The organism is Sutcliffiella halmapala (assembly GCF_050107295.1).
GTDB lineage: Bacteria > Bacillota > Bacilli > Bacillales > Bacillaceae_I > Sutcliffiella_A > Sutcliffiella_A halmapala_A.
On the sequence record NZ_JBNIKR010000015.1, the window covers coordinates 1 to 57,293 of the forward strand.

Sequence of the window (57,293 nt, forward strand, 5' to 3'; positions counted from 1 at the left end):
TAATGCGTTATTTAATATCCATCTTTAATCTATTTGAGTACGAATAAATACACTTAAAGTAACGGGTGCTTTTCTTGAATATCTATGCAGCATGGTTTTTCAAGTTCGATCTTCCATTAAAGGGAGCTTATGTTGAATAAGGAGGATTACTGCAATCCTCCTTCATTTAAAAATAATAAAATATATGAATTGATACCATATAATCACTGAAGGGGTTTATTAGCTCGTTGGAGAATTAAAGAAGTATAAGGGGTGAAGAGTAATGACTGCTACACATACTACTACAGAATGGTCTATTCAACCAAATGAAGCATTCGATATGGTCTTATTTTTAAATGCTATTTCAAATAATGATTTTTACAATAGACACTATCAAGGTGTTAGAGAACATTATAGTCCTAGACTTGGAGACGCTGGATTAAAATTAATAGATCAGGTAGTTTCATTTTTTTCAATGTCGGGGCTTTGTAAATTACTATCTTATTTTAGTGTGAAATCTCTAGATGATGTTATTAAGTCCCTACAAGACTTCAATCAATTAATTAACAATATTGATATAAAAGAAGAATACATAAAACAACTCGCTGCTAATGTATCAGAGAAAAGAGAACTTTTATTAGATTGCTTTGTTCATATAAAAGAATCTGATATAGATGAAAATTGGAGACGAAATATTAAACCATCAATACTAAATGTTGCGGATCAATTAAATGGGGCGATGTCATCATTAATTTCATATCATAATCTTCGTACCACGCTCTCAACATTTTTAGGAACCGATTTACCATCGAAATCATATCAAGTTTATTTGGCCACATATATTAAACCCATAGCTTTCCAACTATCAAAACAAGGTATGGTAACACATCAAGGACCACCAGGTTATATGCCTTTACCAAAACAGATTGCTTGCATTTGTATTCACGAGACAATTCACGGGTTTCCAGGTTCAGAAATAGCACAAATTGAACAAGAAAAATTACGCTTAAAAAGCGAAACATTCAATCAAAGTTACTTAGATATTATAAATAATTGGCACAGTGGACCAGAAGAATTTTTTGTGGTTGGAGCCGAAGCCTATTTAACACAAGCTCTAAATTTACGAACAAATGATGAATGTATTCAATATTTAAATACCCAAAATAATGGAATGCCATTTTCATTGGAGATATATAAAAAGTTGCGTAAAGAAAAACCTGAACAGAATTCTAATTGGATGGGTTTTGGGGAATGGGTATCAAAGGCACTTAAGAATAATGAAATTTACATTTGAGAAAATATTGTCTATAAACAAGTGTGGTTCTTTAAAAGTAGGAATCCTCATTTCTTATAGTGCTAACGGGTTCTTATTTTCAATAAGAAAATATATGATCTTCCATAATCGGGCGCGATCCTGGAACAAGGATCAGCGCTCATTTTTCACTTTAGGGCCATTATCTTGATTAAGTGATTTTAATAATTAACAAAAATTAAATTATTTTTGATTAATTAAAGTGCTGTAAATGGGAGGAGGTATTTCTTGATTATTAACGAATTTAATAATCAAAAGTATTTTAATTTTAGGAGTGGGTAAAGCAATGTGTGGGATTAGAAACTAAACATAGAGAAAGAGATTTAGAAATTCCGAAACATCGTCAAAATTTATTGGTATCAATTGAACAAGATTTACTAAGTGATGAAAATGTTTTAGCTGTTTTTTATGGAGGTTCATTAGGCAATCAAAATACAGACTTATATTCTGATATTGACCTTCGTATAGTTATCAAAGATGAAGTATTTGAAGAATATAGATTGAACAAAAAACAGAGGTCTAAGAATTGGGGTAAAGTTCTATTTTTCGAAGATTTCCCTTGGACAACTTATAGTATTGCTCACTATGATACTTTTATTAAGGTTGATACCTTTTATTATAAGACCAGAGATATTCAGCCATCAACTTGGCTTCAAAAAATTAAAATTGTTCACGATACTACTGGGTTAATGAGCAATGTATTAGCAAAATCAATGAGTTTATCCTATATCCCTACTACTCAAGAAGTAGAGCTTTGGAGAACGAAATTTTTTGCTTATGTTCACGAAGCTTATCGAAGAGTAATGAGAAAAGAAATTTACTATGCTCTACATTGTCTAGATAATTTACGGTTGTCAATGATAACAGCTTGGTATATGGATGAAGGAATACAACCTAATACATTCGGAGACTGGGCAAAACTAGAAGGTGAAAGAAGTAAATTGCAAGGTTGGCAATTATCGCTACTCGCAAAATGGCATAGCAATAGAGAACCAAAAGTGATAATGAGCGTAATTAGAAGTATAATACCCGAATTTATAAAAACTCATAAGAGTTTATGTGAAAAACTTGGGATTGAAGAGAATCCTGAATGGGTTGAAGAAATTTTAGAAATGGTTTTCGAGTGATGATTAACACCCATTCTTGGGTGTTAGATTATTTTTCTTATTAAAATAACCAAGAAAGCTTTAGTGATCTTCCATAATCGGGCGCGATCCAGGAACAAGGATTAGCGCTTATTTTTATTTTGTCAGTGGAATAACTTATTGTAGGAATTTTTAGATTATGAAATAATTGGTGTTAGGTAAACGGGAAATAATAATTTAAAAATGGGGGATAAACTTGAAGTACCATACTTATATGATATTAGGATGGATATTTGTTTTGGCAAGTGGATTAGTTTACACATTAGAGCGACTTAGGAGTGCAATTGTTTATGTAGGTGTAAATGTTAATGAAAACTCATATACAAGCAGTCCAAGTTCGCCATTCCTTTTTGAAAATATATATATTTTTATTTTCATATTCATTTCCATTTGGTGTTTCTATAGTGCAAGAAAAATTAAACATACGCGTGCGGATTAGTTTTTTTTTTTAAGAACGTGGAGCGATAGCTATATAGGTACGCAATCTTTCCATACTTAAGAATAGGGCAGGATAGTTGAAGAAGGGATTCGAGTTACATATATAAAATCATTAGTAAAGTTCGTATGATAAAGGTGGTCAAATGGATAAATTTATACAGTTTTTAGATATTCATCTAGGTCCAATTGAGTGTGGTTGGACTGAAGATGATAGGGGAGAACGGCTTCCAGTTCAAGTTGCAAAATACAGTAAAGGTCCTTTTTCTGATACTAAAACAGTTTCTACTTTAGGTTTAAGTAAAGTTCCATTGACTTCCAATGTTTCTGGAAAACAAATTTGGCAAGAACTAATTTTCGTTTCTTACTCCAATATTGGAAATATAAACTTACCTGCATTATTGGCACAGGTTAGCCAGACTTCTTTAGATTCTGGAACTGCATTCTTAAGAGGAGATGTCATTGGACCCTATGGACCAATATTTGATGATTCAAATTTTGAAGCCCTTTATGTTACCATTCCAGGTTACTTTCCAGATTCTTTTGATGCTTTTAAAGTAAATGATAAAAAAACAATAATAATGGTTTGGTTGATTCCAATTACTTCAAAAGAAGCAGAATTTATTAGACAAAATGGCTGGGAAGAATTTGAAGATAAACTTGAAGAATTAGACCCTGATTTAATTGACTTTAAAAGGGAGAGTATTATCTAAGTCATATTCCTTCTTCAGCTAACGGGCGCGATCCTGGAACAAGGATCAGCGCTCATTTTTCATTTTAGGGCCATTATATTGAATAACTTATTGAGGAAATTATGAAAAATTGAGATGATTATTATTAAGTTAAAGGGCAGTTTAGCGTGGCCACCGACAACTAAGTGGTTGCTTACACTCAATTATTGGAAGGAAAGTTTTATCCTTTCGCGAATTCATTATACATGCCGAAATTACGAAATTCGCAAAAAAATCGCGGTAGAGCATTGGAAAGAGCATTTTAAATTTCTATAACTCCATAGAGAGGTGATTACGCATGAATCAAAGACCGTCAGAAGAAGAATATGCCGGGGACTTCGGAGAGTATATCCGGTTGGTGCCGGATGGCAACATCATCGACATTCTGCTCGCCCAGGAAAAGCAAATGACCGAGCTGCTGGCATCGTTGACCGAAAGCCATGGCACGTATCGGTATGCGGAAGGAAAATGGACGCTGAAAGAAGTCGTGGGCCACATCGCAGACGGAGAACGCGTCATGACCTACCGCCTGCTCCGGTTCTCAAGAGGGGACCAGACGCCTCTGTCCGGTTTCGACCAGGAATTGTTCATGCCTCCTTTCGGAAGCTGGACAACCGCGCAATTGGCCGAAGACTACCGGGCCGTACGGCAATCGACGATCACACTGCTGCACGGGTTACCGGCGGAGGGGTGGTCCCGCAAAGGCACAGCCAACAACGCAAGCATTACGGCTCGTGCCCTCGCGTACGGCATCGCAGGACACGAGATTCATCACATGGGGGTCATCCGAAATCGGTATTTGAGTTAGTTGTCCGGAAGATCGGGACGGAAGCTGCGCGGAAAACGCGGCTTCCGTTCTTTCTTTATGGCAGCCTTCCCGCCCCGTTCATAGACTGATATGAAGAGAGGACAAGACGGGTTGAAAAAAGAAGCAGCGATTGGTTGCAGACTGGATTTTGTCTAAAAATGAAAAGCAAATAATAATCTCAAACAAGAAAAAATCAAGGCCTCTTCGTTAAGCTAACGAAGAACGAGAGCTCATTACATAATACGAATGACAAATAAGGATTGGTGGTTATTCCGCAAAAGGGCGCCATTCTGGAACAAGAATTGGCGCTTACTTTACATTTTTAGGAAGCTTCGAACTTAGAAAAAAGAACACGGATTTTTTTAAGAGTTAAATAATGGTATGCACTTTTATATGCTAAGATTGTAAGGGATTTGTTGAAGGAAGGTACTCATAGAAACGTAGAACATGGAAGGGGATGTTGAGTACTTTGTATAAGTGGACAGGAGTTCATTAAATTGGAGGTTAACTATGAAGGACGTTCTACATACTCTTCAAGAGAGAATAGCTTTCTTACAAAGCGCTAATAGAATTGAAAAGTTATCTAAAGGATATTCTCTAGATGAGAAATACATAGTTTATTTTGAAGACAAAAAGTACTTATTAAAGATAGGGAATATCAACGGGTATGAAAAGAAGAAGATTGAGTTTCAACTGTTGAAACACATACAAGAAAACAATGTTCAATCTCCTCAGCCAATTCAAAAGGGCATACTTACAGAATTAAATATTTATTATGCTTTTTATTCCTATATTGATGGTGTTGATGTAAAAGAAGCATTACCTAACCTTACAGACAAAGAACAATACGTGATAGGTGTATATGCTGGTAAGGAACTAGCTAGAATGCATGAAATTGAAGCCCCTTTGTCAATCACACCTTGGTATGAGCGAGCGATGAAGAAGCATTATCGATACCTAGATGCTTATAAAGCTTGCGGAATAAGGATTAAAAATGACGATAAAATTATAAGTTTTATTGAAGAGAATAAGTATTTGCTAAAAGAGCGTCCCAATCAATTTCAGCACGATGATTTTCACCTAGGCAACATTATAATATTTAACAATACATATGCCGGGGTAATAGACTTTGATAACTTTGATTGGGGAGACCCTATACACGATTTTGTAAAAGTAGCTTTATTTCAAAGAGAATTGAGTGTACCCTTTTCCATCGGTCAAATCAAAGGTTATTTTAATAACGAAGTCCCAGACGGTTTTTGGGTGCTATATTCTGTTTATGCTGCCATGGTTATCTTTTCATCAGTGGTGTGGTCACTACGATTTGCACCTGATCAAATAAGTGAAATGATTGATAGATTACATACTATATTAGAAGATCATAAGGACTTTGAATTAATTAGACCAAGATGGTATGAACAACAGGACAGCTTTACACTAATGAATGAAGGAGACCTTTTATAAAGATGAAGAAGATGATAACAAATCTTAATGAAGAGTGGAAAAAAGATAGGATTACATCAGCACATAGAGGGGAAAACCCAATGGTTATAGTAAGAATGAAGAGCGGTTTTGCAGCTATTGGAGACACCCAATTCTTACCTGGTTATACTGTATTATTACCCATAAAGCCATTTGGGTCACTAGAAGAACTTAATGTGAAAGAACGTAGTGACTATTTGTTAGATATGAGTTTGATTGGAGAAGCCATATTGGAAGTTTGTAAACCTAGAAGAATAAACTATTCCATTTATGGCAACACAGATGCTTACTTACACGCACATGTTTTTCCCCGATATAATTGGGAACCTAAAGAAAGAATCCCATATCCTGTTTGGCAATATTCTAGTGAAAAATGGAGCGATCCAAAGTATAAATATACGGATGAAAACCATGGAGAGATTAAAGAGAAATTAAGAATCAAAATTCAAGAGTTAATGAAAAATTCATATTAAGGAGTAAGTATGGTGTGAAATTTATACTTCAATTTTACTCCGTAATCGGGAGCTTATCTGGAACAAGGTAAGCTTCTCTTCTTTATATTTATTGAGTAAATAGTCTTGATTTGAAATAATTGGTATAAGTTAATCGGACAGGATTGCGGAATAGAGAAAATAAGAATAAGAATATATAAAGACAGGGGAAGTTTATGTGAACCAAATAGAAGCAATCTTTTTAGATAGAGATGGAACAATTGGTGGTGATGAAACAGTTCATTACCCAGGAGAATTTGAACTTTTCCCTTATTCAGCCTTGGAAATAGCCAGATTAAAAAGAGACAAGATAAAAATATTTTCTTTTACAAATCAACCTGGAATATCAAGGGGATTAGCGAAAGAGGAAGACTTTAAAAAGGAGCTAAGAGGGTTTGGTTTTGATGATATATACATGTGTCCACACAGTCACAATGAGGGATGCTCTTGTAGGAAGCCAAATACAGGAATGTTAATGGAGGCTCAGCAAACCTATAACTTAACTCTCGAAAACTGCGTTGTAATCGGGGACCGTTGGAGTGATATTGTTGCAGCCGCTAAAGTAGGATGCATTAAAATTTTGGTTAGGACGGGGGCAGGAGAATCGTCACTTGATGAACACTGTGAAAAATTAAAAGACATCAATATAGACTACATAGCTAATGACTTGAAGGATGCTATTAGTTGGTTATATAAAAATTTTATGATAAGTAACAGAGCATAACCTTTATTCCATCGGGAGCGATCCTAGAACAAGGATCAGCGCTCTTTTTTCATTGTAGCGTGCGTTTTTCGAGTGCGCGTCTTTTTGTATAGGGTCATTTTTAGTGAATAAAAAAGGAATTGATTATTGATTAATCGAAGCTAATCATAAAGATAAAAACGGATAATGGAGAGGAGAGGTGAAAATGAAGGTTATTGGCCTTATTGGCGGTATGAGTTGGGAATCGTCTGCTGAATATTACCGGATTATCAATGAAGAGGTTAATAGAAGATTAGGGGGATTACATTCAGCAAAATGTCTTTTGTATAGTGTGAATTTTCATGAAATTGAACGCTACCAATCAGAAGGCGCCTGGGAAAAGGCTGGTGAAGAGTTAGGTAATGCTGCGCATGCTTTGGAAAAGGGGGGAGCTGACTTTATTGTCATTTGTACTAATACAATGCACAAAGTTATAGGTGACATCCAGTCGAAAACTAATGTCCCCCTTTTGCATATCGCAGATGCAACCGCAGCCCAAATTAAAGAGAAAGGAATTAATTCTGTTGGGTTATTAGGCACAAGGTACACAATGGAGCAAGATTTTTATAAATCACGTTTGAAGTCTAACGGTATACAAGTTATTGTCCCAAATGACAGTGAAAGAGAGATTGTAAATAAGGTTATTTACGAAGAGTTGTGTTTAGGAAAGATTCATCAAAAATCAAGGGATTATTATAAAAAAGTTATCCAAGGTTTAATCGATTCTGGAGCTAAAGGGATTATATTAGGCTGTACAGAAATTGGATTATTGGTAAAACCGCAAGATTCTGATGTTCCTCTTTTTGACACAACCTACATACATGCTATGGAAGCTGTAAATATGTCCTTAAAATAGGAGATAAGTGTCTTTTAAGTTATCGAAAAAAAGATTTGAGTATATTATCTGTTTTTGAAAAATTTGTTATTTGGGCTGAGCGTGTTTATTTATACTTATGGTAGCTATGAAAAGAGCCAAACCACATTTGTAAATTTTGGCTTTATATTATTACTATTAAAAATCCTTAGGTGCAGGGATTACCTCGAATGATTGGTCAAGCAAAAAATTAGAATTTGTGGTTGGCTGCCTCCATAAAAGCGCAAACTCCCGAAGGAGTCTTCACCTATCGCTCCAATCAACAGCTAGGACACCCAAATTTAACAAAATGCATTAACAAAGCTATTTTTTTAATAAGTCACGAATTTCTGTAAGCAGCTCTTCTTCTTTTGTAGGCTTCGGTGGTTCTGTAATCACTTTCTCCTCTTTCTTTTTTAAACGGTTAAATAATTTAATAAACATAAAAATAGAAAAGCCTACGATTATAAAGTCTAGTACTGTTTGGATGAAGTTACCGTATGCCAAGACAGCATCTCCAACTTTCAGGTGCAAATCCGACAAATCAACACCGCCCATTATTAATCCGATCATAGGCATGATGATATCATTTACTAATGAAGTAACGATTTTGCCAAATGCAGCACCAATAATAACTCCGATTGCTAGATCTAAGACGTTTCCTTTTAAAGCGAATTTTTTAAAATCGTTCCACATATTACATTCTTCCTGCTCTCTTTATTAAATTGGTTTAGTATTTCATAACTATTTTTATATAACATCTATATTACACATGTCAATTAGTTCTTTACATAAGTTTGTAATGGTAATGGCGGGCATGTCAACAAGCGTGCGCAATTCAAGACTATTGAACTGTACCGATTGTTCCGTTAAAGGTGGCTTATCCAGAACAAGGTAAGCTTTTTTAGAGAAATTTTATCTAATAAGTTTCTCAGGATTGAAATAATTGGTATGAGGATAACGGGCCGGATAGAGGAATAAGAGTGAAACAAACTGATTAAGATTTCCGTCTAATCGTAAAAGGGGGTAGAAACGTTGCGACGGTTATTTGTTGTTCAATCAGTTTTTTTAATTTTTGTTTTCGGAATATTTGGCTGTGGAACAAGTAAGAACAGTGAAGAAAATGTAAGTGGTGAAACAAAAATCACCAATGAATCTAAGCAAGTGGATGATTTCAAAGTATCAATAAATGTTGAAAATGGTGAAAAAGACCTTATTGTTTATGCAACTATTACTTATATCGGAGAAGAAGCTGAAAAAGTTATATATCATGGTGAAAGTGTTTTTTTCTTTAATGTTTATCAACAAGATGGGGACTATGAATATGTAGGAGGTATGGAACAACCATTATTAACAACAACACTAATTCGGAATGAGCCTCACAGAGTAAATTTTGAAGTAATAGAAAAACTTAAATTAAATCCAGGTACTTATGAGTTTGAAGCTATTGCTGATTTTTCGTTGGATTCAGATGATGTATTAGGATCAAAAATTGATGTTCCCGTTTCTAAAATTGAGGAAATCGAATAATTTCTTCTTCATCTCTTAAGAGATAGAGTTCAATTTCTTTTGGGTACTTTTGTATAATTAGAGAAAAAAACATGCGGGAGAAATGACACTTTTTCCAGCATGTTTTTTTATATCCATTTCGGAACAACCATATTTCTACAATGATAATCAGGTCGCTATAAAACTACAACAAAGATTCCGCCCCATCAATAAAAATCTGACTACCCGTAATATGACTTGAAGCATCGGACGCCAAAAACGATACAAGATCTGCAACCTGTTCCGGTGTTCCCGGCTTTTTCTCCAATGGGTGGGAGCCCTCCGGATATTCGATTGGGATTTCTATTTTCCCGAGGTTTTCTTCATCGGGAAAAGTGTTTTTGTCGATGTTGGTTTCGATTGCACCAGGGCAAATGACGTTGACCCGGATATGATATTTCGCCAGTTCAAGGGCAGCCATTTTTCCGAATGCAACCTGTCCGGCTTTGGAGGAGCTGTACGCGGACATGCCGAAGCCGCGGAAAGTCCTTGATCCATTGATCGAGCTGGTAATGATGATGCTTCCGCCATGCTCTTTCATATGGGGTATGGCGAATTTAACGGTTAAGAAGGTGCTCTTCAAATTTGTATGCAGCGTATTATCCCAATCCTCGGCACTCAAGTCTTCAATCGGAGCAATTTTTCCATTGATACCGGCATTGGCGAATATAATATCAAGCCGACCCCAGTGGGAGAGCACTTGCTCGAAAGCTTTTTCCGTTTCATTCGGATCGGAAACATCCACTGTCACCACCATTGCATGGCCATCTAGTTGTTCGATTTCCTGTTTGACTTCATTTGCCCCATCTTCTTTTAAGTCAAAGAGTGCCACCCTGACCCCGCTTTTCGCAAGACTGATTGCACTTGCCCTGCCCATTCCTGAAGAAGCTCCGGTGATAATTGCAACCTTCTCATTGATCCCTTTCATATTTTCACCCTCCATATCGCGTTATTTCAATCATTTACCCATTTTCAGAAAAAAACACTCCTTGGATTTGATCTCTGAATAGTTTGCCGAACCTCTATAACTATATTAAAATAAATATAAGAACTATTTTGATTAGAATGACATGTAAGCGGTTACGCAGCATAGGGAACGAGGGGATGAAAAATGAGTCAGTTAGATAAAATGAAGAATAATAGTTTCCCGAAAATGACGTTGGAGGAATGGACAGCCCAGGCTGAAAAAGCATTAAAGGGAAAGCCTGTTTCAAAACTGAATAGCCTTACATATGAAGGAATAACAAGAAAGCCGATTTATACAGAAGTGGATCTAGAGGGAACCAATCCCATCGATAAAAACGGGAATGCCGACTGGTCAGTAAGTCAACAGTTGTACCCTGGAACATCATGGGAGGAAATGAACAATCAGCTTCTTCAAGAGTTGCAAAATGGATTGCAGGCGATCCACTTCACTGTAAAACCAGCGGTAAACTCAAAGGCATTGGAGATAAAAAGCCATGAAGCGCTGGAAACACTATTGAAAGATGTGCCTGTCGAGCAGGTTCAGCTACAAGTTTACACCGGTTCGAGTGCGACTGCATTTATGAATCTTTTAAAAGACAGTAGCATTGACATGACGCATGTACATGGAATTATTGGAGTAGATCCAATCGGCGAATTGGTCACAGCCGGTGGTCTTAGTCAGCCTTTGGAACAGCTCTTGGATGAAATGAAAGCCAATTTGGAGTGGGAAAAACAAAGTGGAACAAAGGTAAAGTCGATTTGGATACAAGCTGCACCTTATCATAATGGCGGTGCAAGTTCAGTGGAGGAACTGGCAGCAACGATGGCAACTGCCGTTACTTATTTGAATGCGTTGATGGAGAGAGGCGCAACAGTTCAGGAAGCGGCATCAGAAATGGCCTTCAGTTTCCCGGTCGGCAGCGACTTCTTTATGGAGGTTTCCAAGCTGCGTGCGGCAAGGCTTTTATGGGCCAACATCGTAGAAGCATTTGGCGGTGATGAAGAGGCACAGAAAATGACCTTGCATGCGACCACTTCGGTATTCACCAAGTCGAATCTTGATCCATATGTCAATATGCTTCGCACGACAACCGAAGCTTTTTCCGCTGCAATCGGGGGAGCGGAGAGCATCAATATTGACAGCTATCAGCAAGGTCCGGATGTTTTCTCAAGAAGAATAGCAAGGAACACACACTATATTTTAAAAGAAGAAAGCTTTCTCTCAAAAGTGGTAGATCCTGCTGCAGGCTCTTATTATGTGGAAAAGCTTACCCATCAGCTGGCTGATGAGGCATGGAAGCTATTCCAGGAAATCGAAGGGCTTGGAGGAATTGTAGATGCATTACAAGCAGGTTTTCTTCAAGAAAAAATAAAGCAGGTCCGTGAGAATCGTTTAAAAGATGTGGAGAGCAGAAAAAAGGTGCTGGTCGGAACGAATATGTATGCGAACTTAGCCGAAGAGCTTTCCAATATAGAACAGAATCATATTACCGCACCATCAGAAAGTGCATTGATGGAAGTGGAACCGATCTCACCAATCACGCTTTCACAGCCATTTGAAACCCTCCGTTATCAAGCAAAAAAATATGCCGAAAAGTCCGGTGAGAAACCGGCAATCACCCTGATCAATCTTGGCAGTCTTGCCTTCCATAAACCAAGAACGGATTTTGCTGCAGGCTTTTTCCATGTTGGGGGATTATCAACCATTGTAAGTCCTAGTTTTTCTACCATTGAAGAATTGGATGCTTGGCTTGCGCAAGGACCAAAGACGGATTATATATGCGTTTGCGGCAGTGATGACACGTATGGAACCATGTTGGATGATGTTTTAAGCCTCCTCCAAAACCATCCTGTCAAAATCCTCCTTGCAGGATTACCGGATATCGAGCGTCAAGCCAATCTGAAAAATTTAGGGGTAACCGACTTTATTCATATGAAATCTAACTGCTATGAGCAGCTGACTGTGATTCACCAAGAAATGGGGTTGACGCCAAATGAAGCCTGATTTTACTACAAGACCGTTAAACAAGACTATTGGTGGAGCTGAAACTGAAGCTCTGCACAAAGACACGATAGAAGATCTATTTTATGAAACGAATGAAAAGATCAAGCTGAAAGCACATTATACGGCAGAAGATACGAAAGGTGCCGATCACCTTGGCACTTTACCTGGTATCGCGCCTTACCTGCGTGGCCCTTACCCGACGATGTATGTGAACCGTCCTTGGACGATTCGGCAGTATGCCGGGTTTTCTACAGCGGAAGAGAGCAATGCCTTTTACCGACGCAACTTGGAAATGGGTCAAAAAGGACTTTCAGTAGCATTCGATCTTGCAACCCATCGCGGCTATGACTCAGATCACCCGAGGGTAGTCGGGGATGTCGGGAAAGCGGGAGTGGCCATCGATTCCATTCTGGATATGAAGATTCTTTTTGATGAAATTCCGCTTGATAAGATGTCGGTCTCGATGACAATGAACGGGGCGGTTCTGCCGATCATGGCCTTTTACATCGTAACGGCAGAGGAACAGGGTGTCAGCCAGGAAAAGCTTTCCGGTACGATCCAAAATGATATTTTAAAAGAATATATGGTGCGTAATACGTATATTTATCCACCAGAGATGTCGATGCGGATCATCGGGGATATCTTTGCCTACACCTCCAAGCATATGCCGAAGTTCAATAGTATCAGTATTTCGGGATATCATATGCAGGAGGCGGGGGCGCCGGCGGATATCGAGCTTGCTTATACGCTTGCAGATGGTCTTGAGTATGTACGGACTGGTCTTGAGGCAGGGATTGACATCGATGCATTTGCACCAAGGCTGTCATTCTTCTGGGCAATCGGCATGAACTTCTTCATGGAAGTGGCCAAGATGCGTGCAGCGCGCTTCATCTGGGCAAAAATGATGAAGGAATTCGGCCCGAAAAATGAAAAGTCGATGGCACTGCGGACACACTCCCAGACATCCGGCTGGAGCTTGACCGAGCAGGATCCTTTCAATAACGTGACACGTACATGCATCGAGGCACTTGCAGCTGCGAACGGTCATACACAATCTTTGCATACTAACGCATTGGACGAAGCGATTGCCCTGCCGACGGACTTTTCAGCACGTATTGCCCGTAATACGCAGCTCTACCTGCAGGAGGAAACGGATATTACAAAAGTCATCGATCCATGGGCTGGATCCTATTATGTGGAGTCACTGACGAATGAATTAATTGAAAAGGCCTGGAAGCATATCGAAGAAATAGAGGAACTGGGCGGAATGGCAAAGGCAATCGAAACCGGTCTTCCAAAAATGAGAATCGAGGAAGCATCGGCACGCCGACAAGCAAAAATCGATTCCGGCAAAGAAGCAATCATCGGCGTGAACAAGTTCCGCTTGGATAAAGAGGATAGAGAAATAGAAGTGCTCGATATCAACAATGAAGAGGTCCGCAAAAAGCAGTTAGAACGATTGCAGAACCTGCGGGAAAATCGTGATGATGCAAAAGTTCAAGAAGCTTTGGAGGCTTTGACTCATGCAGCGCAGACCGGGTACGGTAATCTGTTGGAGCTGGCCGTGAATGCCGCAAGAGTGCGGGCAAGCCTTGGAGAGATCTCGGATGCGATAGAAAAGGTGGCAAACCGTCATCGTGCGGTCATCCGTTCGATCAGCGGGGTGTACAGCAGCGAATTTTCCAATGAGGAAGAGATGAAAATCGTGAAGGATAAAATTGAGGAATTTTACGAATTAGAGGGAAGAAGACCGAGGATCATGATCGCCAAGATGGGGCAGGACGGCCATGACAGAGGGGCGAAAGTCATCGCGACAGCATTTGCCGATCTGGGCTTTGACGTCGATATCGGGCCGCTTTTCCAAACACCCGAGGAAACGGCATTACAGGCAGTGGAAAATGATGTGCATGTGATCGGATTCAGCTCGCTTGCTGCCGGACATAAGACATTATTGCCGCAGCTTGTGGAAGAATTGAAAAAATTGAACCGTGAAGACATTATTGTTGTCATTGGCGGGGTCATCCCATTTCAGGATTATGAATTCCTCTACAACAAAGGAGCTTCCGCTATTTTTGGACCGGGAACAGTTATTCCTCGCGCAGCGGAAAAGGTCCTAGAGGAAATTTACGACCGCCTTGGCTACGAGGATGTGGAAGCCTCCAATGACTAAAGAAAAGAAAAAAGTGCTCCGTAAACAGGAACGTAGCACCGAGGAAATCGTCTCAGGAGTGAAAGCCGGTATCCGTTCGGACCTTGCCCAGGCGATTACGCTCGTGGAAAGCAATGCAGCACGCCATTTCAGCAAAAGCCAAGACATACTTGGGCAGCTTATGCCTGATACAGGCAAGTCTGTCCGGATTGGGATCAGCGGTGTGCCAGGTGCCGGGAAAAGTACCTTCATTGAAGTTTTTGGCCTGTACTTGTGCAGCCTCGGCAAAAAGGTGGCAGTCCTGGCTGTCGATCCGAGCAGTTCGCGTACAGGAGGTAGTATTCTTGGTGATAAAACAAGAATGGAGCAGCTTGCAAGACACCCGCAGGCCTTCATTCGTCCTTCCCCATCAAGTGGGACACTCGGTGGCGTGCATCGCAAAACACGGGAGAGCATTCTCCTCTGTGAAGCGGCCGGTTATGATGTCATCCTTGTGGAAACCGTTGGGGTGGGACAGAGTGAAGCGATTGTCAGGGACATGGTCGATTTTTTCCTTTTGCTTGTATTAACAGGAGCGGGGGATGAGCTTCAAGGAATGAAGAAAGGCATCATGGAACTTGTCGATGCGATTGTGGTCAATAAAGCGGATGGCGAGAATGCAGCCAAAGCCAAGAAGACGGCAGAAGAGTACAAGCAGATCTTGCATTTTCTTCAGCCAGCAACAGAGAGCTGGGAGACAAAGGCTTTTACCTGTTCTGCGCTCTATGAGATCGGGATAGACCATACGTGGAAGACCATCAATGAATTTCTGGAAACAACAAAAGCATCAAGAGAATTTGATAAAAGAAGGAACGAGCAGAAGAAGACATGGCTATATACCTCGGTAAAAAGTCAGCTCGAGATGATGTTTTTCCAAAACGATGAAGTGAAGAAGCAGCTTCCGGTGATGGAGAAAAAGATCCGAGAGGACAAGATATCGGTGTCTGCTGCGGTCAATCAGTTGATGGAGATCTATAAAAAAGAACAATAAAAAAAGGAAAGTGGGTCATCACTTTCCTTCATCTAGGGAGTATAGGGGTATGGATATCTAGATGTTACTTTTATAATACCCGTTCATCCTAAGATTAAACTTGCTTTTTATTTTATTTATTCGAAAAAAATTGGTATGATAGGATTAGTAAAATAAGAGGTGATACAACATGAACATGGATTTCAATTTATTTATGAATGATGTAGTCCGTCAGGCCAGAGAAGAGATGGATGCAGCTGGCTACGAACAATTAAGAACAGTAGAAGATGTGGAAGAGGCATTTGCGCGCAAGGGTACAACACTTGTGATGGTGAACTCCGTCTGTGGTTGTGCAGGTGGTATCGCAAGACCAGCAGCGACACATGCTGTCCATTACGATAATCGCCCGACAAACCTTGTAACGGTATTTGCTGGACAAGACAAAGAGGCTACAGAAAAAGCACGTGAATATTTCGAAGGCTATCCGCCATCCTCCCCGTCTTTTGCACTATTAAAAGACGGAAAAATCATCACGATGGTAGAAAGACACGAAATCGAAGGGCATGCACCAATGTCCGTAATCAACAAGCTTCAAGGATACTTCGACGAGCATTGTGAAGAAATGTAATAAGACCTACTGAACCGCAGCTGAAAAATAGCTGCGGTTTATTTTTTATCAAATTATCTGAAACTTCCTGCAATTCCCATCGTATACCTATATTATGATGAAAAGGTTAGGGGGCAAATAGAAAATGAAAAAGTATCTTATTAGTGTTTTGGTGGTCTTGGCTATTGAGCTTGGAATCCTTTTTGGCATCTCGTTTTTCTTAGACTTTAATCTGCTGAGCACGATGTTTTTTGGCTCCGTCTCATTTGTACTGCTTGCATTCATCCTAGGTTCAACAGGTGATGTCTTCTCGAAAAATTCACAGGTTGCAGTATTTGACTCGCTGGCAGGCAGTTATCAGCCTAAACACGAGAAAATGACATTAAGGGTCGGTCCGATTTTGGTCGGGTCCATTATGTGTGTGCTCGTATATTTTGGGATGTCGTTTTTTATGTGATGATAGAAAGGTAAAGATAACGAAAAAATAGGGGGAATTGTATATGCTAAAAGACATAAACGAAGGTCTGATTTTACTGAAAGCCGAGATAAGGAAAAAAGAGAAGTGGGACAATCAGCTTAAACACTATAGGATGGAGCTTGCTGATCTAGAGGAAACTGTGCTGAATTTAGAAAACACATTGGAATTGGAGCAGAAGGATGTAGAGCGTCTGGAAGGGTTCAGCGTGACGAAGTTCTTCCTGACATTGCGGGGCACAGCGGACAAAAGGTTGGAGGAAGAGAAGAAAGAAGTGGCAGCGGTTCAGCTTAGGCTCGAAGAAGCGCTGCTTGCCAAAAAGGAAGTAATGGATCTCATCAACGACCTTGTAGATAAACTGAATCATGCTGGTAATGTGGAAAAGGATTATGAAGAGCTTTTTGCAACAAAGGAGCAATATTTGAAAGAGAGCAATTCCCGAACTTCCACATTTCTTTATGAATCGTATGAAAAAGAAGCCGATGTTAAAGCACTGCAAAAAGAACTGAACGAGGCGATCCATGCCGGTAATCAAGTCAATGATGCATTAAAACGTGCTATTGACTCACTGGAAAAGGCAAAAGGCTGGGGAACTGTTGATATGATTGGGGGAGGACTTCTTACAACCGCGCTAAAGCATGGCCATATGGATGATTCGAGCGGGCACGTCCATGAGGCGCAATACTTGATGAGGAAGTTTCAGAAGGAACTCCTGGACTTGAATCAGACTGCGACCATGGAACTGGAGGTATCAGGATTGCTGAAATTCTCCGATTATTTCTTTGATGGAATCATCATGGACATGCTTGTGCAGGACAAAATCACCATATCATTGGAAAATACCAGAAGACAGCAGACTGATATCGGTCGCATCCTTTCCGATTTACGAGTACATGTCGGTCAGAAAAATAGGGAATTGGATCGTGTATTATCCGAAAGAAAAGAATTTGTAGAGAGTATGTAAAATAATTCTGCTTTTGATTTCAAAAGAATAGCATAAGGCAGACAATGTCAGCCTTAAGCTTCCTTTACAGTCGCTATGTATGGCAGGTTTCGATACTTTTCCGCATAGTCGATGCCGTACCCGACTATGAATGTATCAGGAATGACAAATCCTACATAATCGGCTATTAGATCTACCTTTCGACGCTCAGGCTTGTCCAGCAAAGTACAAATCTTCATAGACTTCGGTTTGTGCAGCTGGAAGTGCTCTTTTAAAAAGCTTAGCGTCAAGCCGGAATCGATGATGTCCTCGACAAGGACGACATGTTTGCCAGTTATATTAACATCAATGTCCTTTAAAAGTCGTACTTTTCCTGTAGTTTCCGTTTGGTTTCCATAGCTTGATGCAGCCACAAAATCAACGGTAACAGTTCCTTGGAGCTCGCGAATCAGGTCTGCTGCAAATACATAAGCACCTTTCAACACAATGATGAGCACAAAGGGTTCATCCTGGAAATCCTGCTGCATCTGCGCCCCAATCTGTTTCACTTTTTGCTTCAATTGATCTTCCGTTATTAAAATGCTATCTATTTCATAAGTCATGCTATCACCATCCTGATATGTATTGTATCCCATCATTATTAAAACATTAATAATGCTACAATGCATACATTCTTCGGAAAATAGGAAATATGGCGCGAATAAATGAAAATAAAAAACGCATCTGTTTATGAATTCATACAGATGCGTTCTTTGTATAGAAGAAAGGAGTCTATCTTTTCTTCTTTTTTGAATTGTCAACGACAAGTTGTTTCTTGTTCACTTTTTCCAATATGACATGAACGTGGACATTTTTTTCATCCACATGGGTCACATTGGACACTTTCGCTTTTCGCCCTTTAATGACTAAATCGTCGCCTATCGATGGAACATTTTTTCGCAATTGATTTAACAGTTGATTTCTTTCTTCGTAAAAAGATACAACGAACATTTGCTTCTCCCCTATTTCCTATGGTTTCTGATGGTCCAAAAGCGGAACCTTTCTATAATCTATGATTCTCTTGTGAGGGATAGACCTTATGATAAGTCGGAAAAATGTGACGGCAATCATCGAACTAAGCAGGAATAAATAACAACTGTGGCCAATTGGAATAGAGGTAGGAGATTAATAAACTGATTCCAGTATTTTAAAATGGAAAGGGAGAAATTTATTATGAAAAACGTTACAAAAATGAAGATATTTAGACCTGTTAATGTAGTATTTGAAGCCTTCGTTGACCCTTCAAAGATTGGAAACTACTGGTTTTCTTCAAGTTCTGAAAGATGGGAACAAGGTAAAACTGTCACATTAAGATATGAGGAATACGATGCACAAGGTGATATTAATATAATTGAAATCAAGGATAACAAGAAAATTGTTTTTCGGTGGGGGTCAAATGAGGAAGAACATCTTGTTACGATTTCGCTTCATGCATTGGATAATGCAACCATTGTGGAAGTTGTCGAGGAAGGATTTAATGACAATGACGACAATCTGATAAGGAACATAGTTGATAACAAAGAAGGATGGGTTTATATGCTAACCTGTTTAAAAGGTTATCTGGAATCTGGGAATAATACGTTGAGAGCAGCTTTAGTTAAGGGTTGAAGAGAATTCATCTTATTTTTAATAGTGCATTATAAGATATCAGAGTAATTTTGCTCTGATATTTTTTTGAGAAAAATACAAATTTTTGCAGGGAATCCATCACAAATAGAGAATATATGTTCTTATAAAGGTATTGGAAGTTCGGCGAATGGATACAGATATGATTGCGATAAATAAAAGAAGCTGGGAGGAGGTAGCGGAAAACTTCTATGGAAGGAATCCCCTCCCGGAGTATGGTCCGTTGGCGCCTTTGGAAGATGAATTGAATCTATTCGGCGAAGTTGCAGGTTTGAATGTATTGGACATCGGCTGTGGCAGCGGGCATTCGCTAAAATATATGGGCGAACGAAAGGCAAAGGAGCTATGGGGATTGGACTTATCCACGAATCAGATTGATGCGGCGAGAAAGCTTTTGTACGACAGTCACTCAAAAGTAAAGCTCTTTGAATCCTCGATGGAAGAGAACCCAGGATTACGTGAAGGGTATTTTGATATCGTGTATTCCATTTTTGCGATCGGTTGGACAACGGATTTAGCCAAAACGGTGGAAAATGTGTACCGTTACCTAAAATCAGGCGGTAGTTTCATTTTCAGCTGGGAACATCCACTATATAGCAGAGTCAGATTGAAAGAAAGAGCATTGATCATGGACCAGTCCTACCATGAAGAGGGCTCCTACGATCATGAGGCATGGAAAATCCCTGCCATGATGCAGCAGGTCAAAGTAAGTGCATATATTAATACGTTAATTGATCAAGGTTTCCATATCGAACGAATTGTAGAGGATGTCCGACTGACGGAAAAGGATAGGGAGAGGCATTCTAACCGTTGGTATTCCTATGAGAAGGCTACTATGGTTCCTACTACTTTAATCATTAAATGCAGGAAACCCTAGAACATGGAAAATACAATGAGAAAAAAGGCACTCTTATTTATTTTTGATGGATTTTGTGAATTTGAAATTGCGCCTGCGATTTCGATGCTAAGGAATTCGCATGAGTTATACACCTTTTCCGTTAAAAAAAATCCATGCAGATCTGAAGCAGGATTGATGACGATGCCAGATATGTCTCTTGATGAAGTGGACCCTATGGAGTTTGACCTGTTGATTATACCTGGCGGGGATCTTAGGCCTATTGCGGATGCTGATGCACTATTTGAACTGGTGGGGAAGTTTGGTGCATTCAATAAAGTAACTGCAGCCATCTGCAGTGGAGTATTCGTGTTGGCGAAGGCTGGCCTGCTGAAAATCAATCCGTATACTGTAACGCTTGCCAAAGAACAAAGAATCTTTCTTGACTGTTTTGAAGAGGAGCTTTTTTCCTATCAATCAGTAGTTTCGGCTGGGAAAGTTTTGACGGCCCAAGGTCATGCCTTTGTGGAGTTCGGAATTGCACTAAATAAGCTCGTAACAGAAGTTTCTACTGAAAAAGAAGATTTTTATAGAGGTAGAGGAAATGCTTTTATGGAACAGGATCAAAGAGATTATTAGATTATAGGCGGTTTTCAAAATGATAAATGTTCAAGAAGAGATTCTGGAAGATATAATCGAAACCTGTCAACGGGTTTACGGAGTGGAAGTGATGGAAGCAGCTCCAATCTATCGCGGCTGGCTCAATCTGAAGTGGCGGATTAAGACAAATAAAGGGGTTTTATTAATCAAACAATTTAACAAGGAAAGATTTCGAAAGTATAGCGAAAAGGAGCTGCATTTCGCATATACCCAACAGGAAAAACTCTACCGCCATGATATCCCGTGCCCGAAGCTATTCCCGATTGATGACCAATATATGCTGCAAACTGGTAACGGGGAACGGTTTATGGCCATGGAGTTCTGTAAGGGAAGCATTTTGCAACCTGGTACTGCCACCGAATTACAGATGTACCACCTCGGAAAAGCTACTGGAAGGATGCATCGTGTATTAAATGATGGGAGCATTCCTAAGAAGAAGGTACCAGAGTTCATCGCTCCAGTTGTAGAAGACAGAATAAATTATTGGCATTCGGTTAATAATCATGCGCAATGCAAAGGAAAACAATCCATTATTCCTATTATTAAAAGACAAATAGAGCTTACGAAATCAATTGATCTGGAAGACTTCACTTTGCATGATACAGGATGGGCACATAGAGACCTTTTCATGGATAATATTCTGTTCCATGAAAATGAGGTATCGGCCATTCTGGACTTCGACCGACTAAAATACGACTATCCACAGCTTGATGTTGCTAGAGCAGTTATATCCGGTTGTTTGAGTAATAATAGTTTGAAGGTATCAAGCGCAACTGTATTTATGAAGGGATACAAAGAGGAGCGGGAAGTTGGTAATGGATATCTAAAAAAAGCCCTTTCCTTACTATGGTATATGGAAAGCACCTGGTGGATCGAAGCGGATATGGATGACTTCAAAGGCCCGCCTGTTCGATTTGCTGAGGAGATGGTGTGGTTGGGTGATAACTTACTAGAATTAGAGAATTTGTTAAAAAACTTGTAGGAGGAATGATTATGCTGAACAAAGTTTGTGTGATAACGATAAAAGTAGAGAATATGCAGGACGCCGTTAGATTTTATACAGAAGTGTTGGACTTTAAGGTTTCCAAACAATATGGAGAAAATATTGTCAGTCTGGTACATGAAAGTGTCCCGATTGTCCTTGAAAAAGCGGACTCTATTAGAAAAGAAGCACATTCATCGGTGCTTCTTGGCATTCTATCACATGATATCGAGAAGGATTTTGCCAGTTTAAAAGAAAAAGGAGCTGTCATCCTGTTTGATGAACCACAGCCGTGTCCACCTGGACGTTTCTTTGTCCTGGAAGATCCATTTGGAAATCAGATTGAGGTTGTGGAATTTTCCAATATGGACTGATGATGATGTATTAAAAAAGGCTTATAAGAAGGTGAATAAATGAGAAAATCAATCGCATTTATCATACTGACACTATTAATTGGAACTGCCGTCTACCAGCAGTTTTTCAAAGAGGAGGAATTAAAACCAGCTAGTGCAAATGGAGAAAAAGCTGTTGATTTTAAGGTGGAGTCTATGGGAGGAAACAAAGTCCGTTTATCAGACTCCCTAGGAAAACCAGTAATCATAAACTTCTGGACTACATGGTGTCCTCCATGCAAAAAGGAAATGCCGGAGATCCAAAGATTTTATGAGGATTATAAAGATGAGGTAGATGTTTTAGCCGTGAACATCACAAGCAATGAAGTAAATCAAAGTGTAGTGGAAAAATATGTGGCTACTGGAGGTTTTACTTTTCCCATCCTCTTCGATAAGGAAGGATTATTTCGTTATTACGAAGTATTGGACATGCCTGCAACTTTTTTCATTGATGAAGATGGTGTGATAGTTGGCAGGCATACAGGTGAACTGGACTATGAAAAACTGGTGAAGGCAAAGGATAAATTATTTGATTGAAGGTGGCCCATGGGCATATTTTTTGAAGATGCAAGTAAGCAATTAAACATTCAAAAGGTGTTAATGAACATCATTTTTGTATTAGTTAGCTTGAAACTAATTAACCGCTTTTTCTTTGACATCATCTGGGTAGATTCAAGCCTTTTTATAGCTTTAACTGTTGTAGGAATCATATTTGTTGTGGCGATGATAATAGAGTCAAAAATGAATAAGAGAATGGAGTAAAGAGCATGCTGAAGCGTCCTGAAGAAAATGAATATCCTTCATATTACAACAACTATATAAAGTTAGTACCCGCAGGAAATCTGTTGGAGATACTTGAAGATCAATTAAAAGAAGCGGTTACCCTTTTTTCTGGTCTATCGGAAGAACAGGGCAACATTGCATATGCAAGCGGAAAGTGGACGGTAAAAGAGGTCGTTGGCCATATGATGGATACGGAACGGATAATGAGTTATAGACTGCTTCGGATTGCCAGGGGAGATCAGACGCCTCTTGCAGGTTTCAGCGAAGTGGATTATGCATTGGAGGGTGATTTTACTGAAAGACCGCTTTCTGAATTAGTGGAAGAGTTTCAAGCAGTCAGAAAGTCAACCTTAAGTTTATTACATGGAATGCCGGAACATGCATGGCTTAGAAGTGGTACAGCAAATGAACTTCCTCTTACAGCCCAGGCAATTGCATATATTATCGCTGGTCACGGGATTCACCATGTGAATATCATAAAGGATAAATACATTCAATAATCTATCGGAACACATAAATATCCATTAACTTGACGAATACATTAGATGGCGAGGTTATAAAGTGGAGTTTTTTATTGAACGGGAATTATTCCTTCAAGCAATTCAAGATGTCAGTAAAGCTGTATCATCAAGGACGATGAATCCCATTCTTTCAGGTATTAAGATAACAGCAGAGAGCGAGAATATTACGTTACTAGCAACTAACTCGGACCTTACCATTCAAAAGGTGATTCCAATCTGCAACGAACAAAGTCATCGGCTTTATATTCTCTGTTCAGGGAGTATTGTTGTATCTGCTAAATATTTGGTGCAAATCGTAAAAAGGCTGCCAGGAGACATACATATTAAAGTAGACCATTTAAACAAGATCAAGATATTATCCAATGGAATAGATGCCAACCTGAATGGGTTTGATTTTAATGATTTTCCAATCCCTCCGAAATTAGATGATTCCCAGGAAATAAGGATACCCAACACCGTTTTTCAAAGAATGGTGAAACAGACCCTATTTGCTGTGTCCAAAAGTGATACAAGACCAGTCCTAACAGGTGTTCATCTTGCATTGGAAAATGGACGATTCTCTTGTACGGCAACCAATTCCCATAGATTGGCTTTCAGCAGAGGGACTGTGGATACTAAAGAATCAGTTTCCTGTGTTGTACCCTTTTCAGCACTCAACGAATTAAGTAGGCTGACTGGGGTAGATAATGAGATATTAAAGCTATACATATCCAAGCATCACATTATCTTTCAGTTCATTTCTATTACTCTTTTTTCCCGCCTGATTGAAGGGAACTATCCAAATGTAGAGAGTTTGATACCGACAGAGACAAGAACCATCCTCACATTGAACAAAAAAATGCTTCAGAAAGGTATTGACCGTGCTTCTTTATTTGGCAGTGTTATTGAATATAACAAAGTTATATTGGAAGTCACCAGAGATTTGAAACTTAGAATTTGTTCCTCTTCCACTGAGTTTGGGGGAATTCAAGAGGTCCAAGGCATTATCAATTTGCAAGGGGAGAGCGAGCTATCCGTTGCCATTGATGGGAATTTTTTGATGGATGCCCTGAAAGCGATAGAGGAGGAAGAGGTACAGCTAAGTTATAGTGGCTCGATGAACCCGTTACTGCTACAATCGGTGGGTTCAGACTTAAACTTTCATCTTATCTCACCTGTAAGAACGGCATAGTTAAGGAGCGCATCAAATAGAAGGCAGGAGGAGAAATCAGATGTTTTTATTCAAGCTACTCATGTTATTCCTTGTGATATTTCTTCTAGTAATTTCTGTGCAAATTGCCGTCAGGAAGATCTTCAAAATCGAAAAGAAAAAGAGTGTTTTTTCCTATAACTTTGTCAATGAAACACATAAAAAAGTCGACCTGTCTCTCAGATTTGCTGGATTAATTTTCATCATTGCTTTCAACATGTATTCATTTGAACATGGATACACTTTTACCAATTATATGTTGGGATTGCTCATATTTCTTATCACTCTCGATCTGGGAAATGCCTATTTTCATTGGAAGTATTCCTCTGAGCCTAAACAATCCATTCTCATACTGAGTGGAACTGTAGTGGTCATTATTTTATACATACTTCTGCTCCCATTTGGTTTGATGGAGCGATTCTTTTTGTGAGAACTTTTTTAGAGAAAGGAAGATTCAATATGGAAAAACTTCAATACGAATTAATAACACTCCCTGCCTATAAGGCAATCGGGTTAAAGTGGGATGGCCCGTACACCGAGGTAAGTAACTTAAAAGAAGTTATTGTTCAGATGAGTAACCGGGTTGGTGAATTGGCCTATGCAGTGGAGCCGGAAGTTCAGTATGGACTATCCTACCATCTACGTCCAGATGGATTTGTACACTATTCCGTCTTTCGCGTGCAGGAGCAACAGGAAGTACCTGATGGAATGGTCGCCATTCGTGTGCCAGAAATGACCTATCTGAAGGTGTCTCATGAGAAAGGTCAGGATATAGGCCATACCTACACCAAGATCTATCAGTGGTTTAAGCAGCAAAATGATTATATCCCTTTCAAGGAATCTGATGTAGATTATTATGACGACCTGCCAATTAAGCATGAATGGTATCCGGTGAATCGTGACCTGAATGATCCCCATTTTGAGATATTGATCCCTGTTCATAAACCATAAAATAACTGTGCTAATATTTACCGCTACTTCCCGATGTATCTCCATATTACAATGATAGATAAGTATGGGAACAGGAGGATATAGAATCGTAATGCAGCGTAGAAGGAAAAAACATAACAGCATGAAATGGATCGGTATTTTACTGGTTACTATATTAATAGTCAGTGTCGTTATCGTATTAACGACTGATAATCCGGAGATTGACTCCCCGAATACAAGCAGCGTAACTGCCATAGAAAAAAAGATAGTAGATGAGCCGCCGCAAGTAAGTGAGATTACAACTGAGTCCGATTCAACAGAAGAGAATTCCGTTAGTGGAGATGTCAAACTTTCCGTGAATGCAACGGATGATCAAGACATCAGCAAGGTGGAATTTTACAGCAACAACGGCGAATACCTGATTGGCACTGTGACTTCAGAGCCTTACACGATAAACTGGGCTACCAAAAGTTGGGTGCCTGATGGGGAACAAATCCTGAAGGTTATTGCCTATGATAATTCGAATCAGAAGACGGAAGTGATCAAAAAAGTGATGGTCAAGAATCCGGAACCGGTATCTGCCAAACTCGTAGGCTATTACGCGGGATGGGCTGCCTATTCCGGATACGAGGTGGCGGATATCGATGCGAGCAAGCTAACGCATATCAACTATGCTTTTGCTAACATTACAAGGGACGGCAAGATTGCGGTAGGGGATTCCGCGACTGATAAAACAAACTTCCTACAACTGAACAAACTGAAGGAAAAGCACCCTCACCTCAAAACGCTGATTTCTGTCGGAGGCTGGACATGGTCGGAGAATTTCTCGGATGCGGCACTTACAGAGGAGTCGCGAGCCAGATTTGCAGAGAGTGTACGCCAATTCCTATTGGACTACGGATTTGATGGCGTAGACCTTGATTGGGAGTACCCTGTTGGCGGTGGGGAAGCGGATAACACAAACCGCCCCGAAGATAAAAGGAACTATACTCTATTGCTAAAAAAGATCCGTGAAACGTTGGACGAGCAGTCTGAGAAGGATGGCAAGGAATACCTGTTAACCATTGCGGCAGGAGCTAGTAAAGCTCATGCTGCCAACCTTGAGCTCACGGAAATTCATCCTTATCTCGACTATATCCAGCTGATGACCTATGATATCCATGGAGAATGGGATCCTTTATCAGGATTGAATGCACCGCTACACCCTGATCCAGCGAGTGGGTTTCATGGCGAATGGAGTGTCGGGGACGGGGTGCAAACCTATATTAATGGTGGTGTTCCGCCTGAAAAGCTTGTCATGGGTCTTCCTTTTTACGGAAGAGTTTTCAAGCAGGTAGATGATACAGGCAATAGCGGCTTATACAAGTCATTTAGCGGTGGGGGAACGTCCCTCAGTTACGCTAAGATTGCTTCTGATTACGTGAATCAGAATGGTTTCTCACGTGTATGGATAGAAGATTCCAAAGTACCATTGCTTTTTGATGGAACAACCGTAGTCAGCTATGATGATGAGGAATCCATCGGTCATAAAACGGCCTTCATCAAAGAAATGGGTCTTGGTGGTGCCATGATGTGGGAGCTCAGTCAGGATCCAGATGAGGTTCTATTGAAGAAAATATATGATGATATGAAAAATGAATAGGACAGTAAATAGGCTCATCCCGGTCCAATGGGATGAGCCTTGTTCTTTCAACTGGTTCACTTAGATTCTATTATGATCTGCCCGCCAGTTCACGATCCTTTTTTTGATTTCCTTTGATGACAAATCTTCATCCGCAGCTGCCATGCAAAGCTCTGGGAATTCTGCATCCGATGCAAAGCGGAGTGCCACAATTTGACCCATGCCCAAGCGGGAATCGAATGGTTTACCGGTTAAGATAAAATGACGTAAATTTTCTTCTGCTCTAATAGCTCTGTCCTGGGCACGTAAAGGGTAGATGCGCAACAGGATAAATGTCAGGATTAAAGCTGCAGCCATCAGTAAAATTGCAAGGGCTGACCATATATTTTCACCTGATTGGAGGGAAAGCACCACATTCACGATGGCTGTAATAAGCGAAGCAATGACCAGTAATGATAGCACATAATGATAAAGCGGATGCATTCTTACGTGATTATCGTAGTTTTGTGTTTTCATATATTTCTCCTCTTTATTCTCTATTTTTTATTCCCATTTAAAAGAATAGCTTGCTACGATGAAAGCTCCAACCAGCCAACAACCAAGAATGAGCGCTTCGGTACCCAATGACAGAAATGATGCCCCGACATTCATGGTTTCTCTCAATGCATGGCTAAGATGGGAGATCGGTATAACGTTCACTATCGGTTGCAGGAACTCAGGCATATCACTAATCGGGAAGAAAACCCCTCCCAAAAATAGCAACGGAAAAGACAGGAAACCTGCAATAGGTGCTGCACTTTCCGGAGTCTTTGCAATACCTGCGATGATAAAGCCTATGGCCATAAATGCTAGAGTTCCAAGAATGACAAAGCTTATTAAGGTAAACCAGGATCCTCTTACTTCTACATCAAAGACGAGCTGGGCTACCAAAAGGACGATCATTGCCTGGAAACCGTTCAATAAAAGGCGCGCGGTAATTTGCGCTGCGATAAAAGTGGACGCCTTCAATGTGGTTCCTTGCATTCTTCGTAGAATACCCCGTTCTCTCCAGGATGCGATTTGACCTGCAACCCCGTTCATATTGTTGCTCATAATCATCATGGCGACAATCCCAGGAACCAGAAAGTCAATGTATTGTAGATTTAATGCTTCAATACCTTCCGCCTTCGTTTCGAGAAGCGGCGAATATTGCACCATCTCCTTGCTGATCGAATCGACTGTACTGTTTACAAGCTGGATACCGATCTGTGATACGGCCATATTTGTTTCATCGTAAAATAATGGCAATGAAAATGGCTGAGTATCCAAAGGTGCTTCCGCCAGGAATTTCCCATATCCATCCGGAATAACAACCACCAGATTCAATTCTCCCTCTTTTAACACGTCAAATGCTTCATCGCGGCCGCTTATCATTGTCATATTAAGTGCCTTGTAATCCTTGAAAATATCAATAAGCTCCTTGGACTCATTTGATTGGTCTTCATCAACCACAGCAAGTGATACACTTATCTCTCTCCCATTACCCAGGAACGAGCCAAGCATCACCATTAGGAAAATAGGAAAAGCAAGTGTCCAAAACAGAACTTGGCGATTGCGAAGGAAAATCCGTAATTGCCCGAGTGTTAATTGCCAGTATGCTCTCATCCTTCTCGCAATCTCCTTCCTGTCATGTGAATAAAGACATCCTCCAGGGTTGCAGTCCTGGTTTGAAGGTCCATTAATTCAAGCTCTTTCTCAGCAGCAAATTGTATTAAGGCTGTTAAGGTTTTTTGAATGTCATCCGTATAAAGTACATATGTATCATTTTGTTTTCCAACTTGTTTTACTCCATTCAACTGTTCGAAAGAGACTTGTTCCGCAAGGTCTGGGAAGCGAAATTCAACAGCACTGTCGGACTGCAGCCGTTTGACCAGCAGGGAAGGAGTATCCAAAGCGATGAGCCGTCCCTGGTCCATGATGGCAATGCGGTCACAAAGAACATGCGCTTCATCCATATAGTGTGTGGTAAGTACAACTGTTTTTCCACGTTCCTTTAAACGGAGCACAATATCCCAGAGGGTTCTTCTTGCTTGAGGATCCAGGCCGGTTGTCGGTTCATCCAGAAACAGGATCCACGGATCGTGTACAAGTGCGAGAGCAATGGCCAAACGCTGTTTCTGCCCGCCTGATAAGCCCTTGATCCGGCTCTTCGCTTTGTCCGTTAACTGCATATCCTCGATAAGCTCAGGAATATCCACATTTTTGGGATAAAAGCTGGCATACATCTTTAATATCTCTGTTACGGTCAGTAACTCGAATAAAGTGGTCGACTGCAGCTGTACTCCAATAACTTCTTTTACTTTCTTCAACTCTGACTTAATATTGAACCCGCCGACAATGGCGGTTCCCACATCCGGCTTACGAAGTCCGACGAGCATTTCCAAGGTCGTAGATTTGCCTGCACCGTTAGGACCTAATAGGCCAAAAACTTCCCCTTTTCGAACAGAAAACTCAATGCCGTTTACTGCGGTAAAATCACCGTATTTTTTCACTAGATTCTGCACTTGAATGATTTCTTGGGGTGTATCCATTTTTCACACTCCACACTGAAATATTATTTGAAGAAGCAGGCAGTGTTTAGGCCTAAAGTAAACGTATAGGAGAATGAAAAAGTTGTCAATTTTCTTAAGGAGAACTTCGTCATTATATAAAAAGTAGCCTGTCGGATATTGCCTGTTTCAGAAAATTTACAAAAATAGGCTAAAATTAGTTGTTTTATTATGGTGATTATTATATACTACATTACAACAGTAATGCACTATGTTAGAGGAGGTGCGAAGTTGATTTTAAACGCGGATGGATCAAAACCTATTTATGTACAGATTGCAGAATGGCTGGAAGCAGAAATATTGAATGGAAGCTTTGAAACGGATCAAAAAGTTCACTCGCAATATCAGCTGGCGGAGATATTCAACATCAATCCCGCAACAGCTGCAAAAGGTTTAAATATTTTGGTGGATGAAAATGTCTTATACAAGAAAAGGGGTCTTGGGATGTTTGTCAATCAGGGGGCGAAAGAGATTATTTTACGGAAAAGAAAGGACCATACGTTAAAGAGGCTGGTCATGGAATTGGTGGAGGAAGCCGCGCGTCTTCATGTGGATGAAGAGGAACTGGTCACAATGATTCGTAAATTAGGGAAGGGGGAGCGGCCATGAAAATAGTTGAATGCAGAGGTCTTAGAAAAGAATATGGCCATACCAAAGTGCTTGAAGGCCTAACCTTCAGCTTGGAAGAAAACAAGATTACAGGATTGATAGGGAGAAACGGTGTTGGGAAAACAACACTTCTAAAATTGATTGCCGGCTTTTATAAAGAAACATCCGGTGAAATACAGGTCTGGGATGAACGTCCTTTCAATAGCCTGACTGTTTCTGCCAATACCATTTTTGTGGATGATTTCATGAGCTTTCCTACTGCACTAAACCTTGGGGAGATCCTGGAGGAGACGGGAAGATTCTATGCCAACTGGAATGGGGAGCTTGCGAGACGTTTGTTTGAATATTTCTCTTTCCATCCTAAGCAGTCGCATGACACCCTTTCAAAAGGGAAGAAAAATACGTTTAACATGATAATAGGGCTAGCTTCGAGATGTCCATTGACCATATTCGATGAACCGACAACTGGGATGGATGCAGCAGTCCGGAAAGACTTTTATCGTGCGTTGCTAAAAGACTACTTGGCGTTTCCTAGAGCCATCATTATATCGAGTCATCATCTTGACGAAATAGAGGATCTGCTGGAAGATGTACTGCTAATCGATCAAGGGAAAGTCCTTTTGCACATTTCGATGGAAGACATGAAGGAATACGCAGTGGGTGTTTCCGGGAAAGCAAGTGTCTTGGATGAATGGCTGCTTGATAGAGATGTGCTCTATACAAAAAATTTAAGTCCAGACAGCAAATATGTCGTGGTAAAGAAGGATTATGGCATATCAGAGGCTGCACGTTATGAGCTAGCGATCACACCGGTTTCAGCAAGCGATGCCTGTGTGTATTTGACAGATAAGGCCAAAGGGGGAATCGATGATGTCTTTAAATAAGGTAACGCTCGGGGAAGTGGTCAAAAAGCAATTTCTCTATAAATTGAAGGCTTACTCCGGTGTATATACCTCTCTGATGGTCCTGCAGGCAATTGCATTACTATTTGCGTTTAGTGCGATGAATTCCTACGGTACATCGAGTGAGTCTTTCAGTATCGATATAAAATATTATTCAGTGGATATCGTAGTGGCGCTGACGATTCTCTGGGGCTTCATCTCTTCGATCCTCGTCACGACGAAGGCATATCGGAACGATGACTTCACCTTCGTCACGAATCGATTAAGTGGCGATCTTTCCAATTTCGCTTTTTTGGGGACTATCAGTTTACTTGGGGCGATTACTTCACTATTATCTACTTTTTTATTAAAAGTGATGCTCTATTTCCTGCCAAGTACAGAAGTGATGTATTTCTCCACTTTGCAAACCTCACCAAGTGACATAATAAAAGGCGTTTTAGCGACTTTTCTATACATGCTCCTTTTTGCTGCACTTGGCTACCTTGTAGGGACACTGGTACAGTTGCATCCATTAGTGAAAATTGTGCTTCCAGTCGTATTTTTCGGACTTTTACTTTTCGGTGGAATAATAGGGAGAGTCGATATTGTCCCTTCCGTTCTCGGGTTTTACTTTACTGAAGCCTCATTTCTCCTGTTTTTTATTAAAGTAGTTATTACAGCAGCTACATTATTGTATATATCAGCGATTATCTATGGTAGATCGGAGGTTAGGTCATGAACATTCTGCTACCTTTGCTATTATTGGGCACCGTTTTCCTTATCGTACAATTTGTTAAAAAGCCTTACTTTATAAAATCTTCAACCAGAAGCATGAAGATTTTGGCTGGCTACATTGCATTATTACTAGTAGTGACTGCTATATTTTATGTCCTTCCTGATAAGAAATATCAATCTGTTGAAAGTATTCCCTTAGCTGATGGCAGTTGGGAAACATTATACGAAGATCTCCTGGAAAAAAAGAACGTGGATCCGAAGCATGTGAGAAATAGAACCAGTCATCCTATTGATGGAAATGAGTTGCAACTTGCAGTCTCTTCCCCCGAGTACTACTTCTCCATCATTGTAGAGCGGGATAGCAGCTTGGAAAATCGAGTGGAATCCACCCTATATGCAAGCTATTTGACAGTGAATGATTTTGATCTTTCCAAAGAGGTTCATTCTCCCTCTGTAATGCTTCAAAATGGCACTTTAACAATCATGCCGCCGCCAATGCTGAAACTCGAGCTGAAAATGATCAAAAAGGAGTTCGTCTACTCCCAGTTCACAAATGAAAGCTGGCTGGAAGACGATGGGTTTGGCAGCACTCATTCAGCTCCCATTCTATATTTGAAGGTTCCGCAAGAATTAGTGATCAAGGCTCAAGACGGGATTTATTACGAGGAAGTGGAATAGCCAAACTCATGGACACTTAGATTATCTGGGTGTCTTTTTTTATGGGCTGCCTAGGTAGTCCATTTAAACGGTATAATAAAAAAAACTGCCAACCTTAAGAAATTCTTAAGAAAATAGATTATTTGTTGTTAAGATTTGCAAAGTATTATTGGTTTATGGAATGAAGGAAAGTGGGAGAAGGGTGAGAGATGGAGACGTATACAGTTTTGGTTGTGGATGATGAAAAAGAGATTCGGGATGCGATAGAGATATACTTGAAGAACGAAGGGGTCCGTGTTCTGAAGGCAAAAGATGGAGTGGAAGCGCTCGAGATGCTGCATGAAAACCAGGTGCATCTCATTCTACTGGATGTGATGATGCCGCGCCTCGATGGAATTTCTGCAACATATAGGATTCGGGAGGAAAAGAATATTCCAATTATCATTCTGAGTGCAAAAAGTGAGGACACGGATAAGATATTGGGCCTTCAGGTTGGAGCGGACGATTATGTGACGAAGCCATTCAACCCGATGGAGCTGGTGGCAAGGGTTAAGTCCCAGCTAAGAAGATATGTAAGCCTTGGTACTTTTGAAGGAATCAGGAAGGTCATCGATCTTAATGGGCTTACGCTGGATAAAGAGGCAAAAGAGGTCGCTGTACAGGGAGAGCCAGTGAAGCTGACACCGATTGAATACAAGATAGTGGACCTTCTGATGAGTAATGCCGGGCGTGTTTATTCCATCAACGACATTTATGAGCGGGTTTGGAAGGAGCCGGGCTACAATGCTGAAAATACGGTGGCAGTACATATACGGAAAATCAGAGAGAAGATAGAGATAGATCCAAAAAATCCAAGATATTTAAAGGTGGTATGGGGGATTGGCTACAAAATGGAGAAATAGGGTATTTGCCTTTTTGATGGCGTTGGTGTTTACCGGTGCACTCAGTGGGAGTTTGTACTTTTTATCTAATTCATACATGTACGATAATGAGAATTATTTTTACACGGAAGAATTTCAATATGAATTAAGCGAGTTTGTGAATTATCTGGCGATGGAGGAATTGGCCACTTTACCAGAAGAAGATGTGAAAGCGAACATTAGTGTCACACAGGAGAATATAGAAGAACATCGTCATCGCTATGGTTTCTTGGATGAGCAGCTGGCAAATATCCGCTATCAGTATGAGGACAGAATCCAGCTTGCCGAGGATGGTAAATCAGACGAGAATGCGGATGAACTTAGAGCCGAACGAGATGCAAAGCTTGATGATATAAGGAAGAACTTTGATAGTGATGAATATGTAGAAAAAAAGGTTCTTGCTGAAAAAGAAAAAATAGTGGAAGAATATTTTGAGAACCTTGCTGATTATAAAGCAAATCCTTCCAGGTTTCAGGATGAGTTTCTTTATCATTTTTCAAATGGGAACGAATTTTATACGAATACGGGATTGAACAAAGAGAGCGTAGAAAGTGCATTTTCCAACGACAGAATGAAATATCGTGACAGCTTCAACATCGATGGTGAAACGTATATCTCTGCGGGCTTATGGCCCAATGAAGATTGGTTGTACCAGGCAATATCTGAGGCGATGAACGGGTATAAAGGAGATGTCGGGGTTCCAAACACGCTTTCACCTAACAGCGATATCATGACAGCGAAGACCAACTACGAAGAGAACAGAAAGTTGTTTTGGATATTGGGAGTTAGTGCTGTTACGGTATTTCTCATCTGGTTGCTTATTATGCTAAAGGTTGCCAGATTACCTAAAAAAACGGGCAAGTGGCAGGATATCTATCACAAAATACCGGTCGATATTCGCATTGCCGCAACTCTGATTACTGGCATTTTCACCCTTCTCAACTTATTTTGGGTACATGACGGCATTAATCATGGAGTGTATAACTGGTCTAATATAGATAGTGTGGAGCTTGTATTCGGTATTGTTTTAGGGGCCATTCTCGGTTTAATCCTATATCAGCAAATCAGATACATTGCCGCAAGTCATCAAAATGGAGTATCGATTAGAAAAGAATGGGTCAACAGTGTTGTGGTAAGAGTACTAAGGGTAATGAAAGAAATTTATCTCAGTTTTAAAAATGGATTGAAAGAAGCCTTTTTAAACAGGTCGACCGGAATACAGACAATGGTCCTCCTTGGAACCGTGTTTGTGTCAGGTGCTGCAATTTTTATTGTCCTGATTCATCCGATATTCTTTATTTTATATTTGTTATTTTTGTTTCTGGTAGGTATCCCTGCGCTAAAGTATTTGATCAAGGGTATAGGCTATTTCAACCGAATAAGTATGAAAACAGAAGAGATGGCAGCAGGCAGATTAGGAGAGGATTTGGAGATAAAGGGGAAGTCGGAGCTGTCAAAGATGGCTGCCAATTTAAATGTCCTTAATCAAGGGGTGAAAGTCTCGTTAAATGAACAGGCCAAAAGCGAGCGCTTGAAGACTGAATTGATTACCAATGTCAGCCATGATTTGAGAACGCCCCTGACTTCGATCATTACTTATACAGAATTGCTGAAAAAGGAAGATTTGACTTTGGAAGATCGCACGGCCTATTTGGAGATTATTGACCGGAAGTCCCAACGTCTCAAAGGGTTGATTGATGATTTGTTTGAAGTCTCCAAAATGGCAAGCGGTAATATGGAATTAGTGAAGGAGAAGGTTGATATCAACCAGCTACTCCAGCAGGCACTTGCAGAACACAATAGTTCCATGCAGGAATCAAACCTACATTTTCGGATCAGCTCACCGGAAGCACCAATATTGGCAATGGTCGACGGTCAGAAGATATGGAGGGTGTTTGATAATCTTATCGGTAATATCATCAAATATTCATTGGAGAATTCAAGGGTGTATATCAATATTAAGCGAGTGGGGGATAAAGTGAACATCTCGCTAAAAAACATATCCAAGTATGAACTCAACGATCAAAGTGAAGAGCTATATGAACGTTTCAAAAGAGGAGATACTTCAAGGCATACCGAAGGCTCCGGACTTGGTCTTGCAATAGCAAAATCCATCGTCGATCTTCATGAAGGCAGCCTGAAGATAGAGACAGATGGGGATCTATTTAAAGTGACCATCAGTCTGAGCGTGGTGGATTAAATGGAATTCACCACTATGTACAAAGAGTATTACGACCGATTATTTCGTGTGAGCTTTTCGATTATCCGGGATCGCCAGCTGGCAGAAGATAATGTGCAAGAAACCTTCATAAAAGCATACAAGAAACTGGCGGATTTGGAGGACATGCAGAAAGTGGGTGCCTGGCTTTCTGTCATCGCATCAAGAACGGCCATAGATTTTATCAGGCGTGAGAGAAAGACACAAGGATACACGATGGAATTATGTATGCTGGACTGTCTCGGAAAAGAGTCAAGTCAGAATGTAGAAGAAGAAGTAGTAGTAAGCTTTTTGAAAGAAATCTTAAAAGAAACGCTGGAAGATTTCTCAGGGGATGACCAAAGGATGCTGGCGCTTAAAATGTTTAAAGGGTTAAAAGAGCGGGAAATTGCCAAGGCTTTGCAAATGAATCCATCCGCTGTGAAGTCTAAAATCCATCGTGCAAGAAGGAAGCTGAAAGAACGTATTGAATTAGAATGGAGTGCATAGAAAATGATGTTATTTTGGTGCAAGGACCACTTGAAAAAAGTGCTCCTTGCACTTTTTTATAGATTTAATAGGAATGTGAGAATCAAGTTGTACTAGAGAAGTTTAAACGGGGACACTTTTTACGGAATTAACTAAATAGAAAATCACTTCGACTCCCTCTCATCCAGTTTGACTGAAATTTCCTCGAGAATGGCTTCAATGTCACTTGTTTGATCCTCTTCAATTCTAGTCAGGGTGGAGCTGATTTCATTGAATCTTTCGATTGTGTCGTGTCTGAATAAATAGAATTCCTCTCTAAGTGTGTAGGTTGTGTTGGTTAAAGAATGGAGCTCTTCTTTTATCTGATGCTGCCCAACTGATAGAAGGAATGACTTTTCGTTCAGTGCACCGAGCTCCTCATTCATCTGTCGTTGATTTTTAGAAAGAGTGGATGTTTTATCGTTCAGTCCGCCGATTTCCTCATTCATCTGTCGTTGATGTTCAGAAAGAGTGGTTGTCTTTTCGCTCATGCCTATTAGTTCATTTTTCATTTCATCTTGGGATTTCTTGAATTCCATTATATTGTCCAAGATCAAGTCCAATTTATTCGATTCTGTACGCATGACTTATCACCTCCTTTTTCTAGGTCTTTATTATTATAACATGACCAAATATTACTTAAGCTATTACTTTTATTATATATTTCAGAATAGTAAAAATATAAAAACTTTATTTATCTTTATTAACTGTATTGCATAAATATTTACATGTGTTAAAATACATTTATTCGAATAAACATACAGACAAATAATACTTGAAATTAACGTAAGTTTGTTTCATAATTGTATTAATTTTTACTTTTCTGAAAATAGTATAGGGGGAAATTATTGTGAAAAAATGGTTTTTAGTTTCATTGATGAGTATTTTAGTAGTAGGTTTGTTGTCAGCATGCGGTACATCCAACAATGGCGGCGAAACAGCCGGCAGTGGGAAAGAAGAAGAAAATGGTGATAAGAAAGTCCTGGTTATGGGGACTTCTGCTGACTATCCTCCTTTCGAGTACATAGATACTGAAAAGGGCGAAGAAATAATTGGCTTCGACATCGATCTAGCAAAAGCGATTACTGAAGAATTAGGTTATGAGCTTAAAGTTCAGGATATCGACTTCGGTAGCTTGATCACTGCAATGGATGCTGGGAACATCGATTTGATTCTTGCAGGTATGACGCCGACGGAAGAACGCTTAGAGCAAGTTGATTTTACAGATGTTTATTATACAGCTCACCATATGGTTGTTTCTTTAAAAGATAGCAAGATTGAGAAAGTGGAAGATTTAGAAGGAAAAACGGTCGGTGCCCAGCTAGGTTCCATTCAATTGGAACAAGCAGAGGAAATCAATAAGACAATCAAACTAAAGAAGATAGAAAACCGTGATCGCATTCCTCAATTGATTCAAGAATTAAAAACTGGACGTATTGACGCAGCAATCATTGAAGATACAGTCATGAAAGGCTTCATGGAAAAGGATTCCGATCTTACTGGATTTAATCTCGATACAGATGAAAAAGGTTCTGCCATCGCTTTGCCAAAAGACAGTGAACTTACAGCAGAATTCAACCGTGTTCTGGGGGAAATGAAAGAAAACGGCGAATTGGATAAGCTTATCATGAAATGGTTCGGCGGAGACCAAGAATAATAGACTTATAAATCAAAAGGGTACATGCTACCCTTTTGATTTTGTTATTAGAGGCATATACAGCAGAGAGGAATGGTAGCACTTGAATTTCGATTTCTTAGACTTCAGCGCAATAAGTGGTTCCATTGGATATATACTTGAAGGATTGAAAGTTACCTTACAAGTGGTAGCTTTGGCCGGTGTTATAGGGTTTATTATTGGAACACTTTTGGCATTATGTAAAATTGGTAGAATAAAACTATTAACAATTATGGCGGATATTTATACATCGATTTTCCGTGGGACCCCGCTTGTACTGCAATTGATGATTATCTATTATGGGCTTCCACAAGCAATTGGCATCAATCTTGAACCGGTAACAGCAGCAGTATTGGCATTCGGTCTGAACTCAGGGGCTTACATCTCAGAGGTAATCCGTGCCGGAATCCTTGCTGTAGACAAAGGGCAGCGTGAAGCAGCGATGGCTCTTGGCGTTCCTTACGGTCAGATGATGAAGGATATCATTTTACCACAGGCATTGAAAAACATTTTGCCCGCACTTATGAATGAATACATTACACTTACGAAAGAATCCGCCATTGTTACGGTAATCGGGGTAAGCGATGTAATGAGACGCTCCTACATGGTTGGATCCAACACATATGCTTTCTTGGAGGCATTTATTTTTGCAGGTCTGATCTATTACGTACTTGTTATGATTCTTACACTTCTTGGAAAAGTGATAGAAAGGAGAATGAGACGCAGTGATTAAAGTCGATAATTTGCATAAATCCTTTGGCAAGCTGGAAGTATTAAAAGACATATCAACTCAGATAAAAGAAGGGGAAGTAGTAGCGATTATCGGCCCATCCGGTTCTGGAAAATCAACATTTCTACGCTGTTTAAATCTTTTGGAGGAACCGACATCCGGTCATATTTACGTGAAGGGTGAAGATGTTACAGGAAAAAAAACAAACATCATGAAGGTGCGTCAAAATCTTGGGATGGTCTTTCAGCACTTTCATCTCTTTCCACATAAGTCCGTGTTGGAAAACCTGACTTACGCTCCGGTTTCCGTGAAAGGTGTTAGTAAGAAGGATGCAGAAGCGAAGGCGATGGACCTGCTTGAAAAAGTGGGACTGTTGGAAAAGGCGAAGGAATACCCAAGCCGACTTTCCGGCGGACAGAAGCAGCGTGTTGCGATTGCCCGTGCCCTTGCAATGGATCCGGAAGTGATGTTGTTTGACGAGCCGACTTCCGCACTTGATCCGGAAATGGTTAAAGAAGTGCTGGAGGTTATGAAGGCACTCGCTCATTCGGGAATGACCATGGCGATCGTGACCCATGAAATGGGCTTTGCCCGCGAAGTGGCCGATCGCGTATTATTTTTGGATAATGGCGTGTTGGTGGAGGACTCCCCTCCGCAGGAATTCTTTACCGCACCGAAGTCCGAGCGTGCAAAGGTGTTTTTGGAGAAGATGCTATAAGCAGTAAAAAAGAGGCTGTTCAGAAAGTCATTATTTATGGCTTACTGTGCAGCCTCTGTCTTTAGGAATTTTGATAATTACATTTTAATGGCCAAGTTGAGGATAAATTCCTACGAAAAGTCCAATAACGCCGTTCTAATGGCCATGTTGAGGATATATTCCTATGAAAAGTCCAATAGTAACCTTCTTATGGCTTTTATGACAATAAAATCTATGAGAAGTCCATTAGGGGCTTTCTAATTCCTTTTTAAGCGTACATTTCCATAGAAAGAAATTGTTCAAAAACTATATTTAATGCTTCAACGGTCCAGTAATCCCCCAAAAAGCAAAAAGCCATCCGACAGACAGCTTGAAGTCTATTCGGACGGCCACTTGTTTGTTTAGAACTTATCAGGAAACTGCTTAATAATGCCATCTGAGAGTGCATCAGCCATTACAATGATATGGTCTTCGCCTTTATCAAAAGCGATAATATCCGCATCCCAATCCTTTTTAATTCTTGCTACAACATCGTCTGTAACCAAGGCCAAATGCATATAAAGCAAATCCTTCAAATCCTGTTCCTTCCAGTTCGGATTAGCCTGGCTTAGAAACTTGGCGATGTCATCGGCGTTCTGATACCATTCTTTATTGTGTTTATTAACAGCGGCCTGATCGCCTTTTTTTGCTGCGTCCACTATTTTGCCGGCAATGAGGATATGATCCTTTAACAATAAGGTCAGTTTGTCTCCGGCGTCCTGCCCATACAATGGTTTTATGGCATTTCCTATGTCTTCCTGATTCTTCAGCAGCCTTTCCAACACTTTATCCTTATCTTCCAGATCTGCCAGTGCACTTACAATATAATTTCGAGTCCAGATTGTATGATCGATCCAGAGCTTTCTTAAATCCCCCTTCAATTGAACAGCTGATTCGCTTAGTTTCTGATTTTGGTTTACGACCTCATTCGCTTTTGCATTCGCAAAGTTAAAAATCATAGGAATGACCATAAGCAGGATAGTTAATTTCAAAATGATTTTTTTCAAAAGATCTTCTCCTTTTTTAGAAAAATGTGGATACGGTGTTATTGTTTGATATTTTTCTGATTTTACTCTCCATGGAGGAGACATTCAGTGTGCAAATTAATTGTTTTTTATAGAAGAGAAAGTTATAATTTTCATGAATAAAAAATAAAAATATTCATAAGTTCATGGAGGCGGAGAATTTGTCAAAGGGATTTTCAAACGAAGAGAAGGAAGTCATTCATGAAAAGCTATTGTCAAAAGGTAAGGAGCTTTTTGAAAGATTCGGGCTGCAAAAGACATCCATCTCACAGCTGACCAAAGCGGTGGGAATCGCCCAGGGGACCTTCTATCTTTTTCACTCATCCAAAGAAGAACTATACTTCACCATTTTGGAACAAGAGGAGGAGAAACTGAAGGCGACCATTCTTAACCATATAACTACTCCGATGACAGCTGAAGCATTCATGCAGCTTTTGCTGTATTCGATCAAAACAATTGAAGAAAACCCATTCATTCAACAGTTATTCCAACAGAACGAGATGGAGCGATTGATGAGGAAACTGCCTCTGGAGCGTATGGAGAAGCATATAAACAAAGATACAGAGGATTTGACTCCACTGGTAAAACTCTGGCAGTCGGAAGGAACGATGGAATCAGTACGTCCGGAAGTGGTGAGTGGTGCGTTCCGTTCCTTCATTTTCATGGCACTGCATCAAAAAGAGATAGGGGAAGAGGTTTATTGGGAGACGATGGAGCTTATGGCGGAAAGTTTGGCAGACCGCTTGTTCAAATAGGGGGAAAACGAATGATTGAAGTGAAGAATTTGTCGTATCGTTTCAAAGGTAAGGAAGTAAACACCATTAAGGACATCACCTTTGACGTTCAAAAAGGGGAAATCTTCGGTTTTCTCGGTCCTTCAGGGGCAGGGAAAAGTACGACGCAGAAGATTTTGATTGGTCTTCTCGGGGATTATGAAGGAACTGTCCGGGTGATGGGAACAGAAGTGAAAGAACGAAACAGGGATTTCTATGAAAGAATTGGGGTTGCTTTTGAATTTCCCAATTTTTATCACAAACTTTCGGGATATGAAAATTTAGCTCTGTTCAAAGGGCTTTATACCGTCCCAACCATTCCAGTGATGGAACTGCTTAAGCTGGTTGACCTTGAGAACGACGCCAAACATCGCTTTCACAGCTATTCAAAAGGGATGAAAATGCGTCTGAACTTTTGTCGGGCGCTTTTGAATGATCCCGATATTCTCTTTCTGGATGAACCGACGTCAGGCCTTGATCCAGTAAATGCTAAAAAGGTGAAGGATATTATTCTCAAGAAGAAAAAAGAAGGAAAGACCATCATCCTCACCACCCACAATATGCAGCTTGCAGAAGAACTCTGTGACCGTGTAGCTTTTATTGTGGACGGGAAAATTGCACTCATTGATTCTCCCAAGCGGTTGAAAGAGAGTGGAGGGGAGAAGAGAATCGTCGTTGAGTCAAAGGAAGGGACGAAACAGAACTTTCCTCTGGAAAATGCGGGAGAAAACAAAGAGTTTATGGCCATGTTGAGCACCAATAGCATAGCAAGCATTTCGACAAAAGTGAAGTCACTGGAAGAGATCTTTATTGAAGTGACAGGAAGGGGTCTGAGCTAGATGAAACGGATTCTCCTACTCACTGTTTCAGATATGCGATTTCAGTTTCAGCATGGATTTTATTATGCGTATCTGATTATGACCATTATTTATATTTGGATGCTGAAATTTGTTCCAAGCGATTACTTGGATGTTGTAACCATTGTAGTGGTGTTCAGCGATCCATCCTTTTTGGGTGCTTTTTTTGTCGGGGGGATTGTACTGTTGGAAAAGAGCCAGGGGGTATATGATGCATTTTTTGTGACACCTTTAAGTGTTGGAGAATTTCTTATATCCAAAGTACTTTCTTTATCTATTATTTCGTTGCTTTCAAGTGTAGCGATACTTTTTATGGTTCATTCCAACTTTGATGTGATTCCATTTGTGGTTGGTATTCTATTAAGCTCCGTTGTATTTACGCTCATCGGACTCTTGCTTGCGGTAAGAGTCAACACGGTCAATCAATTCCTTTTGACTTCTCCACTGGTATTGATGATTTTCTTTGTCCCGGCTGTCGGCTTGATTGAATTGTGGGACTCGATTTTTTTCAAATGGCTACCGAGTTACGCAGGACTTTTGTTAATCGAAGGAACTTTTCACGATCTGAAAATAGGGGAGTTATTCTTGGGAATTTCCATCCTTCTGTTATGGGCTGTTATCCTGTACCTCTGGGCCAAGCATGATTTTCACAAGTTTATACTCGCAAAAGCGGGAGATGAAAAATAATGAGAGTCAATCAATTTGCAAAAACGGATTTTCAATTGATCAGGAGGGATGGCATTCTTCTCGTCGGGATTTTTGCCCCCATCATTCTGGCATTATTTATTCGGTTTCTTCTTCCTATTCTTGAAAAATGGCTGATGGAGAACTATTCATTTTCGTTGGAGATTTATCATGTATCCATTCTTGCTATGGCATTTCTAACCGTTCCCTCCATGCTTGGAATGATGGCAGGATTCCTATTGCTTGATGACAGGGACGAAGGGATGCTTGCCTATTACGCCGTAACCCCCATACGAAAATCAGGTTATATGAGATATCGGATGGGATCCACATTCGTGCTTACCTTTCTGCTTTTCTTTGCCGTTCACTTATTGGCTGATCTGGTAGAACTTCCGGTGATTGCTGGTGTTCTGTTGGCTCTGTTGTTTGCATTGGAGGCTCCAATCTTTGCATTAATACTCGCGAATTTTGCCAACAATAAAGTGGAGGGTCTGGCCCTGAATAAGGTGTTAAGTGTGAGTGTGACTTTGCCTATACTCCTGCTTTTCATGCCTGTTTCATTTCAATGGCTTTTAGCAATTTTGCCGCCATTCTGGCCAGTAATGGCAATGACAGCAGGAGTGAGGGACCCTGGTTCATTCGCCGCATTCCTGATTGGCGGTGTAGTTGTTCACGTCTTGTACATTGGTGTATTATACCGCATGTTTATTAATAAAATGGAATAGAAAGGAGTGGGGAGAATGGCATTTACGAGCAATCCCAATCTAGCAACAGTAACACTCGGGATGGGCTGATTCTGGGGAACAGATGCCCGGTTCGGGTATTTACCTGGAGTTATAAGAACAAGAGTCGGCTATGCTGGAGGGACAATTCAGAATCCGACCTATAAACAGATGGCAGATCATACGGAATGCCTCGAGATCGATTTCGATCCGCAAGTAATCGCTTTTGAAGAGATTGTAAAGCACTTTTGGAAGTCCCATAATCCAAACCGCGGGAACTACAAAGGTCGACAATATCTTTCTATTCTCTTGTTTCATGATTATGAGCAAAAAGAGATGATAGAGCGTGTGAGAGTAAGCCTGGAGAAATTGATGGCATATAAAATTGATACGGAAATCGCTCCTTACCAAGGATTTACCCTCGCGGAAGCAGGGCATCAGAAATATTATCTGAAGCGCTATCCAAAAGCGATGGAAAAATTGATGTCCTATTACGAAACACATGAGCAAATTGTGGATGCAACACTGGTTGCCAGGCTTAACAGCTTTGTAAAGGGATATGGCACACTTTCCGATTTGAAAGTGGAAATGGCGGGTTGGAATGTACCAGAAGAGATGAAAGAAGAACTGGTCGCATTGGTTAATGGAATTCGATGGTGAAAATGACTCAATAGTCCACAAATGGAAGCAGGCAAGGAAACTACGAGTTTCCCTGCCTGTCTTTTCAATGAAACAATGCTTTCTATACAGCCCTATCATTGATTTTCGGTGTCGAACGATATTATGGTTGATCCCCTAAAACCACCCGATAATAGTCGTTCTCCAATATCTGTGCAGAATAATAGAACTTTTGATCTACGATGGCTATCATTTGATCCAAGTATGATTGATTCACTTCTTCTCCCGCAACTGGTGTGAATTTCTTCGTCTCTGCATTATATCTCCCTTTATCCGTTATGAAGCTTTTATTACGGAAAATGACAAGCGGATCAGAATCGGAAAAGATATCGGTGCCCATCAACAGCCTCGAGTCATACTCCAATCCAATCAGGTTGGAGAGTGTCGGAAGGATATCCAAGCTTGAAACAGGCTTTGTAATGATTGTTTCTTCCATTCCTTTTGCATAGATGATCAGGTTGCTTTTGTATAGATCAAAATTCCGTTCCACTTCCTTGCCTTCGAACTCATCTATCGTCTCATAGTCCAGTCCGTAGGGATAATGGTCGGCACTTAAGGCTATTAAGGTGTTATCTGCAACCCCTTCTTTTTCAAGCTGGGAAAGTAGATGTTCCATCGCCTTGTCCAATTCAATCTGGGTGGCCATATAAGCTTTTGCCTGGTCGGAATGGTTCAGGTGGCTGACAAAATCCTTGTTTTTGTAGGCCATTTGATTACCGCCAAAATTATATTCAAGGTGTCCACTGACTGTCATGTAGTATGCATGGAAGGGTTCATCTTTCATGTAGTCACCTGTTGTCTTCTCCATCATTTCCAAGTCGGATGAAGGCCAGGTTTCCTTAATATCCAGGCCATTCCCGATTCCCTTATAGCTATAGCCCATATTAGGATGTGATACATGACGGTCGTAATAGGAATAAGTATGGTTATGATAGGCAACAGTTTTATAGCCAAGGTTCCCTAATTGATTCCCCATCACAAAAGGAACATGATTGTTTCCTGATTTGGAAAAACTCCAGACTCCCGCTTTCGGTATTAACCCGTTTAATGCCACATACTCTCCGTCAGAAGTGCTCACATCCCATAATGGAACATAAAAATCAGTGAATTGAAAGCCTTCATGCACGAGTTTATGTAGGGTAGGTGTAACTTCCTTATCCACTCCATAGGGTGAGAAGCCTTCCGCGGTAATCAATATCAGGTTATAGCCTTTGAACTTACCAGTATTTTCGTTCTTCTTGGTTGGAGGAACCTGTGAGAAATATTGGTGCATTCTTTTTATGGTGTCATTCTTTTCATCTGCTATTAGGGTATCGAAATCAATATCCATCACATTGTACTGTTCAGGAATTTCACCTGGCAGCTCTTCTGTCTGTTTATCCAACTCCTCCTGCTTAACGGGAGGAGTAATAACTAAAGCCGGTTCTTTCAATACTGGCGACCAATCAGTTAACAGTCTCATTAAATCTACGCGCATACTTGTAAGCAACCCCAGTTTTTCTACAGAGAGTACGGGAGAGCTATTGTGGAAATAAAGGTCGTAAGCGGTATTTTGAGATCTATCTCCACTTGCTACCATCACCAATCCTCCACCATGCAGAAATAGAGATATGGCAAACAAGCTGATAATCACTTTTGCATTGGATTTTTGAAAAGAGAAAGGGCCATTTCTGAAGATAATGAGCAAAATCATCGGAAGAAAGAATATCAGTATCCATATAAGGTTGCTCCATATGCCGGTAAGGATCTCCCTCCAGAAATCAATGACCTGTGCAGAATTTCCAGCGGAATAAAAGGTATAAAAAGTCCGGAAGAAATCATGGTAGACTAATTGACTTGAATAGATAAATCCTAGCAAAGAAAATAAGGTTGCACTTAATATAAAATTAAGCTTGCTATGAAAGATCGAGCCTACTGCCAGGAACACCAATCCTAAGGAAAAAGAAAATAAGAAGGATATCCATAACCCCTGGCCGATAGGGGATACATTATGGGCATCCATGATTATTCTGAACAGCAGTTCCAATAGAAAAAACGAAAGAATAAAAAAGCCGAATAAATGCAATTTCTTGTTAACTTTCAATCTCTCTCACCTACCTATGCATAAGTATATGCTTAAAACGATATCTTAATATTCAGATTTTATACTATGTTACCACAAATTAGGTACTATTTACTATAGAACTTCTTTATTCCTCAATTTGAAGCTCTTGATATGTTAGAACAGTTGGAATACTATGAAAATAAAAGCTAGCAAGGAGTGCATGGCATATGTTGAAATTTTTCCAATATAACTGGCAGGTCAGAGATGAATGGTTCGAATGGTGCAAGCAATTATCGAATGAGGAGCTGTTAAAAAACCGGAAGGGCGGAGTGGGAAGTATTCTCCATACTTTCTTTCATATCATCGACGTGGAGTACAGCTGGATCTGCGGTATTCAAGGTAAAGAAGATCTAGTCGTACCTTTTGAGGAATATCAAACGCTTGATAAAGTGATGGAATTGTCTGAGGAATACAGACAGGAAATCCTAATCTTTCAGGAAAGCTATTCCGAGTCTTCGTCAGATGAACGTATTCAGGTTGCTTGGAACAAAGATACTTATTCGAAAGCTGAGATTCTACTTCATGTCATTGCACACGAAATCCACCATATTGGGCAGCTTTCCGTCTGGGCAAGAGAGATGGGGTTTAAGCCTGTTTCTGCAAATTTCATTAGGAGAGGTTTAGGGTAAGAAAAGACATCTATCAACCTAATGCAAATAAATAATGGAGGGTCATTTATGAAGGATATTTTAGAGCTTGCCAAGAAAGTTGCTACCAAAGTCATTGTCGAAGCGGGTACCATTGCGAAGGAGCGATTCGATCAGGTTGCACAAATGGAAGAAAAGGATGAATTCGGGGATTTGGTGACAGAGGTTGATTATTTAGCGGAAGAGATTATTTTAAAGGAAATAAGCCGGGTGTTTTCTGATCATCGAATACAAAGTGAAGAAGCAGGTGATAACGGTGTGGCAAGTGATTGGTATTGGCAAATCGACCCGTTGGATGGAACGAATAACTTTGCAATAGGGCTGCCAGTGTTTTCTGCTTCCATCACGCTGCTTTTTCAAAACGAACCAGTATTCGGTGTCATCTATGAGCCGATGGTGGACCGACTCTATGTTGCCTCCATCAAAGAGGGCGCATTCTGCAACGGAAAACCTCTAAGCATCAAGAAAAAGGAAAATCCTAATAGGTCCATTGTAGGCTGGATTCAAGGACACAAAGTCCATAATGAAGAAAGAGCGGTACGACTAAGAAATTACATAGATGTGAATTGCAAGAGAATGATGAGACTCTGGGCACCGACGTTACAATGGTGCATGCTTGCAAAGGGGGATCTCGATGGAATCATACTCTACAACTCGGAAGGGGATGACCTGTATTCCGGTATTCTGATGGTAAAAGAGGCGGGGGGAATCGTCATGGATTTTGAAGGAAATGAGTTCGAGCAAACAGATCCTAGCAAAGCACCTTACTTTATTGCCTGCCATCCCGACCATAAGGATTACTTTCTGAAGCTTGTTAAGGAAGGGTTGGAACTTTCAAATGTTTCATCATTGGAAAAATAATGATAAGAGGTGTCGATATGAGCAAGATTATCAACTATTACAATCAATTCGATGAATGGGGCCGCTTGGAACGGGAGCCCATTGAATTTCAAGTAAACTGGCATTATATCAAGAAGTACCTCCCAAAAGAAGGTGCTGTACTAGATAATGGGGCTGGCCCTGGGAAATATTCGATGGAATTGGCCAGAGAGGGATATCGACTCACACTAACAGACCTAACGCCACGATTGGTCGGTATAGCGGAATCAAAAGCAGATGAGCTTGGCTTGAGAGGTTCTTTTGATGATTTTCAGGCAACTGATGCAACAAATCTATCAAACTTGGAATCGGATCGATTTGACGCAACTCTGATGCTTGGCCCACTCTATCATTTACAGGATGAGAAGGACCGTATCAAGGCGGTACAAGAGTTACATAGGGTTACAAAACGGGACGGTGTAGTATTTGTGGCATTCATGCCAAGGAGCAAACACATCCTATCGTCTTTGCAAGCACCGCACAATTGGAAACCGAATAACACAATGGATGCGATTGGTGAGTATGCCGATTCAGGCTGTTTTAACCATGCCGATGAAGGCCGTTTTACCGGTGCCTACTATTTTAATATAGATGAAATTAAGCCGTTCATGGAAGTGAATGGGTTTGAAACGATGGAGCTGATCGGTTCCAATATCGGTGCAATGATCTCCAAAGAAAGCTTGGGCTATTGGAATGATAGGGGAGAGTCGGAGCGGTTTAAGCTTTTACAACTACTTATAGATAAAGCTACAGACCCATATCTACTTGGAGTTTCCTCGCACCTGCTCTATATCGGGAAAAAAAGGGTTAGATGAGAGAATGAAGATAAATCCTATCACTTTAACAAAATAATAAGGGGAATAACTTACTAATTCCCCTTGGAGAAAAGATATGGAATTGGAAAACGTAAAGAATTGCTTTTCATTCATGAATTTTTCAGTCGCATCATCCGATTATTCTATAAGTTCCAACCAAAAATTTCTAAGTAACACCACCTATGGCTGTCACATAAAAGACTCCATCCCCCCTCTCCATTTTCTTGGTCAATCCAACATTTTTGTTATAAATACTAACTATTCTTCCCATATCGTTCGAATCCATATCTGCAATTATTGTCGAAATTGTAACCTTTTTGTAACTCTTTCAAACTAGCAACCTCTTACACTTAAAGCAAGATTAAATGTATGGAGGAAGCAGAAATGAGTAGACATAAGAACAGGAAAAGAGTAAAAAAGTGGGAGTTGAGAGTAATCGTTGCACTTATGGTGACAGTAATCCTTTTCATTCCAACCAATTTGCCATTGGGCCAAACTGCTGGAAAAATTGAAGCGCCTACAACCAATAAAGATATGCCACCCAGTTTAAAACATGTTGGAAAAAAGGCTGAATTTCCCCATAAAGTTCTGAGTGGGTCTACCATCAAGAAAGAACTAGAAAATGTAACTCCAAAAGAAGAGCTACAATTGGATGGGAAGAGCATTTTCCTGACCTTTGATGATGGTCCCAACAACGCAACTGAAGCGCTGTTGGATGTACTTTCTAAATATGATGCAACGGCTACTTTTTTTATGCTGGAACCGCTGATCAAAAAAAACGATGAGCTGGTAAGGAGAATGATGGAAGAAGGACATAGCTTGGCATTGCATGGTGTCACCCATGATCAACACCTATTTTATGCATCCAAGCAATCTGTGCTCGATGAAATGAACAGGACCCAAAAAGCAATCCGGGACATTACAGGAAAAGACTCCAATCTGATCCGTACCCCATATGGTTCCATGCCGCATATGACCCCTGAATACATAATGGCGATCGAAAAAGAAGGTTATTTAATGTGGGATTGGAATGTAGATAGTATGGACTGGTATTATAGGGGAGAAGATTATGTCGATGAAACAATGCAACAGATCAGACAGTTAGAGGAAAGTGACATTACCCCTATTGTTCTTCTTCATGACTTGGTCACTACTGTCGAGTATTTACCGCAACTTTTAGATACATTAATTGATAAAGGCTACACCTTCAAAGGGCTGACAGAGGAGATGCAGCCTGTACAATTTCAATAAGGATGAGATTCATGCACAAATTTCTTTTGCTTTCAACACTATTATTGCTGACAGGCTGTATGGATTTCCACAGCTCCCCCATTAATCTAGTTACGCTCCCGGAAAAACCGGAGCTACAGGAGGAGCTATCAGAAATCGTAAAACAGTCTCTTCCAGAAAGAACAGTCCCTATACTCCCCAAAAGGACGGAGCAAGATAAAATCACCTTTCTATACTCTGGTAAGGAAAGAATTCATGCAGCTGTTTTTTTTCAAAGGGAAAATGATTATGGTAATATTTCCATGCATTTGTTTTCGTATATGGACAATCACTGGAGCAAAACTGGTGAGCTCACACTGCAAGGTTACGATGTCCATATGATTCAGACGGAAGACTTGAATGGTGATGGTGTGGACGAATTGATGGTCACGACAGAATCCTTTGAAGAATTTCAGCGGCATCTGTTTGTGATAAGCTTTTCGCCTGATAACAAGTGGAGTTTAATGGAGTTAGGTCAATACCACCAATTTATTGCAGGTACTATTTCAGATAAATCCACTCTGCTATATACATTGCATTTTGAGAGAAATGTGTCCGCAAAATTATCTGCGTATAAAATGACAGAGGAATGGTCTTTAGAATTGGTCAGTGAATTTACCTTAGATGAATTTGTAAATGGCTACGAAGAGCTCAAACTTGGAAAAATAAATAAGGAAATTGACGGCATCTTTCTTGATGCCTCTCAAGGCGCGAATTCAGCTCAAACCCAAATTGTCACATGGAATAAAAACAGATTGGTAAAAGCAACAGAAGAAGTTGATTTCCCATTATACAAACCTCGATTTGTTTATTCCGAGGACATGAATGAGGACGGTATCATAGAAGTTGGTTCGTTGTATGAACCTAGCGGCTGGGAGGACGTCCCCCAAGCAGAAATGCCATGGATCCACGCTTACTATCAATTGACAAGTAATGGAAGCTTTCTTTTGGTTCATGAAAGATATGTAGATTTTGAAAATGGCTTTTATATCGATTTTCCAGACGAGTGGAGGCAAAAAACGACTTTTTCAAAGAATGATATTCCTGATGGACTGACTATCATCAACACAAAAAGTCAGGAAGAGCTATTAATAATCAGGTGGCTCCCCACTGATGTCTCTTCGCTTGACAGAGGCAGATGGCTTCCTATTTTAAGGACGCCTACTATGATTTATTACATACCTAACGAAGAAAGGTTCATGCAATACAAGCATCTTATTCATTTAGTATCAAAGCTTAAAGGGGAGATGTGAAAATGGCAAAAATACTTGTGGTAGAAGATGAAGACTCCATTAGAAGTCTGATTGCTCTTCATGTGAAAAGAGCAGGACATCATGTCTTGGAAGCATCTTCAGCGGAAGCGGCAATTGATATTATCAAGCATCACACTCCCCTTCTTGCCCTTTTGGATATAATGCTCCCAGGAATAGATGGACTTCATCTTTGCCGGTATATAAAAAAAGAAAAACCTTCGACAGGAATTATCATGTTAACTGCAAAAACACAGGAAGATGATAAGATAACGGGTCTAAAGCTAGGGGCGGATGATTATATAGCAAAACCATTCAGTCCAAAAGAGCTTCTGGCCAGAATGGAAGCTGTTGCGAGGAGACTACCAGGGCAAGAAGAGCAAAAAGCTATTCACTCAGGTCCTTTCACACTGGATCTCGTTAAGGAGGAGCTCTCCTTGAATCAAAAACCCGTTTCGTTGACTCCTACTGAATATGGAATAATAAAATTCTTAATAGAAAAATCACCAATCCCTCTATCCAGAGATGATATATTGGACAAGGTTTGGGGGAAACATTATGTAGGAGATATCAAGGTGGTAGATGTAAATATCCGCAGGTTGCGGAAAAAGTTGGAGCCAATCCCCTCCAACCCAGCATTTATCCAAACCTACTGGGGAAAAGGGTATGTCTGGGTTGAGGATGGAAGATGAAACGAAGAGTAATCCTTCATTATATGGTACTTATCACTGTTACCCTTGTTCTTATCGAAGGACTTCTTTTCTTCACCGTGTACCGCTTCTATTATCACGGGGTTGCCCAATCAATCATAAGACATGCAGAAACATCTGTACATGTATATGATCAATCACAGCCTGAACAGATGGTATCTCTTCATTCACATGCAAGGGTTATTATGGAACTTTTTACAATGGATAATATAGATTTATCTTTATTTACTTTGGATGGAAATCGAATAGCAACTTCTTCTGGTATTTTGCCTGAGAAGGAAAAGAAAGTCTCATTCGAAACAAAATTGATATCAGGTGAATCGTACTTCACAATAGAAAAGTGGGGAAAAGAAAGAACAATGTCCGTGTATGCCCCATTAGTAGAACGGGGACAAGTAGTAGGAGTGCTGCTATATAATACTTCCCTTAAGAAGATAGATGACCAGGTGTTTTCCCTGTACCGCATCTTCCTGCTTTTCGGCCTTTCAATTCTTGCCATTGTCTTTGTGATAAGCCAAAGACTCGCCAACTCAATCGTAATGCCGGTAAAGGAATTAATAGATTTTTCCGAAAGGATGTCACATGGGAATTTTAAAACCCGAATAAATGAGACTTACAGGGATGAGTTAAAAACCCTTGCCAGTACACTCAATAAAATGGCGGATGAAATTGTCCAATCCGACCAGTTGAAGCATGACTTCATTTCCTCTGTTTCCCACGAGCTTAGAACACCTTTGACAAGTATCATAGGATGGGTCGAAACTCTTAATGAAGATATCACAGTGGAAGAAAAAGCGCTCGCCGTCAACATCATTTCCAAAGAAGCAAACAGGCTCACATTGCTTGTGGAAGAGCTCCTTGATTTTTCCAAGCTTCAAGGGGACAGGATGACGTTAAATCAAACGGTACTAAATATTAACTCCCTATTGTTCCATGTCGCACTTCAAATGAAAAACAGAGCTCTACAAAAGAACGTCCTGATTGAAATGGACGGCGGAGAAACGGAATATATGATTTTGGGCGATGAGCATAAACTTAGACAGGTATTTATAAACATTCTAGACAATGCAATTAAATTCTCTATAGAAAATAGTAAGGTTGTCATCCGATTAAATGAAAAAAAAGACAAGTTGCTAATCGAAATAAAAGACAATGGAATAGGCATACCAAAAGAAAAACTGAAGCATGTTACCGAAATGTTCTATCAAGCCCATCCTGAAAAAACAGGTACAGGTCTTGGCCTTGCCATCAGTAAAAAGATAGTGGAGCTGCATGGTGGAGAAATCTCAGTAGAAAGCGAAGAGGGAAGAGGAAGCAGTGTCATGATAAGTCTAAATTATTTGGCTTAATTCCCAACTTTCATTATTCCAAAACAATTAGTTCAACAAACCTGAATGTAGCCTGAACCAAAAAAGAAAGGTCGAGATCCAGAGCTATCCGGATTTCGACCCTTTATATTTGATTGTATTACGAGGCTGTTTTCGCATAAATCTGACAGAGCTACATGAATAATAGTTTGTTTCCTTATCCCTTCACCCAAATGCCCTTCGTATAAGCAATCCGCAACCCTGCTCTTTCCATATTGTTCTGACTCACTGAACCGAATTTCGCCTGGCCGACCACCAAATTGCATTCCTCTCTATACGCTTTATAGATTCGCTGCTGAATCAGTGCCCCTTGGATCCCTCTATTCCTGAATGACGGAAGTGTAGCCGCTGCTGCAAGAGTGGCGATGTGGTCCTTGATGTACACAACCCCAATTCCAGCAGGTTCACCTTCTACGCTTGCAAGGTAGAAGGTCCATTGATCATGGTCAAATAGCACTTCATTGTTTTGAGCCACTCCATCTTTAAGGAAAGCAGGCATATTAAACCCTTGGATATATATGTCGGCATAAGTGTAAGCTTCGTGCTTTTCCATTTTGCGTATGGATAGCGAATCATCTGCTGAAGCCGATACTTCCGAGATGGGCATGTATAGTGTGGTATGAAAATCACTCTGGTAGAATCCTAATCTATGAAGCTGATGAAGCAATTCAGTTGAAGCGTGTGCAGGTGTTACTTCAAAACGTACAGGAATTTCCTTTTGCCGATAGAAATCAAGAATTTTTTCTAAATAACCTTCATGCTCGCTGTTTAGTCCTTTGACGGTATTAAAGGCAGGTCCAGGAATATTTTCGCATGAAAAAGCAGTGGCATTTCCAAATCTCTTCATCTCCACTCCCATCGGATTGCCTTCAATTTCCTGAATGGCACTCAATCTGGAGTGCAGCGCATTTATTTCAGAATTCTCCAATTCCACTGCAAGCTTCTTGTTCACCGTCCCATTCATATTCCGTCCACCCACTGTTCTATTGTATCGATTACATTTTTTAAAACTCCAATTGATCCAAGTACATTTTCCCTGTATTGCAAGGCGTGATCGACATCTGATATTAGCCTGGTTGTGAATACCGGATTCTCTTTGACTTCCTTAAATCGATCTTCTTTGTAGCATGGGTCTGCATCACCTATAAAACAAATGCTGTTATTTTTACAAGTTATCATCGCTTCCGATACGTCTTTTCTTTGAAGTAATGGAGTGAGCCAAATGGCATTGGCAGAATGAAAGACATCTCTTTTTAACTCGGAACTCATTGCAATGGTACCAAGGGACTTCCCAACAAGATAGAAGGTGTGATAGTCATCGGTGTTAATGGCTTGGTCCATCACCTCACGTACATCATTGGTGATTGCTTTTGTAATTTCCTCCATGGTAAAGGAGTCATAGAAGGTGTCATTGTACTGGTAATTTACCTGGAGTACATCTATATCTCGATTCAAAAATAGTCCGGTTGCATAATGAAAAAGGGGTGCCTGTACACTATAACCTGCACCAGGAAGCATAATCGCCAAGCTCCTCGATCCCTCGTTCTTGCTTAGAAGTGTAAAAGGTATAGTCTTCTCTTTATAGCCTTGTATACTGTTTGTCCTGATTTTCATCATTACTTTCCCCCATTTTCGAATAGCCGGAATATTAAAAATACCTGTTACAATTTTAGCACAATATTCCAGTGGAAAAAGAAAAACATTCCATCTGATTCACAAACTTTTGCATAGAAAAACATGGAAAACAAAGACTAACAAGTATCAAGAGAATGTGGGGGAATGAAATGAAACAATTTAATCGAGTCATCCTAATTGTAATAAGTCTGATGCTTGCTGTGACGACAAGTGCACTCGCAGAACGGCAGACATATAAATCAAGAGACGAAATTCCTTCAGAATATAAATGGAAAACCCAAAGCCTTTATTCCGACTCAGCTAAATGGAAGGAAGATGCGAAAAAAGCGAAAAAGCTTGCTGATCAGTTCGTGGAAAGAAAGGGACCGATACAATCCGATAAGCAGATTGTTACTTTGTTGGAGGAGTATTTTGAGCTTTATCGATTGGTGGAAAAATTGTATGTGTACGCCCGTGTGAACCAGGATGTGGATATCAGCAGCTCAAGCGCCCAAGAGCTTTCCAATGAAGCGGAAATGATGATGATGTATGTGGTCGAGCGGACGGCATGGCTCTCAAATGAGCTTCAGGCAGTGGATAAGAAGCAGTGGGACAACTACTTGGAAAGCGAAAAGCTAACTCCTTTCCGATATTTTCTGAAACAGACCTATGAGGAAAAAAAGCACGCACTGCCTAGTGAAATGGAGCAGCTACTGATCAAGACGATGCCGATTGTGAATGCGCCGAGTGAGCTGTTTACGATGATGTCCAAGGATCTTGTCCTACCTTCGTTTACTATACAGGACAAAGAGTATTCATTATCTGCACCATTATATAGCGTGTACATGTCGAGCCCAAACCGCGAAGTCCGAAAAGCTGCATTTCAGACGTACTATAAAACCCTGGAAAATTATCAGGACACCTTCGCTTCGATGCTGGCAAATATCGTGAAAGCCAATAACTTTTTTGCAAGCACCAGGAAGTATCCGAATGCTCTGGAGGCACATCTCACCAGCAATGAAGTCGATCCGGAAGTCTACACCCAGCTCATCGACACTGTAAATGAGCATTTGCCTTTACTTCATAAATATCTGGCATTGAAAAAGGAATATGTAAAGCTTGATGATTTGCATATGTATGATCTCTCTGCACCATCTCCTTTTACACCGGATGAGGAAATCCCATATGAAGAAGCGAAGGAAATCGTCATAAAAGGATTGAGCCCGCTTGGAGCAACGTATTTAACCACATTATCCAAAGGGCTATTGGAAAATTGGGTTGATGTATACAGCACAAAAGGTAAAGCGACAGGTGCCTATCAGATTGGCTCCTACGATGCTCATCCTTTTGTATTATTGAACTATCAGGGTCTGCCGAGTGATGTACTGACCTTGGCTCATGAAATGGGACATGCGATGCATTCACACTTTTCCAATAAGAAGCAGCCCTATCATGATGCAAGGTATGTGACCTTTACAGCGGAAGTTTCCTCGACCCTGCAGGAGCACCTATTGCACAAGCAGCTGATGAGGGAGGCAAATACAAAGGAGGAAAAGCTCCATGCCCTCTATCAATATCTCGAGGATTTCCGTGTCACCCTGTTCCGGCAGACGCAATTTGCCGAGTTTGAAAAGATCATTCATGAAATGGCACAGGGCGAACAGGTGCTGCACGCAGATTCACTGAAAAAGGTGTACTTCGATCTGAATGAAAAATATTACGGTAAAGCTGTTGATGTGGACAAAGAAATTGCAATGGAATGGGCAAGGGTGCCGCATTTTTTCCATTCAAGCTTCTATACTTATCAATATGCGACAAGCTTTGCCGCTTCAGCCGCTCTCACGCAACAGCTCGAGGAGGACGGGGTGCAGGCGCAGAATCGTATCTTGAAAGAATTGTTCTCCTCCGGTGGAAGCAGGCCACCGCTAGAAATCTTGGAACGGGCCGGAGTGGACATGAGCAAGAAGGAACCGATAGAAGAGACGATGAAACGCTATGAAGAGCTGATCGAGGAATTTGAAAAGCTTTTAAAGGAGCAATAACGAAAATAACGGACTTGGCAGGCAACCTGTCGAGTCCTTTGCTCATCTTTTTGGTATAGTAGTACTATGTGAGAAAATGAACAAACGAAAGTCGGGAGAGCTTGAAACATGAGAAAATTTAAAATTGGCTATCGGACAGCCAAAACGGCTCTCGGGACAGGTATTGCCATCAGTATCGCCCAGTTGTTGGAGCTGGACTTCTATGCATCCGCCGGAATCATTGCCATCCTTTGCATCCAGAACACGAAACGAAAATCATGGAAAGTGGCGACAGCAAGATTTTTCGCCTGCGCTTTGAGCCTGGTATTCGGATTTGTCTTTTTTGGACTGCTTGGCTATCATC

General features: G+C 40.4%; 61 protein-coding genes and 1 pseudogene (1 of these 62 running past the window's edge). 50 read left to right on the top strand and 12 right to left on the bottom strand.

Annotated features, from left to right (window positions below):
- Window positions 1-262 precede the first annotated feature (262 nt).
- From ACQCT5_RS19940 to ACQCT5_RS19975, 8 genes are all read left to right on the top strand, one after another.
- Window positions 263-1,273: a hypothetical protein gene (locus tag ACQCT5_RS19940; protein WP_499644502.1), complete on the top strand. Its 1,011-nt coding sequence runs from the start codon at window positions 263-265 to the stop codon at window positions 1,271-1,273.
- Between the two features lie 308 nt (window positions 1,274-1,581).
- Window positions 1,582-2,418, top strand: a complete 837-nt coding sequence (locus ACQCT5_RS19945; RefSeq protein ID WP_499644504.1) for a hypothetical protein — start codon at window positions 1,582-1,584, stop codon at window positions 2,416-2,418.
- Window positions 2,419-3,017: 599 nt separating this feature from the next.
- Window positions 3,018-3,584: a suppressor of fused domain protein gene (locus ACQCT5_RS19950; protein ID WP_499644506.1), complete on the top strand. Its 567-nt coding sequence runs from the start codon at window positions 3,018-3,020 to the stop codon at window positions 3,582-3,584.
- A 316-nt stretch (window positions 3,585-3,900) separates the two neighbouring features.
- Window positions 3,901-4,410, top strand: a complete 510-nt coding sequence (locus ACQCT5_RS19955) for a DinB family protein (RefSeq protein WP_499644508.1) — start codon at window positions 3,901-3,903, stop codon at window positions 4,408-4,410.
- A 510-nt stretch (window positions 4,411-4,920) separates the two neighbouring features.
- Window positions 4,921-5,874 (top strand): aminoglycoside phosphotransferase family protein, encoded by a 954-nt coding sequence (locus ACQCT5_RS19960; protein ID WP_499644510.1) that lies wholly within the window; start codon window positions 4,921-4,923, stop codon window positions 5,872-5,874.
- A 2-nt stretch (window positions 5,875-5,876) separates the two neighbouring features.
- Complete coding sequence (locus ACQCT5_RS19965; protein WP_499644512.1) at window positions 5,877-6,365, top strand: HIT family protein; 489 nt, start codon at window positions 5,877-5,879, stop codon at window positions 6,363-6,365.
- A gap of 196 nt (window positions 6,366-6,561) precedes the next feature.
- Window positions 6,562-7,107, top strand: coding sequence for an HAD-IIIA family hydrolase (locus ACQCT5_RS19970; RefSeq protein ID WP_499644514.1), 546 nt, complete (start codon window positions 6,562-6,564; stop codon window positions 7,105-7,107).
- Window positions 7,108-7,291: 184 nt separating this feature from the next.
- Complete coding sequence (locus tag ACQCT5_RS19975; RefSeq protein WP_499644516.1) at window positions 7,292-7,981, top strand: aspartate/glutamate racemase family protein; 690 nt, start codon at window positions 7,292-7,294, stop codon at window positions 7,979-7,981.
- 321 nt (window positions 7,982-8,302) lie between these two features.
- Here ACQCT5_RS19975 and mscL read toward each other — a convergent pair whose 3' ends face one another.
- Complete coding sequence (mscL, locus tag ACQCT5_RS19980) at window positions 8,303-8,674, bottom strand: large conductance mechanosensitive channel protein MscL (protein ID WP_499644518.1); 372 nt, start codon at window positions 8,672-8,674, stop codon at window positions 8,303-8,305.
- Between the two features lie 339 nt (window positions 8,675-9,013).
- On the opposite strand from mscL, the gene ACQCT5_RS19985 reads away from it, so the two are divergent.
- Window positions 9,014-9,508 carry a hypothetical protein gene (locus ACQCT5_RS19985; RefSeq protein WP_499644520.1) on the top strand — a complete coding sequence of 165 codons (495 nt, stop codon included), beginning with the start codon at window positions 9,014-9,016 and terminating at the stop codon, window positions 9,506-9,508.
- A 163-nt stretch (window positions 9,509-9,671) separates the two neighbouring features.
- On the opposite strand, the gene ACQCT5_RS19990 is transcribed toward ACQCT5_RS19985, so the two are convergent.
- On the bottom strand, window positions 9,672-10,454 hold the full coding sequence (locus ACQCT5_RS19990; protein ID WP_499644522.1) for an SDR family oxidoreductase: 783 nt from the start codon (window positions 10,452-10,454) through the stop codon (window positions 9,672-9,674).
- Window positions 10,455-10,637: 183 nt separating this feature from the next.
- Here ACQCT5_RS19990 and ACQCT5_RS19995 point away from each other — a divergent pair, with 183 nt between their 5' ends.
- The 6 genes from ACQCT5_RS19995 (at window position 10,638) to ACQCT5_RS20020 (ending at window position 17,701) form a co-directional block, all read left to right on the top strand.
- Window positions 10,638-12,497 (top strand): methylmalonyl-CoA mutase family protein, encoded by a 1,860-nt coding sequence (locus ACQCT5_RS19995; protein WP_499644524.1) that lies wholly within the window; start codon window positions 10,638-10,640, stop codon window positions 12,495-12,497.
- Window positions 12,487-14,667: a methylmalonyl-CoA mutase gene (gene scpA / locus ACQCT5_RS20000; protein ID WP_499644526.1), complete on the top strand. Its 2,181-nt coding sequence runs from the start codon at window positions 12,487-12,489 to the stop codon at window positions 14,665-14,667. The genes ACQCT5_RS19995 and scpA overlap by 11 nt, the downstream gene beginning before the upstream one ends.
- On the top strand, window positions 14,660-15,676 hold the full coding sequence (gene meaB, locus ACQCT5_RS20005) for a methylmalonyl Co-A mutase-associated GTPase MeaB (RefSeq protein ID WP_499644528.1): 1,017 nt from the start codon (window positions 14,660-14,662) through the stop codon (window positions 15,674-15,676). Before scpA ends, meaB begins: the two co-directional genes overlap by 8 nt.
- 169 nt (window positions 15,677-15,845) lie before the next feature.
- Entirely contained in the window at window positions 15,846-16,283 is a 438-nt protein-coding gene (locus ACQCT5_RS20010; RefSeq protein ID WP_499644530.1) for a BrxA/BrxB family bacilliredoxin, read from the top strand.
- A 124-nt stretch (window positions 16,284-16,407) separates the two neighbouring features.
- Entirely contained in the window at window positions 16,408-16,719 is a 312-nt protein-coding gene (locus tag ACQCT5_RS20015; RefSeq protein WP_499644532.1) for a hypothetical protein, read from the top strand.
- Window positions 16,720-16,762: 43 nt separating this feature from the next.
- Window positions 16,763-17,701: a hypothetical protein gene (locus ACQCT5_RS20020; protein ID WP_499644534.1), complete on the top strand. Its 939-nt coding sequence runs from the start codon at window positions 16,763-16,765 to the stop codon at window positions 17,699-17,701.
- Window positions 17,702-17,754: 53 nt separating this feature from the next.
- Here ACQCT5_RS20020 and hpt read toward each other — a convergent pair whose 3' ends face one another.
- Window positions 17,755-18,282, bottom strand: a complete 528-nt coding sequence (gene hpt / locus ACQCT5_RS20025) for a hypoxanthine phosphoribosyltransferase (protein ID WP_499644536.1) — start codon at window positions 18,280-18,282, stop codon at window positions 17,755-17,757.
- 169 nt (window positions 18,283-18,451) lie between these two features.
- Window positions 18,452-18,670, bottom strand: a complete 219-nt coding sequence (locus tag ACQCT5_RS20030) for a hypothetical protein (RefSeq protein ID WP_499644537.1) — start codon at window positions 18,668-18,670, stop codon at window positions 18,452-18,454.
- Window positions 18,671-18,892: 222 nt separating this feature from the next.
- Between ACQCT5_RS20030 and ACQCT5_RS20035 the strand changes: the two genes are divergently transcribed.
- The 11 genes from ACQCT5_RS20035 to ACQCT5_RS20085 all read left to right on the top strand — a co-directional run bounded on the left by ACQCT5_RS20035 (window position 18,893) and on the right by ACQCT5_RS20085 (window position 27,279).
- Window positions 18,893-19,327, top strand: coding sequence for an SRPBCC family protein (locus ACQCT5_RS20035; protein WP_499644540.1), 435 nt, complete (start codon window positions 18,893-18,895; stop codon window positions 19,325-19,327).
- A gap of 148 nt (window positions 19,328-19,475) precedes the next feature.
- Complete coding sequence (locus ACQCT5_RS20040; RefSeq protein ID WP_499644542.1) at window positions 19,476-20,222, top strand: class I SAM-dependent methyltransferase; 747 nt, start codon at window positions 19,476-19,478, stop codon at window positions 20,220-20,222.
- A gap of 3 nt (window positions 20,223-20,225) precedes the next feature.
- Window positions 20,226-20,819: a DJ-1/PfpI family protein gene (locus ACQCT5_RS20045; RefSeq protein WP_499644544.1), complete on the top strand. Its 594-nt coding sequence runs from the start codon at window positions 20,226-20,228 to the stop codon at window positions 20,817-20,819.
- Window positions 20,820-20,838: 19 nt separating this feature from the next.
- Window positions 20,839-21,822, top strand: coding sequence for a phosphotransferase (locus tag ACQCT5_RS20050; RefSeq protein ID WP_499644546.1), 984 nt, complete (start codon window positions 20,839-20,841; stop codon window positions 21,820-21,822).
- An 11-nt stretch (window positions 21,823-21,833) separates the two neighbouring features.
- Window positions 21,834-22,196: a VOC family protein gene (locus tag ACQCT5_RS20055; RefSeq protein ID WP_499644548.1), complete on the top strand. Its 363-nt coding sequence runs from the start codon at window positions 21,834-21,836 to the stop codon at window positions 22,194-22,196.
- Window positions 22,197-22,235: 39 nt separating this feature from the next.
- Window positions 22,236-22,751 carry a redoxin domain-containing protein gene (locus ACQCT5_RS20060; RefSeq protein ID WP_499644550.1) on the top strand — a complete coding sequence of 172 codons (516 nt, stop codon included), beginning with the start codon at window positions 22,236-22,238 and terminating at the stop codon, window positions 22,749-22,751.
- Window positions 22,752-22,981: 230 nt separating this feature from the next.
- Entirely contained in the window at window positions 22,982-23,497 is a 516-nt protein-coding gene (locus ACQCT5_RS20065) for a DinB family protein (RefSeq protein WP_499644552.1), read from the top strand.
- Window positions 23,498-23,558: 61 nt separating this feature from the next.
- Window positions 23,559-24,689: a DNA polymerase III subunit beta gene (dnaN, locus tag ACQCT5_RS20070; RefSeq protein ID WP_499644554.1), complete on the top strand. Its 1,131-nt coding sequence runs from the start codon at window positions 23,559-23,561 to the stop codon at window positions 24,687-24,689.
- A gap of 40 nt (window positions 24,690-24,729) precedes the next feature.
- Entirely contained in the window at window positions 24,730-25,137 is a 408-nt protein-coding gene (locus ACQCT5_RS20075) for a DUF4181 domain-containing protein (RefSeq protein WP_499644556.1), read from the top strand.
- A gap of 29 nt (window positions 25,138-25,166) precedes the next feature.
- A complete protein-coding gene (locus ACQCT5_RS20080) occupies window positions 25,167-25,658 on the top strand; it encodes a GyrI-like domain-containing protein (protein WP_499644558.1) in 492 nt (163 codons plus the stop codon).
- Between the two features lie 91 nt (window positions 25,659-25,749).
- Complete coding sequence (locus tag ACQCT5_RS20085; protein WP_499644560.1) at window positions 25,750-27,279, top strand: glycosyl hydrolase family 18 protein; 1,530 nt, start codon at window positions 25,750-25,752, stop codon at window positions 27,277-27,279.
- A gap of 60 nt (window positions 27,280-27,339) precedes the next feature.
- On the opposite strand, the gene ACQCT5_RS20090 is transcribed toward ACQCT5_RS20085, so the two are convergent.
- From ACQCT5_RS20090 to ACQCT5_RS20100, 3 genes are read right to left on the bottom strand one after another with little or no spacing between them, the layout of a single operon-like run.
- Window positions 27,340-27,774 (bottom strand): DUF6526 family protein, encoded by a 435-nt coding sequence (locus ACQCT5_RS20090; RefSeq protein ID WP_499644562.1) that lies wholly within the window; start codon window positions 27,772-27,774, stop codon window positions 27,340-27,342.
- Between the two features lie 27 nt (window positions 27,775-27,801).
- Window positions 27,802-28,902, bottom strand: coding sequence for an ABC transporter permease (locus tag ACQCT5_RS20095; protein WP_499644564.1), 1,101 nt, complete (start codon window positions 28,900-28,902; stop codon window positions 27,802-27,804).
- Window positions 28,899-29,828: an ABC transporter ATP-binding protein gene (locus tag ACQCT5_RS20100; RefSeq protein ID WP_499644566.1), complete on the bottom strand. Its 930-nt coding sequence runs from the start codon at window positions 29,826-29,828 to the stop codon at window positions 28,899-28,901. The genes ACQCT5_RS20095 and ACQCT5_RS20100 overlap by 4 nt, the downstream gene beginning before the upstream one ends.
- A gap of 249 nt (window positions 29,829-30,077) precedes the next feature.
- On the opposite strand from ACQCT5_RS20100, the gene ACQCT5_RS20105 reads away from it, so the two are divergent.
- The 7 genes from ACQCT5_RS20105 (at window position 30,078) to ACQCT5_RS20135 (ending at window position 36,355) form a co-directional block, all read left to right on the top strand.
- Window positions 30,078-30,455: a GntR family transcriptional regulator gene (locus tag ACQCT5_RS20105; RefSeq protein WP_499644568.1), complete on the top strand. Its 378-nt coding sequence runs from the start codon at window positions 30,078-30,080 to the stop codon at window positions 30,453-30,455.
- Window positions 30,452-31,339, top strand: a complete 888-nt coding sequence (locus ACQCT5_RS20110; RefSeq protein ID WP_499644570.1) for an ATP-binding cassette domain-containing protein — start codon at window positions 30,452-30,454, stop codon at window positions 31,337-31,339. The genes ACQCT5_RS20105 and ACQCT5_RS20110 overlap by 4 nt, the downstream gene beginning before the upstream one ends.
- A complete protein-coding gene (locus tag ACQCT5_RS20115) occupies window positions 31,323-32,075 on the top strand; it encodes a hypothetical protein (protein ID WP_499644572.1) in 753 nt (250 codons plus the stop codon). Before ACQCT5_RS20110 ends, ACQCT5_RS20115 begins: the two co-directional genes overlap by 17 nt.
- Window positions 32,072-32,749, top strand: coding sequence for a hypothetical protein (locus tag ACQCT5_RS20120; RefSeq protein WP_499644574.1), 678 nt, complete (start codon window positions 32,072-32,074; stop codon window positions 32,747-32,749). The genes ACQCT5_RS20115 and ACQCT5_RS20120 overlap by 4 nt, the downstream gene beginning before the upstream one ends.
- A gap of 188 nt (window positions 32,750-32,937) precedes the next feature.
- Window positions 32,938-33,630, top strand: a complete 693-nt coding sequence (locus tag ACQCT5_RS20125) for a response regulator transcription factor (RefSeq protein WP_499644576.1) — start codon at window positions 32,938-32,940, stop codon at window positions 33,628-33,630.
- Window positions 33,608-35,848, top strand: a complete 2,241-nt coding sequence (locus tag ACQCT5_RS20130; protein WP_499644578.1) for a sensor histidine kinase — start codon at window positions 33,608-33,610, stop codon at window positions 35,846-35,848. Before ACQCT5_RS20125 ends, ACQCT5_RS20130 begins: the two co-directional genes overlap by 23 nt.
- On the top strand, window positions 35,849-36,355 hold the full coding sequence (locus ACQCT5_RS20135) for an RNA polymerase sigma factor (protein WP_499644580.1): 507 nt from the start codon (window positions 35,849-35,851) through the stop codon (window positions 36,353-36,355).
- 143 nt (window positions 36,356-36,498) lie between these two features.
- On the opposite strand, the gene ACQCT5_RS20140 is transcribed toward ACQCT5_RS20135, so the two are convergent.
- Entirely contained in the window at window positions 36,499-36,957 is a 459-nt protein-coding gene (locus ACQCT5_RS20140; protein ID WP_499644582.1) for a hypothetical protein, read from the bottom strand.
- Between the two features lie 266 nt (window positions 36,958-37,223).
- On the opposite strand from ACQCT5_RS20140, the gene ACQCT5_RS20145 reads away from it, so the two are divergent.
- The 3 genes from ACQCT5_RS20145 (at window position 37,224) to ACQCT5_RS20155 (ending at window position 39,496) form a co-directional block, all read left to right on the top strand.
- Window positions 37,224-38,030, top strand: a complete 807-nt coding sequence (locus ACQCT5_RS20145) for a transporter substrate-binding domain-containing protein (RefSeq protein ID WP_499644584.1) — start codon at window positions 37,224-37,226, stop codon at window positions 38,028-38,030.
- 82 nt (window positions 38,031-38,112) lie between these two features.
- Window positions 38,113-38,781, top strand: coding sequence for an amino acid ABC transporter permease (locus ACQCT5_RS20150; protein ID WP_499644586.1), 669 nt, complete (start codon window positions 38,113-38,115; stop codon window positions 38,779-38,781).
- Window positions 38,774-39,496 carry an amino acid ABC transporter ATP-binding protein gene (locus ACQCT5_RS20155; protein WP_499644588.1) on the top strand — a complete coding sequence of 241 codons (723 nt, stop codon included), beginning with the start codon at window positions 38,774-38,776 and terminating at the stop codon, window positions 39,494-39,496. Before ACQCT5_RS20150 ends, ACQCT5_RS20155 begins: the two co-directional genes overlap by 8 nt.
- 380 nt (window positions 39,497-39,876) lie before the next feature.
- Here the strand turns inward: ACQCT5_RS20155 and ACQCT5_RS20160 are convergent, their stop codons facing one another.
- Entirely contained in the window at window positions 39,877-40,521 is a 645-nt protein-coding gene (locus ACQCT5_RS20160; protein ID WP_499644590.1) for a glycosyltransferase, read from the bottom strand.
- 179 nt (window positions 40,522-40,700) lie between these two features.
- Between ACQCT5_RS20160 and ACQCT5_RS20165 the strand changes: the two genes are divergently transcribed.
- The 5 genes and pseudogenes from ACQCT5_RS20165 to ACQCT5_RS20185 all read left to right on the top strand — a co-directional run.
- Complete coding sequence (locus ACQCT5_RS20165; protein ID WP_499644592.1) at window positions 40,701-41,294, top strand: TetR/AcrR family transcriptional regulator; 594 nt, start codon at window positions 40,701-40,703, stop codon at window positions 41,292-41,294.
- Between the two features lie 11 nt (window positions 41,295-41,305).
- Window positions 41,306-42,151: an ABC transporter ATP-binding protein gene (locus ACQCT5_RS20170; protein ID WP_499644594.1), complete on the top strand. Its 846-nt coding sequence runs from the start codon at window positions 41,306-41,308 to the stop codon at window positions 42,149-42,151.
- On the top strand, window positions 42,152-42,856 hold the full coding sequence (locus ACQCT5_RS20175; protein ID WP_499644596.1) for a fluoroquinolone export ABC transporter permease subunit: 705 nt from the start codon (window positions 42,152-42,154) through the stop codon (window positions 42,854-42,856).
- Window positions 42,856-43,578 (top strand): Rv2686c family ABC transporter permease subunit, encoded by a 723-nt coding sequence (locus ACQCT5_RS20180; RefSeq protein ID WP_499644598.1) that lies wholly within the window; start codon window positions 42,856-42,858, stop codon window positions 43,576-43,578. The genes ACQCT5_RS20175 and ACQCT5_RS20180 overlap by 1 nt, the downstream gene beginning before the upstream one ends.
- Before the next feature lie 81 nt (window positions 43,579-43,659).
- Window positions 43,660-44,235 (top strand): annotated as a pseudogene (locus ACQCT5_RS20185) (peptide-methionine (S)-S-oxide reductase MsrA); the annotation flags it as partial.
- A 121-nt stretch (window positions 44,236-44,356) separates the two neighbouring features.
- Here ACQCT5_RS20185 and ACQCT5_RS20190 read toward each other — a convergent pair.
- Window positions 44,357-46,336 (bottom strand): LTA synthase family protein, encoded by a 1,980-nt coding sequence (locus ACQCT5_RS20190; protein ID WP_499644600.1) that lies wholly within the window; start codon window positions 46,334-46,336, stop codon window positions 44,357-44,359.
- A 188-nt stretch (window positions 46,337-46,524) separates the two neighbouring features.
- Between ACQCT5_RS20190 and ACQCT5_RS20195 the strand changes: the two genes are divergently transcribed.
- The 7 genes from ACQCT5_RS20195 to ACQCT5_RS20225 all read left to right on the top strand — a co-directional run bounded on the left by ACQCT5_RS20195 (window position 46,525) and on the right by ACQCT5_RS20225 (window position 53,276).
- Window positions 46,525-46,986, top strand: coding sequence for a DinB family protein (locus ACQCT5_RS20195; protein WP_499644602.1), 462 nt, complete (start codon window positions 46,525-46,527; stop codon window positions 46,984-46,986).
- 48 nt (window positions 46,987-47,034) lie between these two features.
- Window positions 47,035-47,865 carry an inositol monophosphatase family protein gene (locus ACQCT5_RS20200; RefSeq protein ID WP_499644604.1) on the top strand — a complete coding sequence of 277 codons (831 nt, stop codon included), beginning with the start codon at window positions 47,035-47,037 and terminating at the stop codon, window positions 47,863-47,865.
- Between the two features lie 17 nt (window positions 47,866-47,882).
- Window positions 47,883-48,698: a class I SAM-dependent methyltransferase gene (locus ACQCT5_RS20205; RefSeq protein WP_499644606.1), complete on the top strand. Its 816-nt coding sequence runs from the start codon at window positions 47,883-47,885 to the stop codon at window positions 48,696-48,698.
- Window positions 48,699-49,082: 384 nt separating this feature from the next.
- Window positions 49,083-49,949: a polysaccharide deacetylase family protein gene (locus tag ACQCT5_RS20210; protein WP_499644608.1), complete on the top strand. Its 867-nt coding sequence runs from the start codon at window positions 49,083-49,085 to the stop codon at window positions 49,947-49,949.
- Window positions 49,950-49,960: 11 nt separating this feature from the next.
- Window positions 49,961-51,220: a hypothetical protein gene (locus ACQCT5_RS20215; RefSeq protein WP_499644610.1), complete on the top strand. Its 1,260-nt coding sequence runs from the start codon at window positions 49,961-49,963 to the stop codon at window positions 51,218-51,220.
- A gap of 2 nt (window positions 51,221-51,222) precedes the next feature.
- The gene (locus ACQCT5_RS20220; RefSeq protein WP_499644612.1) at window positions 51,223-51,909 is read left to right on the top strand and encodes a response regulator transcription factor; all 687 of its coding nucleotides are present in this window, start codon (window positions 51,223-51,225) and stop codon (window positions 51,907-51,909) included.
- Window positions 51,906-53,276 carry a sensor histidine kinase gene (locus ACQCT5_RS20225; RefSeq protein WP_499644614.1) on the top strand — a complete coding sequence of 457 codons (1,371 nt, stop codon included), beginning with the start codon at window positions 51,906-51,908 and terminating at the stop codon, window positions 53,274-53,276. Before ACQCT5_RS20220 ends, ACQCT5_RS20225 begins: the two co-directional genes overlap by 4 nt.
- A 175-nt stretch (window positions 53,277-53,451) precedes the next feature.
- On the opposite strand, the gene ACQCT5_RS20230 is transcribed toward ACQCT5_RS20225, so the two are convergent.
- Window positions 53,452-54,258: a GNAT family N-acetyltransferase gene (locus ACQCT5_RS20230; protein WP_499644616.1), complete on the bottom strand. Its 807-nt coding sequence runs from the start codon at window positions 54,256-54,258 to the stop codon at window positions 53,452-53,454.
- The gene (locus ACQCT5_RS20235; RefSeq protein ID WP_499644618.1) at window positions 54,255-54,911 is read right to left on the bottom strand and encodes an alpha/beta family hydrolase; all 657 of its coding nucleotides are present in this window, start codon (window positions 54,909-54,911) and stop codon (window positions 54,255-54,257) included. Before ACQCT5_RS20235 ends, ACQCT5_RS20230 begins: the two co-directional genes overlap by 4 nt.
- A gap of 167 nt (window positions 54,912-55,078) precedes the next feature.
- Here ACQCT5_RS20235 and pepF point away from each other — a divergent pair, with 167 nt between their 5' ends.
- Both pepF and ACQCT5_RS20245 read left to right on the top strand, forming a co-directional pair.
- Window positions 55,079-56,950, top strand: a complete 1,872-nt coding sequence (gene pepF, locus ACQCT5_RS20240) for an oligoendopeptidase F (RefSeq protein WP_499644620.1) — start codon at window positions 55,079-55,081, stop codon at window positions 56,948-56,950.
- A 108-nt stretch (window positions 56,951-57,058) separates the two neighbouring features.
- Window positions 57,059-57,293, top strand: the beginning of a protein-coding gene (locus ACQCT5_RS20245) for an aromatic acid exporter family protein (protein WP_499644622.1). The gene runs 731 nt beyond the window's last position; the window shows 235 of its 966 coding nt (coding positions 1-235); it begins with the start codon at window positions 57,059-57,061; its stop codon lies beyond the right edge, outside the window.

Excerpts from the sequence above, each read along its gene's own strand:
- ACQCT5_RS19940 (WP_499644502.1), top strand. The coding sequence starts at position 263 with ATGACTGCTACACATACTACTACAGAATGGTCTATTCAACCAAATGAA.
- ACQCT5_RS19950 (WP_499644506.1), top strand. The coding sequence starts at position 3,018 with ATGGATAAATTTATACAGTTTTTAGATATTCATCTAGGTCCAATTGAG.
- ACQCT5_RS19955 (WP_499644508.1), top strand. The coding sequence starts at position 3,901 with ATGAATCAAAGACCGTCAGAAGAAGAATATGCCGGGGACTTCGGAGAG.
- ACQCT5_RS19960 (WP_499644510.1), top strand. The coding sequence starts at position 4,921 with ATGAAGGACGTTCTACATACTCTTCAAGAGAGAATAGCTTTCTTACAA.
- ACQCT5_RS19965 (WP_499644512.1), top strand. The coding sequence starts at position 5,877 with ATGAAGAAGATGATAACAAATCTTAATGAAGAGTGGAAAAAAGATAGG.
- ACQCT5_RS19975 (WP_499644516.1), top strand. The coding sequence starts at position 7,292 with ATGAAGGTTATTGGCCTTATTGGCGGTATGAGTTGGGAATCGTCTGCT.
- mscL (WP_499644518.1), bottom strand. The coding sequence starts at position 8,674 with ATGTGGAACGATTTTAAAAAATTCGCTTTAAAAGGAAACGTCTTAGAT.
- ACQCT5_RS19990 (WP_499644522.1), bottom strand. The coding sequence starts at position 10,454 with ATGAAAGGGATCAATGAGAAGGTTGCAATTATCACCGGAGCTTCTTCA.
- ACQCT5_RS19995 (WP_499644524.1), top strand. The coding sequence starts at position 10,638 with ATGAGTCAGTTAGATAAAATGAAGAATAATAGTTTCCCGAAAATGACG.
- scpA (WP_499644526.1), top strand. The coding sequence starts at position 12,487 with ATGAAGCCTGATTTTACTACAAGACCGTTAAACAAGACTATTGGTGGA.
- meaB (WP_499644528.1), top strand. The coding sequence starts at position 14,660 with ATGACTAAAGAAAAGAAAAAAGTGCTCCGTAAACAGGAACGTAGCACC.
- ACQCT5_RS20010 (WP_499644530.1), top strand. The coding sequence starts at position 15,846 with ATGAACATGGATTTCAATTTATTTATGAATGATGTAGTCCGTCAGGCC.
- ACQCT5_RS20015 (WP_499644532.1), top strand. The coding sequence starts at position 16,408 with ATGAAAAAGTATCTTATTAGTGTTTTGGTGGTCTTGGCTATTGAGCTT.
- ACQCT5_RS20020 (WP_499644534.1), top strand. The coding sequence starts at position 16,763 with ATGCTAAAAGACATAAACGAAGGTCTGATTTTACTGAAAGCCGAGATA.
- hpt (WP_499644536.1), bottom strand. The coding sequence starts at position 18,282 with ATGACTTATGAAATAGATAGCATTTTAATAACGGAAGATCAATTGAAG.
- ACQCT5_RS20030 (WP_499644537.1), bottom strand. The coding sequence starts at position 18,670 with ATGTTCGTTGTATCTTTTTACGAAGAAAGAAATCAACTGTTAAATCAA.
- ACQCT5_RS20035 (WP_499644540.1), top strand. The coding sequence starts at position 18,893 with ATGAAAAACGTTACAAAAATGAAGATATTTAGACCTGTTAATGTAGTA.
- ACQCT5_RS20040 (WP_499644542.1), top strand. The coding sequence starts at position 19,476 with ATGGATACAGATATGATTGCGATAAATAAAAGAAGCTGGGAGGAGGTA.
- ACQCT5_RS20045 (WP_499644544.1), top strand. The coding sequence starts at position 20,226 with ATGGAAAATACAATGAGAAAAAAGGCACTCTTATTTATTTTTGATGGA.
- ACQCT5_RS20050 (WP_499644546.1), top strand. The coding sequence starts at position 20,839 with ATGATAAATGTTCAAGAAGAGATTCTGGAAGATATAATCGAAACCTGT.
- ACQCT5_RS20055 (WP_499644548.1), top strand. The coding sequence starts at position 21,834 with ATGCTGAACAAAGTTTGTGTGATAACGATAAAAGTAGAGAATATGCAG.
- ACQCT5_RS20060 (WP_499644550.1), top strand. The coding sequence starts at position 22,236 with ATGAGAAAATCAATCGCATTTATCATACTGACACTATTAATTGGAACT.
- ACQCT5_RS20065 (WP_499644552.1), top strand. The coding sequence starts at position 22,982 with ATGCTGAAGCGTCCTGAAGAAAATGAATATCCTTCATATTACAACAAC.
- ACQCT5_RS20075 (WP_499644556.1), top strand. The coding sequence starts at position 24,730 with ATGTTTTTATTCAAGCTACTCATGTTATTCCTTGTGATATTTCTTCTA.
- ACQCT5_RS20080 (WP_499644558.1), top strand. The coding sequence starts at position 25,167 with ATGGAAAAACTTCAATACGAATTAATAACACTCCCTGCCTATAAGGCA.
- ACQCT5_RS20085 (WP_499644560.1), top strand. The coding sequence starts at position 25,750 with ATGCAGCGTAGAAGGAAAAAACATAACAGCATGAAATGGATCGGTATT.
- ACQCT5_RS20090 (WP_499644562.1), bottom strand. The coding sequence starts at position 27,774 with ATGAAAACACAAAACTACGATAATCACGTAAGAATGCATCCGCTTTAT.
- ACQCT5_RS20095 (WP_499644564.1), bottom strand. The coding sequence starts at position 28,902 with ATGAGAGCATACTGGCAATTAACACTCGGGCAATTACGGATTTTCCTT.
- ACQCT5_RS20100 (WP_499644566.1), bottom strand. The coding sequence starts at position 29,828 with ATGGATACACCCCAAGAAATCATTCAAGTGCAGAATCTAGTGAAAAAA.
- ACQCT5_RS20110 (WP_499644570.1), top strand. The coding sequence starts at position 30,452 with ATGAAAATAGTTGAATGCAGAGGTCTTAGAAAAGAATATGGCCATACC.
- ACQCT5_RS20115 (WP_499644572.1), top strand. The coding sequence starts at position 31,323 with ATGATGTCTTTAAATAAGGTAACGCTCGGGGAAGTGGTCAAAAAGCAA.
- ACQCT5_RS20120 (WP_499644574.1), top strand. The coding sequence starts at position 32,072 with ATGAACATTCTGCTACCTTTGCTATTATTGGGCACCGTTTTCCTTATC.
- ACQCT5_RS20125 (WP_499644576.1), top strand. The coding sequence starts at position 32,938 with ATGGAGACGTATACAGTTTTGGTTGTGGATGATGAAAAAGAGATTCGG.
- ACQCT5_RS20135 (WP_499644580.1), top strand. The coding sequence starts at position 35,849 with ATGGAATTCACCACTATGTACAAAGAGTATTACGACCGATTATTTCGT.
- ACQCT5_RS20140 (WP_499644582.1), bottom strand. The coding sequence starts at position 36,957 with ATGCGTACAGAATCGAATAAATTGGACTTGATCTTGGACAATATAATG.
- ACQCT5_RS20170 (WP_499644594.1), top strand. The coding sequence starts at position 41,306 with ATGATTGAAGTGAAGAATTTGTCGTATCGTTTCAAAGGTAAGGAAGTA.
- ACQCT5_RS20175 (WP_499644596.1), top strand. The coding sequence starts at position 42,152 with ATGAAACGGATTCTCCTACTCACTGTTTCAGATATGCGATTTCAGTTT.
- ACQCT5_RS20180 (WP_499644598.1), top strand. The coding sequence starts at position 42,856 with ATGAGAGTCAATCAATTTGCAAAAACGGATTTTCAATTGATCAGGAGG.
- ACQCT5_RS20195 (WP_499644602.1), top strand. The coding sequence starts at position 46,525 with ATGTTGAAATTTTTCCAATATAACTGGCAGGTCAGAGATGAATGGTTC.
- ACQCT5_RS20200 (WP_499644604.1), top strand. The coding sequence starts at position 47,035 with ATGAAGGATATTTTAGAGCTTGCCAAGAAAGTTGCTACCAAAGTCATT.
- ACQCT5_RS20205 (WP_499644606.1), top strand. The coding sequence starts at position 47,883 with ATGAGCAAGATTATCAACTATTACAATCAATTCGATGAATGGGGCCGC.
- ACQCT5_RS20210 (WP_499644608.1), top strand. The coding sequence starts at position 49,083 with ATGAGTAGACATAAGAACAGGAAAAGAGTAAAAAAGTGGGAGTTGAGA.
- ACQCT5_RS20215 (WP_499644610.1), top strand. The coding sequence starts at position 49,961 with ATGCACAAATTTCTTTTGCTTTCAACACTATTATTGCTGACAGGCTGT.
- ACQCT5_RS20220 (WP_499644612.1), top strand. The coding sequence starts at position 51,223 with ATGGCAAAAATACTTGTGGTAGAAGATGAAGACTCCATTAGAAGTCTG.
- ACQCT5_RS20225 (WP_499644614.1), top strand. The coding sequence starts at position 51,906 with ATGAAACGAAGAGTAATCCTTCATTATATGGTACTTATCACTGTTACC.
- ACQCT5_RS20230 (WP_499644616.1), bottom strand. The coding sequence starts at position 54,258 with ATGAATGGGACGGTGAACAAGAAGCTTGCAGTGGAATTGGAGAATTCT.
- ACQCT5_RS20235 (WP_499644618.1), bottom strand. The coding sequence starts at position 54,911 with ATGATGAAAATCAGGACAAACAGTATACAAGGCTATAAAGAGAAGACT.
- pepF (WP_499644620.1), top strand. The coding sequence starts at position 55,079 with ATGAAACAATTTAATCGAGTCATCCTAATTGTAATAAGTCTGATGCTT.